This is a genomic window from Pseudonocardia ammonioxydans (assembly GCF_900115005.1).
In the GTDB taxonomy this organism is placed as follows: domain Bacteria; phylum Actinomycetota; class Actinomycetes; order Mycobacteriales; family Pseudonocardiaceae; genus Pseudonocardia; species Pseudonocardia ammonioxydans.
Window position 1 is genome coordinate 1 of sequence record NZ_FOUY01000028.1, and the last position, 57,671, is coordinate 57,671.

Here is a 57,671-nt window from a genome sequence, read left to right on the forward strand (position 1 = left end):
CAGGCGTCGGTGAGTTCCTCGTCGCCGAGGTAGTCGGCGAACACCCACGCCTTCGCGCGGTCGATCTGTCCGGCCGCGAGCGCGGCGTGCACCGCCGGAAGCCGCCACACCAGTGTCTCGGCCAGGTTGTGGTCGCGGGCGGCGGCGTTCTCGGTCACCGTCAACGCGGTCGCGATCTCGAGCACACACCCCGGGTCGGGCTGGTCGGCCCGGGCGAGGGTGTGCGGGTCGGCGGCGGTGTCGCGGCGCCCCAGTTCGGCCAGCACCCGCAGTTCCTCGGCCTCGACGTGGGATCGCAGCCGCCGCCACGCGCGCAGCAGCACCACGGTGGCGTGGTTGCTGACCTGGGTGGTGTCGAGGTCGGCCAGCAGGGCGCACAGTTGCGGGCCCGGCGGGTGTTCCGCCAGGCCTGCGGGGAGTGCCACCGGCTGCTGCATGTTCTCGATTCTACCGGCGGGGACCGACGGTTTCCGCAGCACAGGGATGATTCATCGAAGATGTGTTCGAGCGGTCGGTGAGGCGCGACGAGTGGTCGTGTTATGTCTCAGGACATCGGTGACGCTTCTGTATCAGGAGATCGGTGACACTTCTGGTGTTCTTGGTGGTGACACTTCCGCCGCGAGGATGCCGCGGTGGTTGCCCATGAACCCATCGATCCCCTTGTGCGCCTTGCGATCTCGCAGTGGCCTGACGACGCGCCGCGGGGGGCGGTTTCGACGTTCTGTATCGAGCACGGCATCTCGCGTAAGTCGTGCTACGAACTGCGCAGGCGCGCTCGAGCTGAGGGGCCGGCGGCAGTGCTCGAGCCCAGGTCCAGACGGCCGAGGTCGAGCCCGTCGATGCTGACCGAGCAGGTCAAGGCCCAGGCCGTTCAGGTGCGAGCCGCACTTGAGGCGTCCGGACTGGACCACGGCCCGATCAGCGCCGCGTGGGAGGCGACTCCCAAGGCCACCCCACCCGAAACCGGACCGGCCCGTCTACCGGCCGCCGGCCCCCGCCGTCCGGCCCCGACCGAAGCCGCCCGCAGACCTGCCCGCCAACACGCGCGTCAGGACGGTGAGTACCGCCGGCACCATCCACGTCGACAAGGTGTCGTACAAGATCGATGTCGACCACGCGTTCCAGCAGGTCCCCATCGTCAGCGACGGCGCCCAGGCCGGAGACACGATCATCGTCACCGACCTCGACGGCGAGATCCTCGCCGAGCACGCCAGACCCGCGCCCGGCATCCGCTACGTCGGCAACGGCCGACCCCGCGGAAGACGATCGAAGCGCTCCGGAGCGTCACCGCAGTCCTGACACATCAACTGTCACCGATGTCCTGATGCGGAACTGTCACCCATGTCCTGAGACATCACACGACGAGTGGTCGAGGAGACCGCCTGCCTCGACGCCGGTCGGTGGAACGCTCGTCAGGAAATGGGCGCCCGGGACTCCTGACCGCGCCGGGCGCTCTCGATGGCATCGACTGCGCTCGTAGCCCAGCCCGACAGCAGCAATCCCGACAGAAGCAATCCCGACTCTCACAGATGAGTTCCCGGCCGTCGGAACGTCCTTCGATCGACGCCTCCGTTCCCGACGACCGCAGGAGCCCTCATGTCACGCCTCCGCATCCACAACTTCGCGATCTCGCTCGACGGCTTCGGCACCGGTGAGGGCCAGAGCCACGACGCACACTTCGGCCACGCCGGGAAGAAGCTGCACGAGTGGATGTTCGCCACCCCCTGGTGGCAATCCGGTGGCAGCGGCGGGGTAGACGACGCCTTCGTCCGGCAGCACGAGACGGAGATCGGTGCCGAGATCATGGGAGCCGGGAAGTTCGGTCATCCCGGATGGCACGAGGACCCGGCCTGGAGCGGCGCCTGGGGCCCCAACCCGCCGTTCCACACACCGGTCTTCGTACTCACCCGCCACACCCGTCGTCCGATCGAGCTGGAGGGCGGGACGACGTTCCACTTCCTCGACGCACCACCGGCCGAGGCACTCGAGGCGGCCCGCCGGGCCGCGGACGGCAGGGACGTCCGGCTCGGCGGAGGCCCCACGGTGATCCGCGACTTCCTCGCCGCGGGGCTCGTCGACCACATGCACGTCGTGGTCGTCCCGATCCTGCTCGGCCGCGGCGTACGGCTCTGGGACGGGCTGGAGGGCCTCGAGCAGGACTACGTCGTCGAGTCCACGTCCTCCCCCAGCGGCGTCACGCACGTGACGTTCACCCGGGCCGGCAGCTGAACGGACTCACGGGGCGGGCGCCCCGCTCCGAACGCGGCGCCGCGACAGGCCCGACGCCACGCCGATGGCCGGCACCACGACCGCGGCGATGACCAGCAGCGCGTCGGAGTACATCGTCGCCTCCCCGATGTCGTGCCACGGGTTCCACCCCACGGCCGCCGTATCGGCACGGGCCGACAGCACCGCACCGATCACCGCCGCGCCCGTGCCACCACCGAGGAAGAACGCGCCCTGGTAGATGCCCAGCCCGACCCCCGCGTCGCGCTCACCGACCACGGCCGAGACCTCGTTGATCAGTGGCGCGGTGATCATGGCCAGTGCCAGCCCCAGCAGGAACGTGACGGCGCCGATCACGATCGCCGACCCGCCCGCGACCGTCGACAGCACGACCACCGTGACGAGCAGCACCGACAACCCGCCCACGACGGGCAGCCGCGTCCCGATGCGGTCGGAGAGCCGTCCGAACAACGCGGAGAGCAGGGCCACGGCGACCGCACCGGGCATCAGGACCAGCCCCACCCGGGCCGGGTCGAGCCCGTTCACGGTCCCGACCAGCTGCGGGATGAGCAGGACGACGCCCAGGTAGCAGAACAGCGTCAGGAAGCCGACGACAGCCGTCGTGACGAACCGCCGGTTCCGGAACAGTGACGGCGGCGCGAACGGCACCCGGGCCGTCCGGATCCGTACCGTGAAGCCCACGGCGAACGCTGCTGCGAGCAGGCAGCTCCCCCACGGTGCCGGGCTCCCGAACCCGGCCCGCTCGCCCTGGGTCACCCCGAACAGGGCCAACGCCGCCGCGGCGCCCAGGAGCACCCCACCGGGCAGGTCGAGATCGCGCCAACCACCGTGGACCGCGGCGTCGCGACCGGGCAGCATCCGCGCGGCGAGCACCAGGATCGGGACGGTCAGGAGCGCAGCCCCCAGGAACGGGGCGGGCCAGCCGGCGAGGAACGCCACGAGCCCGCCGAGGACCGGGCCCAGCGCCTGCCCGACGCCGACACCGGTGCCGATCAGGCCGAAGGCCAGGCCGCGGCGCCCCGGCGGGAGCACCCGGGCCACGGTGACCGAGGCCAGCGCGGGCACGGCCGAGCCGCCGATGCCCTGCAGCACCCGGGCGACGAGCAACATCGGCAGCCCGCCGGACAGCGCGGCCAGAGCCGACCCGGCGGCGAACACCGCGAGACCGGCACAGAACACCCAGCGGATGCCGAACACGTCCGAGACCCGCCCGTAGAGGGGCGTGCCGACCGCGAACGCCAGCGAGAAGCCGGTCACCACCCAGCTCGCGGCGGCGGCCGAGGCGGCGAAGTCCCGCTGGATGTCCGGCAGCAGCACGATGACCATGCTGTTGTTGATCACCGTGACGGTCACCGCGGTGACCAGTACGGCGAGGAGCACCCCGACCCGGGCCGTCGCCGGCGCCTCCGGGGGCGGTTCGTGGTCACCGTGCACGCTCATGCTCCCCCTCGTCTCCGGGAGCAGAGTGCCCCTCGAGCCGCCACTCTGCGAGCTCGAGCCGACTTCAGGTCAAGGACGACCCGGGCCGGTCTGCGGCCGAACCGCCGCCGACCGGCTCCGGCTCCGGCTCCTCGGACGAGGTCTCCGCGCCGTCCCGGTCGAGCAGCCCTTCCTGCCGGGCGACGAGCACGGGCACGGTGATCTGCCCGCCCACGTTGGTGGCGGTCCGCATCATGTCCATGATCGGGTCGATACCGATGATCAGCGCGATCCCGGCGGCGATCGCCTCCGGCGGCAGCCCGACGGCGGCCAGGGTCAGTGTCAGCATGGTGAACCAGCCGGTCGTCCCGGCCGTGGCGAGCGCCCCGAACACCGCGACCGCGACGATCACCAGGTACTGCCACACCGCCAGCGGTGTGCCCGAGACGTGCGCGATGAAGATCGTGGCCAGGGCCGGGTAGACGGCTGCGCACCCGTCCATCTTGGTCGTCGTGGCCAGCGGCACGGCGAAACCGGCGTAGTTCCGGTCCACGCCCAGGTCGATCGTGGCCTGCCGGGACAGCGGCAGCGCCGCCCCCGAGGAGCGGGACACGAACGCGAACTGCAGAACCGGCCAGGTCACCGAGAAGAACCGCCGCGGCCCGATGCCGGCCACGACGCGCAACAGCAGCGGGTAGACACCGAACAGGACGATGGCGCAGCCGAGGTAGACGGTGACGAGCAGGCCGAGCAGCGAGCCGACGAAGTCGCTGCCGTAGGTGGCGAACGCGTTGCCGATCAGGCCGAGCACGCCGATCGGGGCGAGCAGCACGATCCAACCGATGATCTTCAGGACGATCTCGAAGGCGGACCGGGAGAACGCGACGAACGGCTCGGCCTTCTCCCGCAGCGCGTACGCGGCGGCGCCGATCAGCAACGCCGACACCACCACCGGGAGCACCTCGTTCCCGGCGAACGCGGCGATCGGGTTGTCCGGGATCAGCCCGGACAGCAGTGCCTGCCACGAGCCGGGCGTGCGCTCGCCGACCTCGGCGAGGTCGTCCGGGTCGGCGGTCAGCGTGACGCCCGCACCCGGCTGCCCGACCAGCCCGATTGCCAGTCCGATCAGGACGGCGATCAACGACGTCCCGGCGAACCAGGCGACGGTCCGGCCGCCGAGCCGGGCGGCGGCGCGCCCGCCACCGAGGTCGTGCAGGCCGACGATCCCGACCACGATGGCCAGGAAGACCAGCGGCACGACGGTGAACTGGAGCAGCCCGGTGAACAGGCTGCCGATGGTGTCCAGTGTGGTCGCGAGCCCGTCCGAGCCGGTGATCCGGGCGGTCAGCCCGAGCAGTGCACCGAGGACGAGGCCGGTGAGGGTGAGGACGGCGAACACGCGCGGCGTGCGCCAGGCGCGCGCCGCGCGGACGAGGAGGGACACGGGAGGCTCCTTGGTCGGAGAGATGCGGTTGCCGGGGACCCGTCCCGCATCAACCCGTCACCACCCGCCGGCACAGGTCGATCACCCGGCGTCGTACCAGCAGCAGACCACTCCCCCGCACGTGTGCGTCCAACACCGGTACCGCCCGAAGTCTTCCCGGGCCTCAGGGCGTCGCGCGGGGAAAGCCCTCCAACGCCGCGATCCTGGTCAGCACGTTCAACCGGTCCGGACGGGCGACGCCGGGGTCGAGCTGCTGGTACACGTTGAGCACGTTCTGCGCGAGCCGGCCGGACTCGGGCAGGTCCGCGAACCTCCCCAGCTCGATGGTGGCGATCGCCTCGTCGACGTCGAGACCGTCGTCGTAGCGCTTGCGGGCCTCGGCCTCGACGAACACCAGGTACTCGCGCATGACGGCGACCTCGGCCTTGCCACTGACCGGGCCGTGACCGGGTACGACGGTTGTCACGTCCATGTCCAGGATCAGGTCGAGCGCCGCGACCCACCGTTCGATCGGCCCGGCCCACGCGATCGGTGTGCCACCGACGAACACGATGTCGCCGGCATAGAGCAGCCTCGCGTCCGGGACGTGCACGAGCGCGTCCCCGGGGGTGTGCGCCGGTCCGACCTGGATCAGCCGTACCTCGCGCCCACCGACGTCGACACTCTCCTCACCGGTGAATGTCCGGTCCGGGCCGGTCGCGGTGATGCCCTCCAGCTCGAAGGGCCCGAAGACGTGCCGGGCGAAGTCCCCGAGGGTCCCGGGCATGCGCTTGGTGGCGGTGACGGCGTCGGCCGCCTCCTGGGTCATCAGTTCGGCCGCCGCCTCGGAGGCCACGATCTCCACACCCCGCGCGGCGATCAGCTCGTTGCCGAACGTGTGGTCCGGATCGGAGTGGGTGTTGACGAGGGTCCGGAGTGGATGGTCGGCGACGACCGGTCCGAACCCGTCGAGCATCTCGCGGGTCAGTGCGAGATCGAACAGCGTGTCGACCAGGAGTGAGGTTCCGGACCCGGTGATCAGACCGGAGTTGCTCCAGCCCCAGCTGCCGTCCGGCTGCAGCCAGGCATGGCATCCCTGCCCGAGATCGTGGAGTCCCTTGCGGTAGTCGAGCGTGCTCACGTCGTCCCCTGTCAGGCGGTGCTCGCGGGCTCGCCGGCACGGGCGCGGAGCGGGATCGGCGGGGAGGCCGCGCGCACGGTCTGCTCGGTCGAGCCGATGCCCGACGCGTGCAGGGACACGACGTCGCCCGGCTTCAGCCAGCGGGCGTAGTCGAGGAGGTCGGGGGTGTCGACGTGTTCGAGCAGGCAACCGCCGGGCACGGTGCCCGAACCGATCACGTCGCCCGGCCGCAGCTCCGTTCCGCGGGACAGGTAGGCCAGGAGCTCACCGAACGTCCAGTCCATCCGGTCGAGGGTGCCGCGCGCGATCTCGGTCCCGTTGACGTCGGCGGACAGCTCCAGATCCAGCCGCCCGTCCCGCCGGTAGGGCTCGAGCTCGTCGACCGTGACCAGCGCGGGGCCGAGCGTGATTGCGCCGTCCTTGCTCTTGCCCATGCCAATGCCCTGCGCCATGTCGAGCTGCTGCAGGTCCCGTGCGCTCCAGTCGTTGTAGAGCGTGTAGCCGACGATGTGGGACTCGGCCCGGTCGGGATGCAGGTCCCGTCCGGGCCACCCGACCACGGCGCCGAGCTCGAGCTCCAGGTCGAACGCCGTGGAACCGGGCGAGATCGCGACGTCGTCGTACGGCCCCACGATCGCGGCCGGGCTGGCGAAGTAGAAGGCGGGGGCCTGGGACCAGACCGCAGGAAGTTCGCCCGGCGTCCCCATCGCGCGCCGGCAGCCACGCAGGTGGTCGAGGAAGCACAGGCCGTCGCGGACCGACGGTGGACGCGGGACCGGGGCGAGCAGGCGCACCTCCGAGATCGGCCGGACCTCGGCCGGTTCCCGCCGGGCGGACTCCCCGGCCTCGGTCAGCCCGCCGCTCTCCAGCAGGGACAGGACCGTCACCGCGGGTGGGAGTCCGCGTACGTGCTCACCGTCGAGCACACCGGCCCGCGGCCCGGCGCCGGCGTCATAGGTCACCCATTTCATCCAGGACTCCTGTCTCTCGCTCCGACCGGCCGCGTCCGGAGCAGGTGCAGATGCGTGAGCCAGGGAATCTTTCTGGCCCTTCCGGTGTCCAGCCGTTTGACCGCTTGAAGTCCCGCCCGAGTGCCTCCCGTCCGCCTCTCTCAGCGCGGGGGCGACACCTCGGTGGCCGCCGCGCCCTGTTCCCCGGCCGGCTCCACCCCGGCGGAGGCGAGATCGATCCCCTTCGTCTCCGGCAACAGGTACACCGTCACCCCGGACAGGAGCAGCAGCACGACGGCGTAGCCCAGGAACAGCCCCGGCCGGCCCATCTCGGCGAACAGCGTCTGCAGGTAGGGCGCGGTCCCGCCGAACAGGGCGACCGAGATCGAGTACGGCACGCCGAGCCCGGCGGCGCGGATCCCGGTCGGGAACATCTCGGCGTAGAGCGCGGGCGCGATCGCGCAGGCGGCGCCGACGAGCGCGAGCGCGAGGGTCATCGCGAGGAACAGCGACCAGCCGTCGTGGATCATCGCGTCCAGCGGGAACAGCAGCACGACCAGCAGCGCGCCCGGGACCAGCAACGTCCGGCGACGGCCGAACCGGTCGGAGGCCGCGCCCCACGCCGGAAGGATCACCATGAAGATCGCCAGCGCGCCGGCACCCGCCCAGAGTGCTGCCGCCGGGGCGACCCCGCGGGAGTTGATGGCATATGCCGGGGCGGCGACCGACCAGACGTAGTAGACGACGGTCATGCCGCTGGTCAGGAACACCACGCGGGCCAGGGCCTTCGGCCGGGCCAGCACCTGGCGCAGCAGCGACGGCGCCGGGCCGGTGCCGGTGGCCGTGCGGGTGGCCTCGTCGTCGGTGTAGGTGTCGGACTCGCGCATCCGCAGCCGCATGACCAGGGCGTACAGCCCGAACAGGCCCCCGAGCACGAACGGGACCCGCCAGCCGAAGGACGCCATCTGCTCGGCCGTCAGCACGCTGCTGAGCACCGCACCGAGCACGGTTCCGGCCAGGATCCCGGCGGTCCCGGAGAAGTAGATCAGGCTCGACCACAGGCCCCGGCGCTGCCGCGGCGCCATCTCGGCCAGGTAGGTCTGGGCGGCCGGGAGCTCGCCACCGTGGGCCAGTCCCTGGGCGAGCCGGGCGAGCACCAGGATCAGCGGCGCAGCGATCCCGATCACGGCGTGTGTCGGCGTCAGCCCGATGACCAGGCTGCCGACCGCGGCCGTCGCCACGCACAGTGCCATCGAGAGCTTCCGGCCGCGCCGGTCGGCGATCCAGCCGAAGACCAGACCGCCGAACGGCCGCGCCACGAAACCGACGGCGAACACGGCGAGCGCGCTCAGCAGGGCGGTGCCCGCGTCGTCACCGGCGAAGAACTGCGGCGCGAAGAACGCCGAGAACGTCGCGTAGACGTTCCAGTCGAACCACTCCATCGCGTTGCCGGTGCCGATCCCGAGGATCGTCCGGCGCTTCTCGGTACGGGCGTCGGCCCGCTCGGTGCTGCTCATGCGACCACCCCCGCCGGGGCGAGCCGGGTGGTGGCCAGCGATGCGTGCACGGCGGCCGCGTCGCCGAGCACTCCGTCGTCGAAGCGGGCCAGCGGCGAGTGGTTCATCGGCGCTCCGTGCGGGTCGGTGCCCGCCGGGCAGGCACCCATGCCGAGGAACGCGCCGGGGATCGCGTCGAGCACCCGGGAGAAGTCCTCCGAGCCGCTGATCGGGTCGGGTGCGAGGGCGAAACGGTCCTCGCCGAGGAGCTCGGCGCAGACGCCGGCGGCGAACCCGGCCTCGTCGGCGTCGTTGACCGTGCGCGGGTACTCGTCGCGCCACTCGACCTCGGCGCGGACGCCGTGCGCGGCGGCAACGCCCGTGCACACCTCCCGGACCAGGGCCGGGAGCTGCTCGGCGTGCGTGTCGGAGAAGCTCCGCACGGTCGCGGAGAACCGCGCCGTGTCCGGGATGACGTTGCGCCGGGACCCGGCCCGCACGACGCCGACGGTCAGCACGACCGGGTCGAACATGTCGAACCGGCGGGTCACCATCGTCTGCAGCGAGGTGATCATCTCCGCGGCCGCGGAGATCGGGTCGCGGGCGGTGTGCGGGTTGGAGCCGTGCCCGCCCGCACCGTGCACGGTGACGTCGAGTGCGTGCGAGGCGGACAGGAACACCCCGGGACGGGTGGTGACGACGCCGGTCGGCATCCGATTCGCGAACACGTGCAGCCCGTAGGCGTGGTCGGTCCGCCGCCCGGCTGCGGTCAGCACCCCCTCGTCGATCATCGCGCCCGCGCCGTCCCACCCCTCCTCGCCGGGCTGGAACATGAACACGACGTCCCCGGCGAGGTGGTCGCGGTGGGCCGAGAGCAGCTGCGCGGCACCGACCAGGGCCGCGGTGTGCAGGTCGTGGCCGCAGGCGTGCATCGTGCCGGTCTCGGCGGCGAAGCTCTCGCCGCTGTTCTCGGCGACCGGCAGCCCGTCCATGTCCCCGCGCAGGAGCACGACCGGACCGTCCCCGTCGCGGGCCGCGCCGCCGCGCAGCACCGCCGTCACCGACGTCGTCGCGGTGCCCTCGTGCACCTCCAGCGGCAGCCCCTGCAGGGCCGCGAGCACCCGGTCCCGGGTACGCGGGAGCTCCAGTCCCACCTCGGGTTCGCGGTGCAGGGCCCGTCGCAGGTCCACCAGATCCGGATGGAGCGCGCGGGCGTCGTCCCGAAGATCCATGCGATCCCCTCGTCTCGTCCCGGCGGGCCACGGTGCCCGCCGTGCGGCGCCGGTGAGTCTGCGCATGCGATCGTTGTCCGGACCGGAATCGACGGATCCGATCCGGGAACGGCGGGTCATGGACCAAAACGTGCAGCACACCCTCTCCGAGGAGGACTTCGCGCTCGCGCACGCCCTCCAGCTGTATCCGCGCGTGAGCTGGAGCCGGCTGGCCCCGGTGCTCGACGCGGCGCCGGTCACGCTCGCCCGGCGCTGGGAGCGGCTGCGCGCGTCCGGGCACGTCTGGGTCAACAGCTATCCGGTGGTGCGGGGTAGCGCGATGCAGGTCGCGCTGGTCGAGGTCGACTGCGCGCCCGGGCGGCTCGACGAGGTGGCCACCACACTGGAGTCGATACCCGCGGTGATGTCGATCGAGTACGCCGCCCGCGGCCGCGACCTGCTGCTGACGGTGAACGCGCCGTCGTTCACCGAGCTGTCCGCGCTCGTCCTGGACCGGCTCGGGCAGACCCCGGGCGTCGTCTCGACCCGTACCCACCTCGCGGCCGCCGTACACGTGGAGGGCAGCCGGTGGCGCCTCGACGCGCTCGACGGCGACCAGATCGAGGCGGTCCGGGCGCTGCGCCGCGACGACGCCGGCCCCGCCGCCGACCCGGTGGACCTGCGCAGCACGGCGTACGGCCCCATCGTGCGCGAGCTCGGTACCGACGGCCGCGCCGGGGCGGCAGAGATCGCCGCGCGGATCGGGCGCCCGGCCTCGACCGTGCGACGCCAGCTCGCAACGCTGGTCCGCTCCCGGTCGCTGGTCTTCCGCTGCGAGATCGCGCAGCTGCTCACCCGGTGGCCGATCAGCGTGGCCTGGTGGATCCGGCTGCCCACCGCCGACATCGGCGAGGCCGTGCGCCGGGTCGGCGCCGACCCCCGGGTGCGACTGTGCCTCTCGCTGACCGGCCCGGCGAACTTCCTGGTCAACGCCTGGACGCATGCACTGCCGGAGCTCGTCGGGATGCAGTCGGACATTGAGCGCGCCCTGCCGGCCGCCGAGATCGTCGACACCTCGGTGACCCTGCGGACCCGCAAGCGGATGGGGTGGCTGCTGCATCCCGACGGCCGGTGCACCGGCCGTAACGTGCCGCTGCTCGACGCGTGACCCCGGCCGGCGCAGCGCCACCCGGCTCGGCACGACCCTTCGAAAGGCGACGGACCGATCCTCTTCGGTAGGGGAACACAGCCGTGCCGACCAAGGACGCGATGCCTTCCCTGTCACTCGAGAGCTACTCAGATCTGTTGCACGACAGGGATTGTCCACACCGCGGGGTGGTCGGCTCCGGTGCTTTCCGCACACGCCGGGCAGCGTTCAAGTCGGTGGAGGCCCCGCGACCACGGTGATAGACCCGGCCGACCGAGCCGACACGAGGGGGACGAACGTGGCCCGACGCGGCACGAGGATCATCGGTGGACTGGTGGCAGCCGGCGCGGCCGTGATGGCCGCCGCGGTGACCGGTACCGGTCCGGCCGCAGCCGCCGCGGCTCCGATCGCCGGGCAACCGGTCGTCCTGGTACACGGCTGGGGCGGCTCGACCGACGACGTCGCGGTCCTGGCCGACCGGCTGCGGGCAGAAGGACATCCGGCCTACCCGGTCGTCCTGCCCGGGCAGGAGAACGTCGCGAACGCCGAGGCCATCGCGACGACCGTGGAGCGGGCCCGCTCCGAGCACGTCGGTGCGCAGGTCGGGATCATCGGGCACAGCATGGGCGGGCTCTCCGCCCGCTACTATCTGCAGGAGCTCGGCGGCGCCGAGCACGTCGGGCAGTACGTGTCGATGGGGACCGCACATCTCGGTTACCAGCCCGCGTGCAACCTCCCGCCCGATCTCGGCGGGCAGATGTGCCCGGACAGCGCGTTCATGGCCGAGCTCGGCGAGGGCGACCCGACCCCGGGCGACGTCCATTACACGACGCTGACCAGCTCGCTCGACGACACCCGGGACCAGCGGCTCGACGGCGCGCAGTGCCACACCGAGATCCCCGGCGTCCCGCACGACGAGGAACCCCGCAACGACGCGTTCGTCGACGCCGCGCTCACCTCGCTCACCGGGGCCTGCCCGTGAGCGGCGTGAACCGGCGGGCGAACGGCCCGGAGAACGGAGCCCCCGCATGTCCTTCGTCATGAGCCCGGAGGAGCGCGCGGCGTTCCTCTCCGAGGTGCACGTCGGCGTACTCGCCGTGGAGCGCGCCGGACGCGCTCCGCTCGCGGTTCCGATCTGGTACGGCTACCGGCACGACGAGATCCGGATCTGGATGGAACGCGACTCGGTCAAGGACAGGGCGATCCGTGCCGCCGGACGCTTCAGCTTCACCGTGCAGACCGAGACGCCCCCGTACCGGTACGTGACCGCCGAAGGCCCGGTCGTCGCGGCCGACGGTCCGCCCAGCCGCGAGGAGGCCGAGTCCATCGCGGGCCGCTACCTACCGGCGTCCCAGGTGGCGTCGTACGTGGATACGGCACTGCACGACCGGACGGTCCTGGTCCGGATGCGACCCGCCCGCTGGCTCAGCAACGACCACGGCAAAGGGTGACCGTCAGCCGGCGACCGGGACCGCTGCGCCGAAGGCCCCGGTACGGGCTCGCCCGGTCCGGACGAGGTCCGCGACGATCTCCCCCACCGCGGGCGCGTACTTGAACCCCTGTCCGGAGAAGCCGCCGACGGCGACGACGCGCGGCGCGGCAGCGGTCAGCGTGACGATCCCGCGCCGGCCGGGCGCATATCCCTCCACATAGGATTCGATGCGGTCCGGACGGGACCGCAGCCCGCGGACCCGCCGGGCGACCCCGGGCACCCACGGCCGCGCGTACCCCGGTTCGACGAACGGGTGGTGGTCGTCCACGCCCGCGGTGCCGGGTTGCGGCCGCTGCGCGTTGATCTTGACGGTGGCGCCGTCCACGGTCGGGAAGAAGCTGAAGACCGGCCCGCCGGTGACCACGCCCGGCGGAAACCCCGTTGGCCGGAACCGCTCCGGTTCGTCCACCGCGAACCAGCTGAGCACCACCCGGCGCTGCTCGATCCCGGACGCGTCCGGTAGCAGCGTGGCGCGATGACCGGTGGCGAGGACGACGGCGTCGGCGACGATCTCACCGTCCCCGGTCCGCAACACCAGGCGCCCGCGCCGGTGGACGACGCCGAGCACGGTGACGCCCTGACGTACCTGTGCCCCCGCGTCCCGGGCGGCGCCGGCCAGCGCCCGGGTCGCCCGGGCCGCGTCGAGCAGCCCGCCCCGCGGGTCGAACACCGCCCGGTCGTCGGGGCGGACACGCAGGCCGGGCCAGCGCTCGGCCGCGGCGTCCGGCCCGAGGACCTCGGTCCGGCCCGGGACCGCGGCACCGTCCAGTCGCGCGTCCCCCGCCGGTCCGAGGGTCAGTGCGCCGCACGGGGTGAACGCACCGGCGTCGGCGTCGGTCCAGAGCTCGCGGCTGCGGTCGAGCAGCCTGTGGTACTCCGGGCCGTCACCGACGGCGGTCCGGAAGATCCGCGTCTCGCCACCGCCGGACGCACCGTCGGGGTGCCCGACCCGGCCGGCCTCCAGCCCGACGCAGTCCACCCCGGCCCGCGCCAGCGCCAGCAACGCGGCCCCGCCGAGCACCCCGAGCCCGACGACGGCGCACCGGACCCGCTCGGTGGACGTCGCTGGGCCGGGGATCATGCCACCGACCGGACCCGGGCATCGGCCGGCAGCGGCACCCGTGCCGGGTCCCGGGGCAGCTTCCCGGTCCACACCAGACACAGCACCGGCGGTGCCCCGACGGCTCGCAGGGCCGCGGCCAGGTTCGACACGTCCTCGGGCCGGGTGCCCGCCGTCTGGACGGCGAGCACGGTCGGGCCGCCGTCGCGCAGCGCGCACAGGTCCTCGTGCAGTACCCGGGGCGTCCGCAGCGCACGGATCACGGGGACACCGTCCTCCGGCACGACCGGTTCCGCGCCCGGGGTGAGGTCGACGTAGGCACGCTCGTCCCCGGTCAGCGTGGCCGCCTTGACCAGCTCCCCGGCGACGTCGCAGGCCGGTTCCCCGGTGAGCTGCACGACGGTCACCACCTCGATCCCCCGCAGCGTCGCCCGGTAGGCGTCGGCGAGCACCGGCACCGCGTCGGGGGCGTGACCGGGGGCGAGGACCGGCACGTCCAGCTCCTCGCGCAGCGCGCCGACCGGGTCGGCCTCGGGCAGCAGCCCGCGGGCCCGGCGCCTCGCCGGGACACCGACACCGACCACCAGCAGGACGGCGAGCGCACCCAGCACCGCGGCGCCGGTGGCCCACACCGCGGTCGGCACCTCGGGGGTGACGACCGGTTCCGGCCCGGGCACGACGACGGTGGCCTGGCCGGTGCGTTCGGCCAGCGTCCGGCCGAGCTGCTCGGTGACCGGATCGGCGCCGGTCGTGTCCGAGCGGGTGCCGGACGCACCGTCGGCGAGCGTGCTGCGGTCCAGCTCGGCCCGCAGCGGGTCGGTCCCGGCAGCAGTGACCGCGGCGTCGAGGGCGGCGATGCGTTCACGCAGCGCGGCGACGGCGTCGGTGGCCACCGCCGTGGCGGACGCCGCATCGGCCCCGCTGACCTGCACCTCGACCGCACCGGGCGCGGGCGAGCCGACCGCCACCCGGGACGAGATCTCCGCCGGCGTGCTCCCGGACAGTGCAGCGGTGCGCTCGGTGAACGCCGTCGTGGACGCCGCGGCGAGCGCGCGCGCCGTGGCGGGCGCGGGGTCGGCGGTGCCGACCGAGGCGACCTGGAGCGAGGTGGTCGCGACGACCCCCGGCGGGAACAGCAGCGCGAGACCGGTGGCGACGCCGGCGGCGAGCAGTGCGAGCAGGAGCGTCGGACGACGGCGGCGCCGGAACGCCGCCCGGACCTCGCGCCACGGGCCGTTGCGGGCCGGGCGCGGTGCACGCCGGGTGATCGGAATTGGTGCCGCGGCGTGCGCGGCACCGACGGTTCCCGCCGGGACCGGGAAGGGCGTTCCGCGGAACGCGGAGCCGTCGATGCCGGACGGTGCGCGGGCCGGCGCGACACCGACGGCGCTCGCCGCTCGGGCCTGCTGCGGGCCCGGGACCCGGGTTCCCCGCGCGACGGCCGGATCGGACGCGGTGTGCGCCGGTGTCGCGGTGGCCGGCACGTCGCCGCGGGGCGCCGCAGCACCGTGCGGCCCGGCGTCGTTGCGGCCCGACGGCGTGGGGACCCGCGGTGCGCGCGCCCGTCCGTCACCGGCCGGGGTGCCGTTCCGCTCCGGCGGTGGGGTGTCCGCCCGCTCGGGCGGTGGGGTGTCCGCCCGCTCGGCCGCCGGACGGGTACCGGCCGGTCGTGGTGTCGCCGGACGCGGCGGGGTCGGCGATCGGGACGGGGTCGGCGATCGTGGCGAGGTGGAGCCACTCGGGTGAGGCGGGCTCTCGTGCGTCGACCGCTCGCGCCCGGAGCGCTCCGTGCCCGTCGATTCCGCCGATTCCGCAGCTGCACGCCCGTGGCCCGGCTGCTCCGCGTCCACCGGGACGCCGACCCGGTGGCCGCGGGGCGGGCGGTCCGTGTCGGCCGGTGCGCCGGGCGGACGCGGGGGCCGCGGCACCATCGGCACCGGCCGGGCACGCGGCGCCCGTGCCGAGGTCCCGTCCCCGCCGGGCGGCGGGCCCGTGTCCGGAGGCGAGGTCCGGGCCGCGCCGTTCCCCGACGTGGACGGCCGTCGCGGCGGTGCCGGGATCCGTGGCGCCGGGCGGCGTGGCCGGGCCGCGCCGTCGTTCTCCGCGCCCGTGGCGGGCGCGGTACCCCCGGCCGGGCCGGCCCGGTCCGGCTCGGCGCCGGGAGACGACGGGCGCGGGAACGGGCTCGGCCGCGGGTGGTCCCGCGACACGGGCGGCGGCTCGGCCCCGGGGGCGCCGGCACCCGGCTCCCCGGCATCCGATGCCTCCCGCGCCGGCGGGCGTGGCGGCACCAGCGGGGCCCGGACGACCCGCCCCATCAGAGACTCCGCGCCGGCAACGGACCCTCGACCACCGGGATGTCGAGCGCGGGCAGCGGCTCCGCCGAGCGCGGGTCGGGCACGCCGTTCCCCGCTCCGGCCGCGACCGCGTCACCGAAGTGCTCGCGCAGCCAGGACGGCCGGTACACGGTGTCCACGTATCGTTCCCCCAGGTCCGGGGCCAGGGCGACGGCGGTCGTCGTCTCGTCCCCGTGCCGCCCGAGCCAGGCCAGCGCCCCCGCCACGACGGTCCCGGTGGACCCGCCGAACAGGAACCCGCGCCGCGCCAGCAGGTGGCAGATCTCGAGGGTGTCCGGCTCCGCGACGTGCACGACGTCGTCCACGTAGGACTCGTCCAGGAGGGCCGGACGGACGCTGGTGCCCAGGCCGGGGATCATCCGCGGTGTCGGACGCTGTCCGAAGGTGACCGAGCCGACCGAGTCCACCGCCACCACCCGCACCCGTCGCGGGCGGGCGTGGAAGTAGCGGGCGCAGCCCATCAGCGTCCCGGTCGTCCCGGCGCCGACGAACAGCACGTCGAGCTGTGGGAACGCCGCCTCGATCTCCGGGCCGGTGCTGGTCACGTGCGCGCCCCAGTTGTCCGGGTTCGCGTACTGGTTGAGCCAGACGTAACGCTCGTCGGACTCGACCAGCGACTCGACCAGGGCGATCCGGGTGGCGAGGTAGCCGCCGGCCGCGTCGGGGACGTCGACCACGCGGACCTCGGCCCCCAGCGCCTCCATCATGCGGTGGGTCGTGGGGTTGCACCGCGGGTCGGTGACGCACACGAACCGGTAGCCCCGGCTCGCGGCGATCACGGCGAGGGCGACACCGAGGTTCCCGGACGACGACTCGACCAGCACCGATCCGGGGCGCAGCCGGCCGGAGCGCTCGGCCTCGGCGACCATGCCGAGCGCGGCCTTGAGCTTGACCGAGCCGGCGAAGTTGAAGCCCTCGCACTTGAGGTAGAGCGACCGGTCGACGGTGCCGGCCAGGTCGACGTAGAGGTCGTCGGTGTTGAACTGTTCGGGGGTGGAGATGACGGTCATCGTTGACCTCCAGGGCCGGTGAGCTCAGCCGTGCCGGCTCAGCTCGTGGAAGAAGTCGTCGACCGTGTGCAGCTCCCCGGAGCGCGCGACGCACTCGTGGACGTAGCGCCCGACGGCGAGATCCAGCACGCCGAGCCCGAACGGGGAGAAGACGACGGTGCGGTCGGCCGGGACGGTCACGGCACCGGACATGACCTGGTCGAGGGTGCCGTGGACGAAGTCGCGGTTGCCGGTGCGCTGCTCGGCCAGGTGCGGCGAGGTGTCGGCCTTCAGGCAGTGCTCGACGTCGTCGAGGACGTTGAACGAGTCCAGGACGATCTCCGGCGCGAGATCGCGCAGGGACACGTTCAGCACCAGCGGGTGGTGGGCGAACCAGGCGGGATCGTGCACGTGCGGCGTGCCGGCCACGGTCGCGAACACCACGAGGTCACTGCCCCGCACCAGCGACTCGGCCGAGTCGTGGATCGTCACCCGTGAGCCGGGCACGGTCCGCGTGACGTGCCCGCCGAAGCCCTCCGCCGAGTCCGTCGAGAGGTCGAACACGCCGACCTCGTCGAACGACCAGCCGGTCCCGACGAGGAACGTGTGGATGTAGCGCGCGATCAGGCCGGTCCCGACGAACCCGACCCGGCGCGGGCGGCCCCGGTTCGCGGACAGCCGGTCCGCGGCCGAGGCCGCCGACGCCGCGGTCCGGGTCGCCGAGATGATCGAGCTCTCCAGGCACGCGTACGGGTAGCCGGTGTGCGGGTCGTTGAGGATCAGCACCGCCGACGCCCGCGGCACCCCGTGCTCGATGTTGCCCGGGAAGCTGGATATCCACTTGATGCCGTCCACACCGGACTGTTGCCCGGACCCGCCGAGCGAGGCGGGCAGTGCGATGATCCGCGAGGACGGCCGGTCCGGGAACCGCAGGAAGTACGACGGCGGGTTCACCGTCGCGCCCGCCCCGTGGACCCGGTAGGTCTCCTCGACCAGCTCGACGATCTCCTTCTCCCGCCCGTGGAGCGCCCGCGCGACCTGCGCGCCGGGGATCACCGAGAACGGGGGCACGCGGAGGTCCATCACGCCTCCTCATCGAACGCCGGGACGGACACGCCGTCGGTCATCGCGACCACGATCTCCCGCTCGCCGGTGTAGGGCTCGCGACCGTGCGCGACCCGCAGGTTGTCGACGACCAGCAGGTCACCGTCCTGCCAGGGCTCGCACACGGCGTGCCGGTCGTGGGCGGCGTTGATCTGGTCGATCACGTCCTGCGGGATCGGCGAGCCGTCGCCGAACCGGGTGGTGAACGGCAGCCCCTCGGGGCCGTGCATCTCCAGGAGGAACTCGCGCACCTCCGGGTCCATCGCGTACTCGGACAGGAAGGCGATCTGGTTGAACCAGACCCGCTCCCCCGTCACCGGATGGATCAGCACGCCGTAGCGGCGTTGCCGGGTGCGCAGCCCACCGTCGGTGAGCCACTCGGTCGCGATCCCGTTCGACCGGCAGTACCAGTCCACCTCGGACCGGTCGGCCGTACCGAACGCCTGCTCCCAGGACGCGCCGATGTCGTCGCCGTAGCTGCGGGTCAAGATCCAGCCCTGCCGCTCGACCCGCTCGACGAGGTCGGCGGGCAGCTCCTCCACCACGCGTGCGGTGTCGACCAGCGGCGTCGTGCCGCCGGAGCCGGGCGCGTGCAGGCAGGCGAACATGAGCGTCGCCGGGATCTCGAGCACGTAGGACAGCTCGTGGTGGGCGCACATCAGCTGCCGCGACGGCCACGGGGTGGCCGAGTAGACGCCGTCGGAGAGCACGGTCCGGGCGGCGAACGCCTCCCGCTCGACGTAGCACCCGCTCCCCAGGCGGGCCGCGACCCCCGACACGTCGGCGACGGTGCGCAGGCCCAGCCCGCGCACCACGACGGCGCCGTGGTCGTCGACGAGGTCACGCAGCCCCTCGCCGTGGCGTTCCACCCAGCCGGCCGCGTCGCCGGCCGGCCCGGCGTCGAGCACCGGCGGGCGTCCGGGGTGCAGTTGCACGCCCGTGAGTGATCCGGTCATCTCTCTCCCCCTGTGGTGGTGGTCAGTTCGGGTCCGCCGGGACCAGCCCGGCGAGATCGGACAGGACGGGGTGATCGAGCACGTCGCGCACGGTCACCGTGCGGTCCAGCGCGATCACCAGCTTCACCGCGGACAGCGAGCTCCCCCCGAGCTCGACGAAGTGGTCCGACGGCGAGACCGCGTCGGCGGGCAGGTCCAGTACGCGGGCGACGGCGTCCAGCACCCGCTGTTCGGCCGGACCGGCGGCGCGCCCGGTACGGGCCGGAGGCGGCTCGGCGGGTGCCGCGGCGGCCCGGGCCGCCAGCGCCTTGCGGTCGATCTTGCCGTTCGGGGTGACCGGCAGCCGGTCCAGCCGGTGCACCGCGTCCGGCACCATGTAGGCGGGCAGCGTCGCGGCCAGCCGGGCCCGCACCTCGGCCTGGTCGGGGCCCTCCCCCGCGTGGAACGCGACCAGCTGCGGGCCGCCGTGCGCCGCCGCGACGACCACGCACGCGTCGCGCACACCGGGCGCCCGCAGCAGCGCGTTCTCGACCTCGCCCAGCTCGATCCGGAAGCCCCGGATCTTCACCTGGGTGTCCCGGCGGCCGAGGAACTCGAGCTGGCCGTCCGGCCGCCACCGCCCGTGGTCGCCGCTGCGGTAGAGCCGCTCGCCGGGCCGGTGCGGGTCGAGGCCGAACGCGGCGGCGGTGCGCTCGGGGTCGCCGATGTAGCCGCGACCGACGCACACCCCGGAGAAGACGATCTCGCCGGGAGCGCCGAGCGGGACCGGCGCCACGTCCTCGTCGACGACGTAGACCCGCACCCCCGGCACCGGCGGGCCGAGCGGGACCCGGTCACCGTCCGGTGTGGACCGCAGCACGGCGTGGTTGGTGTCGTCGGAGGTCTCGGTGAGGCCGTAGGCGTTGACCAGCGGCACGTCCGGCAGGACGCGGAACCAGCGCTCGACCAGCTCCTTCTTCAGCGCCTCCCCGGTCGCCGACACCATGCGCAGGTCCGGCAGCGGGGTGGGGTGCTGCTCCAGGTAGGTCAGCACGACCTCCAGGTAGCTGGGCACCAGCTGCGCCACCGTCACCCGGCGGTCGGTGAGGAGCTCGACGAACCGGCGGACGTCGAGGATCGCGTCCTGCTCGACGAGCAGGGTGCGCCCACCGGCCAGCGGCCCGGCCAGCAGCTGCCACAGCGAGATGTCGAAGCACTGCGGCGCGGTCTGAGCGACCACGCAGCCCGGGCCCAGCTCCAGGTCCTCGATCTTGGCGAACAGGTGGTTGAGCATCCCGGCGTGCTCGCACATCGCACCCTTCGGCTCCCCGGTGGACCCGGAGGTGAAGTACAGGTACGCCAGCGCATCGGCCGGGACGTCGACGGCCGGGTCGGACGCGTCGGCGCTCGCGGCCACCGCCTCCTCCACCGTGCACACCGTGACATCGGGGTCGGCGACATCGAGGTTCTCCCGGGCGCCCGGGCTGGTCAGCACCCGCCGGCAGCCGGCCCGGCGCAGCGTGCGGGCGATTCGTTCCGGCGGGAAGTGCGGCTCGATCGGCAGGTAGGCCCCGCCGGCACGCAGCACCGCCGGTACCGCGACGAGCCAGTCCAGGTCCCGCTCGGTGACCACGGCGACGACGTCCTCGGGCTGCAGGCCCCGCTCCAGCAGGGTCCGGGCGACCCGGTTCACCCGGGCGTCGAGCTCGGCGCGGGTCAGCGTGACACCGGCGTGCTCGGCGACGATCTCGTCCGGGGCGGCGGCCGCCCGGTCGGCGAGCAGCTGGTGGGGCCTGCGGTCGGGCAGCGGGCGCGGGTGCCCGGCCAGCTCGTCGAGCTGGTGGGCGCGTTCTGCCGGCCCGACCAGCGCCGACGGGCGCACCGGCGCGTCCGGCCCGGCGGCGGCCAGCCCCAGCGCGGCGACGTGGTAGCCGGCGATCCGGGCGGCCGCGGCCGCGTCGAGGTGGTCGAGGCGGTACTCCAGCCGCAACCGGTCACCGGCGAGACCGACCCGCACGGCGGGCCGCTCCGGCCCGGCCGCCTCCGCGCCGGGGACCCGCAGGCCGCGGGAACCGGTCCGGCCGAGCGCGCCGGGCCGCCGGCCCCCGTCGTCGCCGGACGGCGCGCGGCCGGGCTCCGGGCGGTCGGCGGACGGGACCGGGTCCAGCACCGTCCCGAACGCGGGCACCGCGGTACCCAGCTCGGCGGCGAGTGCGACCGGGTCGATACCGGGGTGGGCGCGCAGCCCGGCGAGTACCGCCTCCGCGTCGCGGGCCAGGTCGGCCCAGGTTCCGGACACCGCGAGCGGCACGGGCCGGGACGGCCCACCGGGCGCGGCCGGGACACCCGCGGTCACCTCGGCGTCCCCGGAGAGCGCGGCGAGGACCGCGGCGTGGGCGGCCAGCAGTGCCGCCTCCGGACCGGTCGCGGTCGCCGCGGCGGCCGCGGCGACGGCCTCCGTGCGCAGCGGCTCGTCGTGCACGGCGGTGCCGGGCCGCGGGTCCGCGGTCCACCTCGGAGCCGCGGTGGCACCCCCGGCCTGCAACATCCGGGTCCAGAACGCCCGGGCGTCGCCTGCCGTGTCCGGCCTGGTCTCGACGGTCATCGTGCGGTCACTCCGATCGGGGTCGCGGGAGCGGTGGGAGCAGCGGCAGGAACGGGAGGTGCGGGGTGGCGGGCGGCGCGGGCCGGGTTGCCCTCCCAGAAGGCACCGGGCGGGACCTCCTCGCCCTTCATCAGGAAGGCGTCGCAGCCGATCCGGGCCCGCTCGCCGACGACCGCGCCGTAGTGCACGAAGGAACCGACGTCGAGGCATGCGCCGGAGGCGACCGTGATGCCGGCGGACTTGAAGGCGCCGTCCTCCTGGGAGTGGCACTGGATGATCGAACCGGCGTTGAGCACCGCGTCGTCACCGATCGTGACCAGGGTCCGCTCGGTCATGGCGCAGCCGTCGTCGAACACCCGGCGGCCGACCCGCACCCCCAGCAACCGGGACGCGATGTTCTTGAACGGCGTGCCGGCGAGCATCTTGTCCCAGAGCACGACGAGCTTCCAGTAGCGCTCGTGCCACCAGAAGTACGGGTCGTAGACCGAGCAGAACCGCGACCGCAGCGGGCGGCGCCACGTCATGAGCCGCTCGATCACGGTCGTGTAGGTCATCGTGAACAGCAGCGTGACCAGCAGGAGCACCCCGACCGCGGCCGGGCCGAGGGGCACCAGCACGTCGGCCAGTGCCAGCGTCAGCAGCATCATCGCCGACGTGGCACCCCAGCCCAGCAGCAGGACCACACCGATGGTGCGCAGGTTGTAGCGGTTCTTCCCCCGCAGCCGCTGGTGCAGGTCCAGCCCGGTGTGCAGGTGTCCGAAGGTGCCGTCGCGGGCGACCGACCGCGGGATCTCGAACGGCGGCGAGCCGAGCAGCCCGACGCCGCTGCGGACCGGGCCGTCGGTGGGCACCAGGGTCTTCGTAGCGATCAGGCAGTCGTCACCGACCCGGGCACCGGCCGGCCAGGCGATCCGGTTGCCGAAGAAGCTCCGGGAACCGATTCGTGTCCGATTTATCGCGAATGCACTGTTCGAATAGTCGGCATTCATGATCGAGAGTCCGTCCGCGACCATCGTTCCGGTGCCGATCGAACTCGCGAACGGCGTCTCGTGCTTCACCGCCGTACCGAAATTCGTTCCCGTCTGCGGGAACCGGCGCAGATCGTATCCGATCAGCCGCAGATATCCGACGATGTAGGAACTGTCTCCGAGCAGGTGCGTGAAGAATTTGATGTTGGTCATCCGGATGATCGTGCGGTGCAACGTGTATCGGATCCCGTAGATCCGATAGGGCCGCCCCTCGACGACACCGAGCGCGAGCAACCGGGACAGCACCACGGTCGAGATCAACCCGAACACGATCCCCACGACCATCAGCACCCCGGAGAGCGCGACGACCTCCAGGTAGAACAGCGCCGAACCGAGCGATGCCGCGGCGGGACCGAGCACGGTGTCGAACGTCGGGACGTGCACCAGGATCGCGTCGAGCACGCCGGTGCCGAGCGGCAGCCACACCGCGATCGCCATGAACAACTGCGCGCCCGCGTACCCCGCGCGGCGCAGCGCGCCGCTGGGCCGGGCCGTCGGCGCGCCGGCCGCGGGATCGCCCCCGCCCCGACGGCCGGGGGTGCCCCACCAGGTCTCACCGGCAGGGATCCGCTGCCCGGCGTGCAGCGACGACGAGTGCGCCAGCCGGCCGCCGTCGCCGATCTCCGTGTCGATGTCGATCACGGTCGTCTCGCCGACGACGACGTCCGCGCCGAGGGTGACCCGGCCGGTCCGGATGATCCCCGGCTCGGCCCGGTAGCAGCTCAGCAACGAGTCCTTCCGCACCACCGTGCGAGCACCGATGGTGAGCAGGTCCGGACAGGTCGGGATGGTCCGCGACAGCAGCACCACCCCGGGGCCGATCCGGGCGCCGAGCAGGCGCAGGTACAGCGGGAGCAACGGCGATCCGGTCGCGACCAGCAACAACGGGTTGGTCCGCACCAGCGACTTGGCGAGCCAGAACCGGAAGTAGGCGGCGCTCCACAGGGGGATCTCCCGCTCGGTCCAGCGCCCCACCAGCAACCACTTCGCCGCGATCGGGAGCACCGCGGTGACCGCGAACGCGATCGACACGGCGACGAGCGAGCGCAGGTAGAAATCGACCAGTCCGGTACCCGCGGCGATCCACAGGTAGGCCGCCCCCAGGATCGCCCCGTAGCCGATGGTGAACGCGACGAAGGTGGCGAGCTGGGCCGCCCCGCAGAGCACGTAGGCCGTGGTCGAGGCGCGCGGTGCCGGCTCCGGCGGAGTGTCCACCTCGGGCGGCTCCGCCGCGCCGGTGGCCAGCGCCGCGGCCAGCGACGCCGGTGTCGGGTGGGCGTAGACGTCGGTCATGGCGACGTCGGGCAGGTCGTCGCGGCGCCGGATCCGGGCGCAGAACCGGGTCATGGTCATCGAGTCCGCGCCGAGGTCGTCGAACACGTCGGCATCGGCCGGCACGTCGGCCCCCAGCAGATCCGCCAGCACCGCGCGGTACCCGTCCCGCACGGTGTCCACCGGGGCCGGTCCGGCCACGGGACCCACCGGCGCCAGTGCCAGCGCGAGCTCGCGGGCACTGGGGTGGGCATAGACGTCGGTCATCGCCACGTGTGGCAGGTCGGAGCGCTTGCGCACCCGCGCGCAGAACCGCGCGAGCACCATCGAGTCGGCGCCCGCGTCACCGAAGAAGTGATCCGTCGGCGCGACCGGCGAACCGATCATTTCTCCCAGTATCGCGCAGAGTTCGTCCTCGACGGACGATTCCGTGATCACGATGGATCGGGACCCCGGCAATTCCTCTGCAGCGTGGGAAACAGACATCGTCGTCCCCCCTGTAGTCGACGATCGTTCGTGCCCTGCTGCCTCGCTCCTCGTTTCTAGCGCGTTACAGCAAACCCTTTTCCACCCGTCCGGAACGACGGAACGGCCCTCGTCGGTGCCGGTACAGCACCCCGGAGCGCGGCATACACCCGGTCTCACCCGGGTGACACACGGTCCGGTGACCCGCATCACGTCTTTCGACCGCGAAGCTCGGCGTGGTTCAGATTCGGCAACAAGTGTGATGCACTTCACACTCGGTACCGGACACTTCACCCGACCGGGTCTGCCCGGACCGGCGCGTGCGCATGCGCCGGGCGCCATCGCGACCGATCATGGACCGGCCCCGGACCCGACCGAGGAGGACCCGCGTGCCCGTCCTACCGCGCCGCACCGTCCTGCTCGGCACGCTGGCCGGCGCGCTCGCCGGAGCCCTGCCGCTCCCGGAGGCGGCCGCCGCACCGCGCGAGGTGCTGCGGCAGTCGTCGTTCCCGGACCCGTTCACGCTCGGCGTCGCCTCCGGTGACCCGGCCCCGGACGGGGTCGTGCTCTGGACCCGGCTCGCCCCGCAGCCCGACGCCGACGACGGCCTCGGCGGGATGCCGGACCGGCCGGTCGAGGTCGAGTGGGAGATCGCCGAGGACGAGGCCTTCACCCGGATCGTCCGGCGCGGGACCGAGACCGCGACACCGGAGTTCGCGCACAGCGTGCACGCCGAGCCCGCCGGGCTCGCGCCCACCCGCGAGTACTTCTACCGGTTCCGCAGCGGCGGGCACCTCTCCCCCGCCGCGCGCACCCGGACCGCGCCCGCCCCCGGGGCGGCGGTGCCCGCGCTGACCGTGGCCGCCGCGTCCTGCGCGAAGTTCGGCGCCGGGTACTTCACCGCCTACCGCGCGCTCGCCGACGACGACCCCGACCTCGTCCTGCACCTGGGCGACTACTTCTACGAGTCCGACGAGGGCGACGTCCGCGACCCGGGCGGGCCGGAGCCCACCGACCTCGCCGGGTACCGGCGCCGGCACGCGCACCAACGCTCGGACGCCGACCTGCGGGCCGCGCACGCGGTCGCCCCCTGGCTGGTCGTCTGGGACGACCACGAGCTGGTCAACAACTGGGCCGGCGCCGACCGCGGCCGCTCGCCGCTGCGCCGGCGCGCGGCGTTCCAGGCGTACTACGAGCACATGCCGCTGCGGCGCACGTCGGTGCCGCGCGGGCTGGACCTGCAGCTCTACCGCCGGATCCCGTGGGGGTCGCTGGCGACGTTCCACATGCTCGACACCCGCCAGTACCGCGACCCGCGGGGCAGCGGCGGGTCGATCACCGGCGACGAGCAGGAGCGCTGGCTGCTCGACGGGTTCCGCACCTCGACCGCGGGCTGGGACGTGCTGGGCCAGCAGGTGTTCTTCGCCCCCCGCAGTGGCGACGGGCACAAGTCCGACACCTGGGAGAGCTATCCGGACTCCCGGGAACGGGTGCTGCGCGGACGGCTGGACTCGCCCGTGCGCAACGCGGTGGTCCTCACCGGCGACGAGCACGTCCACCACGCCAACGAGCTCGAGCTCGACGACCGGCCCGCCGGTACCGAGCTCGTGACCACCTCGATCACCTCAGGCGGCGACGGGGACTCCGGCGACGACTCCGGCTCCGGTGATGACGAGAACCCGCACATCCGCTACCGCGAGGACCGGCGCGGCTACCTGCTCACCCGGTTCACCCCGGCCGAGCTGCGCGCCGACTTCCGGGTGGTCGAGCAGGTCAGCCGGCCCGACGCCCCGGTCCGGACCTCGGCGACCTTCGTGGTGCCCGACGGCGGTGCGCTGACGCGCCCGTGAGTGGAAACCGCGGCCGGGACCGCGGTTTCCACTCACGACCCATTATCCGGTTGCCACCTGTGGGGCCGCGACGTCGGCGCCGAGCGTGTCGAGCACGGCCGCGGCGATCCGCTCCCGGTGAGCCTCGGCCGACCCGAGCAGCTCGGCGTCGGCGATGGCCCGCTTGTAGTACAGGTGCGCCGCGTGCTCCCAGGTGAACCCGATGCCGCCGTGCAGCTGGATCGCGTCGGCGGCGGCCCGGTAGGCGACTTCGGAGCACCGGGCCTGGGCGATGGCGACCGCCAGGTCGGCGTCGTCGAGCCGCGGATCGGCCACCGACCATGCCGCGTGCAGCGCGGCGCTGCGGGCCTGCTCGACCCCGACGAGCATGTCCGCGCAGCGGTGCTTGACCGCCTGGAACGAGCCGATCGGGCGGCCGAACTGCAGCCGCTCCTTCGCGTAGGCCACGGTGGTGTCCAGCAGCCGCTGTGCGATCCCGACCTGCTCGGCCGCGAGCAGCGCACCGGCCACCCGGAACGCGTGCGCCAGCGCGTGATCGGCGTCCGCGCCGGTGGCGAGGACGGTGCCCGTGGCGCCGTCGAGGGTGACGCGGGCGAGCCGCCGGGTCGGGTCGAGCGAGCCCCGCTCCTGCACACCCACTCCGGCCGCAGCGGGGTCGACGACGGCGAGCACCGGACCGTCCGGCCCGGTCGCGGCCACCAGCAGGACGTCCGCCGCGGCCGCGTCCGGCACGAGCGCGACGGTGCCGCTCAGCGTCGTCCCCTCGGCGGTCACGCCCGCGGCCGTGGCGGGGCCGTGGGGCGCGAACACGTCCGCGACCAGCGCCGCCACCCGGGTGCCCTCCGCGAGGTCGGCCAGCAGCGCGTCGCGCTCCTGCCCGGCGGGCGCCGCGACCAGGGCCGGGACCGCCAGGCCGACCGTGCCCAGCAGCGGTCCGGTGACCAGTGCCGCGCCCAGTTCCTCCGCCGCGATCGCCTGGTCGACGAGCGTACCGCCGGCCCCGCCCAGCTCCTCCGGGACGGCGAGCGCGAGCGCACCCAGCTCGCCGCCGAGCCGGGCCCACAGGGCGCGGTCCCAGCCGTCGTCGGAGTCCATGAGGCGCCGGACGGTCGCCTCGTCGTGCGCACGCTCGCAGAACCGGCGCAGTGCCGAGCGCAGCTCGCGCTGCTCCTCGGTGACGTCGAACTCCTGGAGTCCGTTCTCGACCTCAGCCACGGGGAACCTCCTTCCACGGACGGTCCGAGTCGGACCGCGGCTCGCCGGGCAGGCTCAGCACCCGCTCGCCGAGGATGTTGCGCATGACCTCCGAGGTACCGCCCTCGATCGTGTTCGCCCGGGACCGCAGGAAGCGTTGCTGCAGCGTGGAGCCGGGGTCGGCGTGGACCCGCTCGCGGCTCATCGTGTAGTCGTCGTAGAGCAGCGCCTCCGGGCCCAGAAGGTCCATACAGAACTCGTAGACCTCCTGGTTCAGCTCGGCACCGACCAGTTTGGACACCGATCCCTCGGGTCCCGGCTGTCCGGCCGTCGCAGTGCGCCGGGCCCGGGCGAGGGTCAGCCGGTGCGTCTCCGCGCGGGTCCACAGTGCGGCGAGGCGGTCGCGCAGGACGGGTGTGTGCCGCTCGGGGTGGGCCCGCCACAGGCCCAGCGCCTCGGCGATGACGCCGCTGCCGCGCGGTCCCGTGACCCCACCGATCGCGGTGCGCTCGTTCATCAGCGTGGTGATCGCGACCTTCCACCCGGCGCCGACCTCACCGAGCCGGTGCGCGTCGAGGACCCGCGCGTCGTTCAGGTAGACCTCGTTGAACTCGGCCTGCCCGGTCATCTGCCGCAGCGGCCGCACCTCGACACCGGGTTGCTGCATGTCGATCACGAAGTAGGTCAGGCCGCGGTGCTTGGGCTGGTCGGGGTCGGTTCGGGCGACGAGCATCCCCCACCGCGCCACGTGGGCCAGGGTGGTCCACACCTTCTGGCCGTTGACGACCCACTCGTCGCCGTCGGGGACCGCGGTGCTCGCCAGCCCGGCGACGTCGGACCCGGCACCGGGCTCACTGAACAGCTGGCACCAGATCTCCTCGCCGGTGGCCATCGGGCGCAGCCAGGCCGCGACCTGCTCGCGGTCGCGGCCGTACTCGACGACGGTGGGGGCGCCCATGCCGTAGCCGATCGGGTTGACCGCGAACATCCGGGCACCGCCGGCGGCGGTCACGATCTCGTCGACGACCGCCTGCAGGCCGCGGGAGAGTCCTCGCCCGCCGAGACCCTCGGGGTGGTGGACCCAGGCCAGGCCCGCGTCGTAGAGGGCGCCGAAGAGCTCCTCCCGGGAGACCGTCCGCGGGTCGTGGGCGGCGACCACCGCGCGGGCCGCCTCCTCGACGCGGGCGGCCTCGGACGTGGCGGACAGGGTGTCGGTCGTGGTGGCGGGCGGGCTCATCACACCTCCGGGAACGCATCGTTGCTGTCGCTCACGAACCTATCCGGCTCGGCGGCTGCCGACCACGGGGCCGCGCGGGCCCACCGACCGACGGCACCACGGCCGGTGCCCGGCACCGCCGAATTGTCGGGGCCACCTGCCATCGTTCGTACATTCGTTCGAGACACGGAGGATGCCATGTGTGAGGTCTGCTGTGAGGTCTGCCGGGGCCGGTCGCGGGACGACGTCGACCGGGACACCGTCCGGAGCATCGAGCGGTACGGCTGGGCCGTACAGGCGGTGGGCGGCGACCGGCTGCACCCGCCCTGGGCCTACACCGTCGGGCTGCACCTGTACGGCCAGCCGGAACTGGTGGTCACCGGGATGGCGGCACGACGCGCCCACACCCTGCTCAACGAACGGGCCGAGCACCACGTCCGCCACACCGGCGAGCCACCCGTCCCCGGCACCGGGATGTCACTGCGCGATGGCCCGACGATCGAGTTCGTCGAGCTGCCCCACCCGGACGCGCACCTGTTCACAGCGGTCCGCCTCCTGGGCCCCGGTGTCCGCGCGGTGCAGATCGTGTGGGCCGACGACCGTGGCCGGTGGCCGTGGGAGCGGGGGTTCCGTGGCCGGCGCGGCGGCCAACCGGTGCTCGGGCCGCGGGGCCGCCGGTGAACCGCCCACGGCCGCGACGGCCGGCGGCGGGCGGGAATACTGACGCCGATGGGTTCCCCGCTCCCCGACCGGCCGGTCGGCGCCGTGTCCGACAGTGCTGTATCCGAGGGCGCTGTGTCCGAGGATGCAGTGCCCGAGGGCGCTGTGCCCGACGATGCAGTGGCCGAGGGCGCTGTGCCCGACGATGCAGCGACCGCGGGTCCTGTGCCCGACCGTGCAGTGGCCGACGCTGCCATGGCCGACCTGCCGGTCGCTGCGGTTCTCGACGACCTGCGCCGGGCCCTCGGCGAACACGGCTCGGCCGTGCTCGTCGCACCGCCCGGGACCGGCAAGACGACGCTCGTCCCGCCGGCGCTGGCCGGGCTGTGGTCCGGGGCCGCCCCGGCCGGGAAGGTCCTGGTCGCCGAGCCCCGCCGGGTCGCCGCCCGCGCGGCCGCCGCCCGGATGTCGGCGCTGCTCGGCACCGCGGTCGGCGGGACGGTCGGGTACCGGGTGCGCGGTGATGCGCGGACCGGCCCGGACACCCGGGTCGAGGTGGTGACGTCCGGACTGCTGCTGCGCCTGCTCGCGACCGACCCCGAGCTGGCCGGGGTGTCCACCGTGATGCTGGACGAGGTGCACGAGAGGCACCTCGACGCCGACCTGCTGCTCACACTGCTGCTCGACGCGCGCGACGGCCTCCGCCCGGATCTGCGGCTGCTGGCCACGTCGGCGACCCTCGACGCCGCCCGCCCGGCCGCGCTGCTCGGCGGGGACTCTCCCGCCCCGGTGCTCGAGGTCGCGGCCCGCACCCACGACGTCGCGATCACCCATGTCCCGCCGGCACGCGGCGAGCGGATCGAGACGACGGTGGTCCGGGCCGTGCGCCGCGCGATCGAGCACGGCAGCGTGCTCGCGTTCCTGCCCGGGGTCGCCGAGATCGGGCGCGTCGCGTCGGCACTGCGCGACGTCGACGCGGACGTGCTCCCGCTGCACGGCAGGCTGCCTGCGTCCGAACAGGACGCTGCGCTGCGCGAGGGGCCACGCCGCCGGGTGGTGCTCGCCACGGCCGTGGCCGAGTCGAGCCTGACCGTGCCCGGGGTGCGGGCCGTCGTCGACTCCGGGCTCGCCCGGATCCCGCAGACCGACCACCGGCGTGGTCTGTCCGGCCTCGTCACCCGCCGGGTGTCCCGCGCGGTGGCGACCCAGCGCGCCGGGCGGGCCGGCCGCGAGGCGCCCGGCGTCGCCTACCGCTGCTGGCCCGAGGGCGAGGGCCTCGCCGACGCACCCGACCCCGAGATCCGCACCGCGGACCTGACCTCGCTCGCACTGGACCTGGCTGTGTGGGGCACTCCGGACGGCGGCGGGCTGCGCTGGTGGGACGCGCCCCCGCCGGGCCCGCTCGCCGCCGGGCGCGCGGTGCTCACCGCGCTCGGAGCACTCGACCCCGCGGGCGCCGTCACCGACCGCGGGCGGCGGATCGCGGCCCTGGGCCTGCATCCGCGGCTGGCCCGGGCGCTGCTCGACGGCGTCGCGGCCGGTGGCGATCCGCGCGAGGTCGCGGGGATCGTCGCCGTGCTCGACGACGACACCCTCGCCGGTCCCGCGGACGACCTCGCCGTCGCGCTCGCCCGGCTGCGCTCCGGCGACGCGCCCGGTGCCCGGCGCTGGCGCGCCGAACGAGACCGGCTCGCCGGGGCCCTGCGCCGCACCGCGCCCACCGCCAACGGTCCCCAGGGGCACCCTCGGGGCGCCGGGCGCCACGAGGGGGCCCCTCGGGACACCACGGGAGGGGAAACGGCCGGCGCACCGGGCTCCGCCGCCGCGGCCGGGCTCACCCCCGCCGACGGCTCCGAGGGGCACCCTCGGGGCCCCGGGCGCCACGAGGGGGCCCCTCGGGGCGCGGCGGGGAACCGCCGTGGCGACCCGGAGCTCGTCCCGCTCGTCACCGGGTTCGCGCACCCGGAGCGCCTGGCCCGGCGCCGCGACGCCAACTCCGGGGTGTATCTCATGGCCGGCGGCACGGCCGTCGAGGTCTCCCCCGGCCCGCTGCGCGACGCCGAGTGGCTGGCCGTGGCCGTGGCCGACCGACGGCCCGGGCAGGTGCACGGCCGCGTCCGGCTGGCGGTCCCGACCGACCGGGAGACCGCCGAACGGGCCGGTGCCCCGCTGCTGGTCACCGGCGCCGAGGTCGTGTGGTCCGACGGTGACGTCCGGGCCCGCACGGTGCACCGGCTCGGTGCCGTCGTGCTCACCGAGCGGCCCGACCCGGAGCCCGATTCCGCCGCGGTGCGCGACGCACTGGTCGCGGGGCTGCGGGCGGAGGGGACCGGGCTGCTGCGCTGGACGGCGGGTGCCACGTCGCTGCGCGAACGCCTCGGTTTCCTGCACCGGGTGCTCGGCGACCCGTGGCCGGACGTCTCGGAGCAGGCGCTGCTGGACTCCGCCGCGGACCCGGCAGGCTGGCTGGCCGGGTCGCTGGCCACCGCCCGGCGACGGTCCGACCTGGCTCGGGTGGATGCCGGCCCGGCGCTGCGGGCCCACGTCGCGGCGCACGCCGGTGCGGCCGTCGGGCGGATCGACGAGCTCGCCCCGGAACGTCTCCCCGTCCCGTCCGGGTCCCGGATCGCGCTCGACTACTCCGGTGACGCGCCCGCGCTGCCGGTGCGGGTGCAGGAGGTGTTCGGTTGGACCGGCTCACCGACCGTCGCCGACGGCCGGGTGCCGGTCGTGCTGCACCTGCTCTCGCCGGCGGGACGGCCCGCGGCGGTGACCGCGGACCTCGACTCGTTCTGGGACACCGGCTACCCGCAGGTCCGGGCCGAGCTGCGCGGCCGGTACCCGAAACACGCCTGGCCGGAGGACCCGCGCACGGCCGTGCCCGGACGCGGCACCGGTAGGCGGCGCTGATCCCCGGGCCGGCAGCGGCCCGCCCGGCAGCCGGGCCGGGCGGGGCGGCAGCCGGGCCGGGCGGCATCGACCCGGCGGCCCTGCTCGGCTGCACCGGCCCGACAGCCCGGCCCGGCGGGCACCACCCCGGCAGCCCTGCCCGGCTGCGGCCGACCCGGCACAGCCCGACAGGCCTGCCCGGCGAGACCAGCCCGACGGCTCTGCCGGCTGCAACGGACCGGCAGTACCGGCCCGACAGCCCGGCCCGGCGACACCGGCCCGGGCCGCTGCGCCCGGCCGACACCCGGCGCACGGCGAGCCCGTGACCCGCGTCAGCGCACCTGCTCGGCGAAGACAACGATGTTGTCGGTGTAGCTGTCCGCCGTCCGGTCGAACGCCCCGCCACAGGTGATCAACCGCAGGCCCGCGTGGTCGAGGTCGCCGTAGACCTCCTCGGTGGGGAACTCCGCCTTCGGGTACTGGCCGACCCGGCTCACCGCGAACACCACCGTCGTCCCGTCGGCCCGGTCGACGTGGATCTCGTCGCCGGCCTCGAGGGCGTCCAGGTCGGCGAACGCGCCGGGCAGGCCCTTCCAGTCGACGTGCGCAGCCAGCACCGCGGGTCCCAGCTCGCCCGGCGTGGGCGCGCCGGTGAACCAGCCGACCGTGCCGGCGTCATCGGGGACCTCCATGGAACCGTCCGGGTGCAGGCCGAGCGGCACCGGCGCGGTATCGACGCCGAGCCGGTCCACCCGGAGCCGCACGGGCTCCGAGCGGACCAGGGCCACCGGTCCCTCCGGGAGCAGAGCCGGCGCCGCACTCCCGGCCGTGCCGGAAGCGGCAGCCGGCGGGACCGCGCCCCCGACCGGCGCTCCGGCGAACGGTGCACTACCCGCCGAGGGCGGTGTTCCGTCCGGTACCCGCCCGGCGGCCTCCGGGGCCGCGGCCGGATCGGCCACCACGAGCGCGGCGAGCGCGACCACGACCGGTGCCGCGATCCGCACGAGCCGGCGGCCCGGCGCAGCCGGCCGCCGCGACCGCACCATCGGGACACGGGCGTAGCCGTCCACAGGGGTACGGACGGCCGGTCCGGGCCGGGGCTCGGGAGCGGTCACGGTGGCGCGGTGCTCAGTTCCGCCGGGCGACGACGGCGCGGCGGGCCGCCACGGCACCCACGCCGCCGGCGGCGAGCGCACCGAGCGCGATCGGGAGGACGTCGGACGGGCCACCGCCGGCCTCGACCCCACCGACCGGCGTGGCGGCGACCTGGCTGCCGCCGTCGTCGGAGGTGGACGTGGCCGCCGCACCGCCCGGGTTGTTCTCGCAGGCGATGCCGTCGTTGTCGCGGTCGAGCCGCTCGGGGTCGCCGGGCGCGAGGGCCTGCTGGGCCTCGGCCTGGGTCGCGAAGTCGGGGCAGTCGCGGTCCTGGGCGAAGGCGGCTCCGGCGAGCGGGACGGTGGCGGCCGCGGCGAGCAGGGCGGCGGCGGAGAAGGTGCGCAGGCGCATTCGGGGGTCCTTCCGGGAAGCGGATCAGGAGGGTGGGAGCCGGGGAGCCTCGCCTGTAGAGCGCCCCGGCAGTGCCCCTCGTTACACCCGTTCGTGAATGGGGCGGAACGGACTTGAACGGGCTACGACGGACGGCGGAAGCTGCTCGGGTGAACGCCGAATCCGCCGACCCCCCGACCGATCTGTCGCCCCCCGAGCTGCCGACGCCCGAGCTGCCGACCGCGCAGGATGTGCTCGCCGCCGCGGAGATCCTGCGCGGCACCGCACACCGCACCCCGGTGCTGACCTCCCGGCTCACCGACGCCGAACTCGGCGCGTCCGTGTTCGTGAAGGCCGAGAACCTCCAGCGCACCGGCAGCTTCAAGTTCCGCGGGGCGTTCCACACGCTGTCCCGCCTCGGCCCGGAGCAGCGCCGCGCGGGGGTGGTCGCGTTCTCCTCCGGCAACCACGCCCAGGCGGTCGCGCTCGCCGCGCAGCTGCTCGGGATCCCGGCGGCGATCGTGATGCCGACCGACGCGCCGGCGTCCAAACTCGCCGCGACCCGCGGCTACGGCGCCGAGGTCGTCCCGTACGACCGGTACACGGAGGACCGGGCCGCGATCGCGGCGGACCTGGCCGACCGGCGGGGGCTCACCCTCGTCCCGCCCTACGACCACCCGCACGTGATCGCCGGGCAGGGCACCGCCGTGCACGAGCTGCTCTCCGACCACGGGCCGCTCGACGCGCTGTTCGTCTGCCTCGGCGGGGGCGGGCTCCTGTCCGGGTCGCTGCTCGCGGTGCAGGCCCTGTCCCCCGGCACCGCCGTGTTCGGCGTCGAGCCCGAGGCCGGCGACGACGCCCGGCAGTCGCTGCGCGCGGGCCGGATCGTGACCATCGACCAGCCGCGCACGATCGCCGACGGCGCGGCGACCACGCACCTCGGCGACCGCACGTTCCCGATCATCGCCGAGCACGTCGAGGACGTCCTGACCGTGCCCGACGAGGCGCTGGTGGACGGGATGCGGCTGTTCGCGTCCCGCTACAAGGTGCTGGTGGAGCCGACCGGGGTGCTTGCGTTCGCGGGGATGCGGGCCGCCCTCGCCGCGGACCCGCAGCGGTTCGGCACCGGTGCGCGCCCGCCCCGGATCGGCGTGACCGTCTCCGGCGGCAACGTCGACCTGGACCGGTTCGCCGCCCTCGTCGGCGGAGCGTGAGCGGCGCCGCCCGGACGGCGCGGGTCCGTCACGAGCGCGGCCGGTCCCCGATGGTGACGGGCAGCTCGCTCCGCCCGCCGGCACGCAGCACGGTCACGGTGGTCGCGGTCCCGGGCTCGGTCCCGCGCAGGGCGGCGTGCAGGTCGGTGACCGTGGTGACCGGCCGGTCCCCGAGCGCGACCAGCACGTCGCCGGGGCGGATCCCCGCCGCGGCGGCCGGGCCGTCCGGGTCCACCCGCGCGACGAGGGCGCCCTCCTCGGCACGCACGCCGAGTGCGGAGCGGATCTGCGGGGTCAGCGGGGCCGGGACGAGGCCCAGGTAGGGATGGGACGCGGTGCCGTCGGCCAGCAGCTGCTCGGCGACGTCCACCGCGGTCGCGGCGGGGATCGCGAACCCGAGCGCGACGGCGCCGGACTGTGGCGGCAGGTAGGCCTCGTTGATGCCGATGACCCGCCCCGAGGCGTCGAGCAGGGCGCCACCGGAGTTGCCCGGCGAGATGGGCGCGTCGATCTGGATCATGTCGACGAGCGGGGCACCGCCGGTCGCCGACCCCGGCACCTGCCGGTTCACCGCGGACACGATGCCGGAGGTCACCGTGCCCTCCAGCCCGAGCGGGCTACCGATGGCCAGGACGGGTTCGCCGGGACGCGGCAGCTCGGTGCGGTACTCGGGCACCGGCAGCCCGCCGCGCGCGGTCCGGACGACCGCGATGTCGCTGATGCGGTCGGTGGCCAGCACGGTGCCGGGCGAGGACGTGCCGTCGGCGTAGTCGATCACCACATCGCGGGTGTCGCCGACGACGTGCTGGTTGGTGACGACGACGTCGGGCCGCAGGACGACGCCGCTGCCCAGACCGCCCGCCGGCAGCCGGACGGTGACCACGCTCGGTGTCAGCCGGGCGACCACCTCGACCGCGCTCGCCTCCGGTGCCGGGGCGGCATCGCCGGATGCACCACCGTCACGGGCCGGCGCGGTGGTGGTGCACCCGGTGAGGGCCGCGGCGAGCAGGACCAGCACCGCGCCGGCCAGGACCGGCCCCCGCCGCCGGCGCGGCGGTCGTCCGGGGATCACCGATCCGTCCGGGGATCACCGTCCGCGCGGGGCACGACGACGTCCGGGTTCGCCACCGGCAGCTGCAGCGTCAGCGGCCCGGCCCGCTCGAAGGTGAACGTGACCGGGTAGGTGAGCCCGGCGCGCAGCGGTTCCTGCAGCCCGAGCAGTGTGATTCCGATCCGCTGGGTGCCGCCGGTGGTCACCGACGAGACCGGCTCGTCGTAGCCGGCGGCCAGGGCACCGCCGACGTCGACCCGGGTGTCACCGGTGACCCGTCCCGCGGTGAACGACGGGCTGGACACCGCCACCAGGCGGTCGGCCCCGACGCCGGGGACCGAGTGGGAGGCGTCGTGGACGATCGTGACCCGGACCGGCACGTCGGCGCCGGGCTCGTGCAGCGTGTCGCCGGTGACCGGCGGCTGCCCGACCAGCTGCGCGTCGCGGACGAGCATCGGGCCGACCCGGCCCTGGGCGCCGTTCGTCGCGGTGACGTGGTTCGCGGTCTGGGCGATCTGGCCCGCCCCGCAGCCGGTCGCGAACAGCAGCACGGCCGCCACGGCGACGAGCAGCCTCCGTCCGGGACCTCGTCGGCAGGACCTCGGTCGGCGAGATTTCGGTCGCCGGGACCCCGGTCGCCGGGATCCCGGGTGCTGCACGACGACCACGGGCCACGCCTCCTCGCGCCACGACGGGCCCGCCGGCGTCCGCGCGTCCGGCCGCCCCGCCCGCTCCTGTCGCAGGATGGCACGGGCCGGGGCACCCCGCAGGTCCGACGGCGCTCCGGGAGGGGTCACTCCGGCGCCGGGACCACCACGGTGGTGAACAGCCGGCGCCGCCGTCCCGGGGCCTCGCCCTGTTCGAGCACCGGCCCCAGGACCTCCGTCAGCCGGGCGCCGAGGTCGGCCAGCTCGTCGTCGGAGAGCCACAGGGCGGCCTGGCGCATCGACAGCCCGTCGCGGACCGGGTCGGGTGCCGCACCGGTGGCGTAGCGCTCGAGGTCCGCCGAGAGGCCGGCGAGGAACGACGTGATCATCCCGCGCAGCTCCTCGGCCGACACCGACCCGGGCTCCGGCGCCGGTGGCGGCGCCGCCAGCGCGTAGGTCCGCTCGACGGCGCCGCGCACCCGGCGCTCGGCCACCACCTCGATCACCCCGGCCGAGACCAGCGTCGCGACGTGGCGGTAGAGCGTCGTGGTCGCGACGTCCGGCAGCTCGGCGGCCAGACCACCGGTGGTCAGCGTGCGGTTGTTGAGCGCCTGGACGACCCGCCAGCGCACCGGGTGGTGCAGCAGCTCGGTCAGCGACACCTGGTCGGCCATCCCTGTCTCACCGTTTCCAAATCTGGTAATAATGTCTCCGACGGAAACAGAATACGGAGGAGGTCGGCCATGGCGACGGTGACGGTCAGCGGCAGCGAGGTACGGGTGCACCTGACGGCGTGGGAGCGCCCGTTCGCGGGCGGCCGGAGCGTGCTGGCGGTGCCACGGGACGCCGTCGTGGCCGCGGACCGCGTCGAGCAGCCGACCCGGTGGGCGGTCACGCCCGGCGCCCGCGCGGGCGTCCAGATCACCGGCGTTCTCAAGCTCGGCCGGTGGGGCATCGGGACCCCGGTGCACCGCTTCGTCAGCGCCTGGCGGCACCGGCCCGCGCTGCGACTGCGGGTGTCCGACGCCGAGGCGCAGCGGCTGGGCTACGGCGAGATCGTCGTGAGCTGCCCGGACCCGGGGTCGGTCGTCGCCGCGCTGGACTCATCGGTCGCCCGTGCGGCCACGTCCGATTGGCCGGGGGTACGCCGGTAGGACGATGACGGCCGGGAAGGCCGGGCGCGCCCCCGCGACGCCCGGCCCCCTGGGTCAGCGCCGGTCGTGCTCCAGCGCGTCCTCGGCGATGACCGACTCGGTCGGCAGCCCGGGGACCTCCCCGGCCGCCTGCTCGGCGTCCGCACGCTCGTGCGACGGGCCGGGCTGCGCGGCCTCGGCGTCGGCCGCCTCCAGGTCGCGGTGGATCGTCGACAGCAGCACCGCGCCGGCGAGGGCGACGACGGCGGCGATCAGGAACGGCAGGGACGCGCCGAACGCCCCGGCCAGCAGCCCGGCCACGAACGGCGCGAGGCCGCCGCCGATGAAGCGGACGAAGCCGTAGGTGGCCGACGCGGTCGGCCGCGGCACCGGCGAGATCGACATGACCGCCGTCGTCACCAGGGTGTTGTTCAGCCCGACCACGATCCCGGACAGGATCACCGCGACGATCACGACGGCCGGCGTGGTGTCGAACAGGCCGATCGCGGCGAGCAGCACGGCGATCCCGATCAGGGCGCCGTAGAGGGTGCGGGCGGTACCGAAGCGCTCCTTGAGCCACGGCGCCCCGAACACCGCGAAGATCGCGACGAGCAGCCCCCAGCCGAAGAAGACCCCACCCAGGGCGATCGGATCCAGGTCGCCCATCAGGAACGGGGCGTAGCCGAGCATCGTGAAGAAGCCCCAGTTGTAGAGCAGGCCGACGCCCCCGGTCGTGGCCAGCGCACGGTGGCGCAGCGCGGTGATCGGCTCCGACAGCTTCGCCTTGTGCGGCGACGGTGGTGTCGGCTCGAGCAGCACGACGGTGGCCACCAGGGCGATCAGCATGAGCACCGAGACGCCGAAGAACGGCCCGCGCCAGGACACCGTGCCGAGCAGGCCACCGACCAGCGGGCCGGCCGCGATGCCCAGGCCGAGCGCCGTCTCGTAGAGCACGATCGCCCCGGCGAACCCGCCGGAGGCCGACCCGACGATCACCGCCAGGGAGGTCGCGATGAACAACGCGTTGCCCAGGCCCCAGCCGGCGCGGAACCCGACGATCCCCCAGATCCCCGAGGACGCCCCGGCCAGCGCGGCGAACGCGACGATGAGCACCAGCCCGGTGATCAGCGTCTTCTTCGGCCCGATCCGCGAGGACACCCAGCCGGTGACCAGCATCGCGATCGCGGTGACCACCAGGTAGCTGGTGAACAGCAGCTCGACCTCGGCGTGGCTCGCGTCGAGCTGGCCGGACAACGACGGCAGGATCGGGTCGACCAGGCCGATCCCCATGAAGGAGATGACACACGCGAACGCCACCGCCCAGACCGCCTTGGGCTGGCGGAACGGGCTCGGCGCAGGTGCGGCACCGGAACTTCGGGACATGTCATCGCCTTTCCCCGGGCAGCACGCCCGGCGGGTCGCGGACGTTGCAGGCCGACCAAGATTGCAACACGCAACCCTAGTAGTAAGCAATGCGAACGACCGTGACGGTGGCCATGTCGTCGCCGCCCGGTGGACCCGCGGGCGTCAGCGGATGCGCAGCACCGGCTTGCCGGGCGCCCGGTCCGGGGCCTCGAGGTAGTCGTGCGCGGCGGCGACGTCGTCCAGCTCGAAGATCCGGTCGACCAGCGGCGTGAGCGTCCCGGCCGCGAGACCGGCCCGCACGAACGCCTCGGCGCGGGCCAGCACGTCCGGCTCGCCGGAGACCTCGCGGACGTGGAACCGGCGCAGCCAGACCGGCGCGTACCCGGCCGCCGGCAGCGGCGTCGGCTGCCCGGACAGCCCGCCGTGGACGATCACGGCGCCGCCCGGGGCACACGCGCGGACCAGGCGCTCCACCCCGGGCCCGCCCTCGGCGTCGAGCACCAGGTCGGCCCCGCCACCGAGCGCCGCGCGCAGGTCGTCGGACCCGGGCACACCGGTCAGCACCTGCGTCGCACCCGCCTCCCGCAGCGCGGTCGCGTGCCGGTCGTCGGCGACCACGGCGACCGCCCGCACCCCGAGGTGGCGCGCGACCTGCAGCGCGGCCGCGCCGATGCTGTTCGCCGCCGCGGTCACGACGAGCCGGTCGCCCTCGCGCAGCCGGGCGGCGTGCCGGGTCATGCCCCACACGGTGAGCAGCGGCATCCAGAGCGCGGCCGCGCCCGTGTCGTCCAGACCGGGTGGCCGCGGCAGCAGGGCGCGGGCCGGGACGACGGCCTGCTCGGCGTAGACCGGGTGCTCGTTCGGCGACGACGCCGGGATCACGCAGACCTCGTCACCGGGCTGCCAGCCGTCGACGCCCGGGCCGGTGTCGAGCACCGTGCCCGAGCACTCCGTGCCCAGGCCCGCCGGCAGCACCGGGTCCACCAGGTAGGTCCCGCGCCGGAAGTTGACCTCGGACCGGTTGAGGCCGACCGCGTGCACCCGGATCCGGACCTCGCCCGGGCCCGGGTCGCGCACCTCGACGTCCTCGATCCGCAGGACCTCCGGTCCCCCGGTCTCGTGGAACCGGACCGCACGCACCGTCGACCTCGTCGTCACGGCGACCAGGCTATAGACGACCAGGCGATATAGGCCTCCCCCGGCATCAGCCGCCGTCGACGCGCGCTCGCCACAGAGCGTCCTGCGCGCCCGCCCTGCCCCACAGCAACTCGAGACCGTCCCGGCCGAGGTCGTCGAGCGGGACGTGGAACGTCTCGCGGAGCAGGCGCGCGAACTCATCCGGGGTGCCCACCGTTCGCACGCACGGATCCGCAGCGCCGAGCCGGCGAACGGTGCGGGACAGGAGCAGGGCGGTGTGGTCGACGAGCGGACGCCCGACGATCAGCGTCGTGACGTACGGCGACTCCGGCGATGTGGACAGCCGGTCGGAGTGGTCGGCGAAGTCCCCGATCTCGCGGGCCTCGAGGCGGAAGTCGTAGGACGAGATGGTCCCGCCCGGGTGGTGGTGGAAGCGCCACGTGTCCCGGTCCAGCCGCTCCAATCGGTAGACGAGTCCGTCCTGTTCGTAGCGACCCTCGCGCAGGGGCAGCGGGTCCAGGAAACCGTCACCGATGCCGGCGTCCGCGATCCACCGCTCGTCACCGACGGTGACGAGCAGGACGACATGGTTCCCCCACCGCGCCTCGCCGTGCGTCTCCCGCAGGACGGCTCCCTCGAGCACGGTCACGGGGAAGCCGGCAGCGCGGAGCAGCATGCACAGGACGGCGTTCTGCTCGTAGCAGTAGCCACCACGCCCACGCCGGATGAGCTTGTCGTAGAGGGACTCGTCGTCGAGCCGGATCGGACGGCCGAGCTGGATGTCGAGGTTCTCGTACGGAACCGCCCGGCGCCACGCGCGATGCAGGGCGGTGAGCGTGTCCGAATCCTGCGTCACGGCACCGCTATGGCCGATCCTTTCGAGCATCGCGTCGAGCATCCGCTGCCTCCGTACCGAGAGAACACCCTCCGGTTCACCGAACTATACGATAGGCATTCCTCCGGTTACCGTGAAGACGTGGAGGATGCGGATACCGGCACACGCCGTCCGATGCGGGCCGACGCCAGACTGAACCGCGACCGCATCGTGACCGTCGCACGCCGGCTCGTCGCCGAGCGAGGGCCGGACGTCACCACCGAGGAGATCGCCCGCCGGGCCGACGTCGGCGTCGCCACGGTCTACCGTCACTTCCCCGATCGCCCGGCGTTGATCCGCGAGGTGGCGCTCGGCGGCCTCCGGCAGGTGGTCACGATCGCCCGGGCCGCGGAGGACGAGGAGCCGGATGCCTGGAACGCGCTGTCGCGATTCGTCCTCCGGTCCGCCACGGAGCTGCGCGTGGCGACCTGGCTCTCCCTCTGGTTCGCCGGCACCTGGGCGGACCTTCGGGCGGACCCCGAGACCCGGCGGCTCCGACGGATCCTGATGACGGTTCTGGACCGGATCGTCCGGCGGGCCCAGGCGGAGGGTCACGTGCGCGCCGACATCGGCTCGGCCGACGTCGCCGTGATGCTCGCCGCGCTGTTGCGGCCGGTTCCGGGGCTGCCGATCGACCGGCCCCACGACGGTGGGGACCGGACCCTCCACCTCATGCTCGACGGCCTGCGCGCGGCACCCCACAACTCCCGGCTGCCGGACGGCGGGTCGACCGTCGCGGAACTGCTCGACCCCGTCGAGCGTTGAGCCGCGCCGGGATCAGACCTCGTTGCTGATCTCGATCAGGTTCCCGTCGGGGTCGCGCAGGTAGACACTGCGCAGCCGGCCCCGCGCGCCGGTCCGCTCGACGTCGGCGACGGTCAGCACGAGGTGATCCAGGTGATCGATGCGCACGCCGCCGATCCTCGCAGCATGCCGGGCCCGGTGCGGGGTATCCGCCCGCCGGAAGCACACCCGAGGAGAGGACCGACCGTGCCCGCCGAGACCCGCAACGGCCCGACCCTGCACCCGATGACCGAGGAGCTCGCCGGCGGCGCACACTTCGCCTCCGTGTCGACGCTGCTGCCGAGCGGTGCCATCCAGAACCAGACGGTGTGGGTGACCGCCGAGGACGGCCGGATCGGGGTGAACACCGAGACCCACCGCGTCAAGACGCACAACGTCGAGCGCGACCCCCGCATCACGGTGCTGATCCGCGACGAGCACGACCCGTACCGCTACGCCGAGGTCCGGGGCCGGGTCACCGGCACCACCACCGGCGACCGGGCCCGGACCCAGGTCGACGAGCTGTCCCGCAAGTACACGGGGCACGACTACCCGCCCGAGAACATCAAGTCCGAGCGGATCATCCTGTGGGTGACACCGGAGCGGCAGACCGTGATCGACCAGAACCACGGCGTGGCCGACTGACACCCACACCGGTCGACACGCGGGGCCGGGTTGCTCGAACACACGTTCCGACCTCACCCTTGTACCAGGCACAGTCGAGGGAGGACGAGGACACGTGGACGACGATCTGGCGGCCGGTGGTTCCGCCGGCACCAGCGGTACCAGCACCGACGCGCCGGGGACGGCCCCTGCGGAGCCCGACGCCACCGCGGCGCCAGGCAGCGCCGCAGGAACGGACGGGCCCGCGGGAGTCGACGGTGCTCCGGGAACCGACGGCGCTCCCGGAACCGACAGCGCTCCAAAAACCGACAGCGCTCCCGGAACCGACGGCGATCCGGGAACCGACGGCACGGAGGCGGCGCCCAAGCGCAAGCGCGGGCGGCCGAAGGGGTCGACGGCCCGGACCACCCGGGTCGTGACGATGACGCTCACCGTCAGCGGCTCGGCCGACGGCGAGTGGCAGGCCGAGCTCAAGCAGGGCCGCACCTGGGTCGCGCGCGGGCTGCCGGTGACGGCGTCGGCGGTGTCGGCGGCCGCCGCCGCCCTGCACGAGGATCTGGCACGGCCGGTCGACGAGCTCATCGACAGCGCACGGGCGAGCAAGGCGGCGCGCGTCGCCGAGCTCGAGGCGGAGCTGGAGCAGGCGCGCAAGGACCTGGCCGAGCTGGAACAGTGACCGCCCGGTGACCCACCCGCCTGCTTCACCCCAGCAGCGGTCCGAGCCGGTCCGCATGGTCCCGTAGCAGCGCGACCAGGTCCGGATCCGGATCGGTGATCCTCCCGGCCGGCCCGGACAGGGCCAGCCCCGCGACCAGCCGGCGGTCGGCCGGGGACCGGACGGCCGCAGCCAGACACCCGCGGTCGGGCCGCAGGCCGCCGGTCTGCGCGGCCAGCCCGTCACGGGCCACGGCCGGCAGCAGCTCGGCCAGCTCGTCGGGGTCGGTGAGGGTCGCCCCGGTCACCGGCCGCAGGTCGCGGACGAGGGCCCGCCAGTCCGCCTGCTCGGCCAGCAACAACCGCCCGAGCGCGGACGCCTGCGGCAACCGGGCCAGCAGGTCGGGGTCGCTGGGCGGGTGGTCGGGATCGGGGTCGGCGAGGTGCAGCCGACCGCCGTCGAACACCGCCAGGTGCACGCCCCAGCGGACCATCCCGCGCAGGTGCTCGACCACGGCGCGGGCGGCCGTCGACGGCCGGGGCACGGCGACCGGTGAGAGCCGGGCGGCGCGGCGCCCCAGCGCGAACCCGCGCAGGTCCGGCAACCGGACCAGGTACTCGTCCCCCACCAGCAGGTTCAGCACCCGGTAGGTGGTCGCGGGCGGCAGCCGCAGCGCGGCCGAGATCTCCTTGGCCGTCACCCCCGGTCCGGCGGCGACGACCTCCTCCAGCACGGCCAGCGCCGTCCGGACCGCGCGCGGCTGGCGCCCGCTGATCGGCGGCCCGCCCGGGCCCGTCACGCGGCCCGGTCCCACACGTCCGAGGCGACCGTCTCGTCGTAGACGCCGAGATCACGCAGACCGCCGGGCCGCCGCAGCACCGCGAACCAGGCGGCGGCGGCCAGCAGCGCCGCGAGCAGCACGATCCCGGTGGTCGGGACCGTCACCACGAACCCGGCCAGGGCGGCGAGCAGTGCTGGCACCGCCACCACCGCGGTCAGCACCGCCGCCGGGGTGAGTTCCCCGATCCGGCGCAGGAACAACGGCGCCGCCAGGCAGACCAGGACGTAGGTGATCAGGAACCCGATCGTCGCGCCGGCGAGCAGCGCGACCAGCACCGCACCCGTCGGGACGCCGGCCAGGACCGGCACGACGACCGCCGCCGTCGCCGCCGGGACACCGGCCACGGCCGCGACGTGCGGGGTCCGGAACCGCCGGTGCGTGCGGCCCAGCGCCGCCGGGACCGCGCCGTCGCGGGCCAGCGAGAACAGCACCCGCGACAGCGCCGTCGCCGTCGCCACCGCGCAGGCCAGGAAGGACAGCACCAGGGCGGCGTCGAGCACCGGTGGGATCCACCACCAGCCGCGGGCGGTGGCGAGCACCTGGACCGGCTGGGGCTGCGCGGCGAGCCCGCCCGGAACCCCGGCGAACCCGTTGACCTGCACTCCGGCGGCGAACACGTAGAGCACGCCGGTGATGCCCGCGGTCGCGAGCACCGCCCGGGGCACCGAACGGAACGGACGCCGCGCCTCGGCGCCCAGCGATGTCGCCACCTCGAAGCCGATGAACGCCGCGAGCGCGGGCAGCACCCCGGCGACCAGCCCGCCCGCCCCCGGCGACGGCGAGGCGGGCGCGGGCGCCCCGGCGAGCGGGCCGCCGGCCAGCAGCAGCACGAACACGCCGACCAGCACCGCGACGGCAACCGCTTCGACCAGCAGCACCACCCGTGCCGCGAGCCGCACCCCGCGCACCACCAGCGCGGTCACCAGGACGCCGCCGACGAGCGCGGCACCGGCCGGGAACCAGGAGCCGCCCGCCCCGAACGGCGCGAGCAGTGCCCCCAGGTACAACGCGGCGCCGGCGAGCGCGGCCCCGCACAGCAACAGGTAGCCAGCCACCCCAGCGATGCCGCCGGCGAACGCCGCCGCCGACCCGAGCCCCTGCGCGGTCAGCGTGTAGAGCCCGCCCGGGGCGGCCATCCGCGTGGTGAACCGGCCGATGCTCGCGGCGACCAGCACCGCAAGGACGGTGGCCGCGACGAACGCCCACACGGTGTACGGCCCGGCCGTCCCGGCGACGATGACGGGGGTCGCCGCCATCGCCGCCGACGGGGCCGAGCCGGCGATCGACTGGGCGACGACGTCGGCCGGCCCGAGCCGGCGCCGGACCAGCCCGTGCACCGGCGAACGATCGCGCAGCCCACCCACACCCACACCTCCGTCCCGGTCAGGCGATGATCGTCGGACCGGCACACTATCGCTCGATGACGACGCCGTGACCAGCGTCGATGGGTCGAATGAGAAAACTCGGCCGACGGTTCCCACGCCGCGGGAACGGTCGGTACGGTGATTCGCACCACTCGGGACCGGTCGTTGTGCGCGGCGCACGGCAGGAGTGACGGTGCCCGCCGTCCACACCGCCACTCGCCGGAGGAGGCGCCGATGAGCGCACCACCGTCCGACCCGCAGGTCCCCGCCCCGACCGGTTCCGCCCGGGCTCCCGGGCACCGGCTGCGGGGCTCGCTCGGCGCAGGCTCGATCGTGTTCATGGTGGTGGCCGCCGCGGCGCCGCTGACCGTGGTCGCCGGCACCGTCCCGCTCGGTCTCTCGGCGGGCAACGGGGCCGCCTTCCCGGCCACGTTCGCACTCTGCGCGGTGGTGCTGCTGCTGTTCGCGGTCGGGTTCTGCGCGATGTCCCGGCACGTCCCCGAGGCCGGGGCGTTCTACTCCTACATCGCCCGCGGGCTCGGCGCCGCGCCCGGGCTCGGGTCGGCGTTCCTCGCGCTCGTCACCTACACCGCGGTGCAGGCCGCGGTGTACGGCTACCTCGGCGCCACCCTCGACGCCGTCGTCCAGCACTACGGCGGGCCCGCCGTGCCCTGGTACCTCTACGCGGCCGCGGCACTGGTCGTCGCCGGGGTGCTCGGCTTCCGGCACATCGAGCTGTCCGGCAAGGTGCTGGGCGTCCTGCTGGTCGCCGAGGTCGCGATCGTGCTGGTGTTCGACGCCGTCGTCGCCGTCACCGGCGGGCTCGGCCCCGGCCGGTCCACGGCGCTGCTGGTGCCCTCGGAGATCCTCTCCGGCTCGCTCGGCATCGCGATCATGTTCGCGATCGCGTCGTTCATCGGGTTCGAGGCGACCGCGGTGTTCCGCGACGAGGCCCGCGACCCCGAGCGCACCGTCCCGCGCGCCACCTACCTCGCACTGGTGCTGATCGGCGCGTTCTACACGGTCTCGGCGTGGGCGGTGGTCTCCGCCTGGGGCGACGCCGACGCCGTCGCACGGGCCGGCGAGGACCCCGGCAACATGATCGTCTCGACGATCACCGCCGTGCTCGGCCCCGTCGGCGGGGACGTGGCCCAGGTCCTGCTGGTGACCAGCCTGTTCGCCGCGCTCCTGTCGTTCCACAACGTGCTGGCGCGCTACCTGTTCGCGCTCGGCAACGCCGGGACGATGCCCGGGGCGTTCGGCCGCAGCCACCCCCGGCACGCCTCGCCGCACGCGGCGTCGCTCGCCCAGTCGGGGACGGCGCTGCTGCTGATCGTGGTCTTCGCCGTGACCGGGATGGACCCGGTGACCCAGGTGTTCGCCTGGATGGCCGGCACCGCGACCCTCGGCGTACTGACCCTGATGGCGCTGACCTGCCTGGCCGTGCTCGTGTTCTTCGCCCGGTCCCGCGCCGACCGCAGGCTCTGGCACACCCGGCTCGCCCCGGCACTCGGCCTGGCCGGGCTGCTGACCTGCCTCGCGCTGACCGTCGCGAACTTCCCGACCTTGATCGGCGGCTCGCCCGCGCTGGCGACCGCGATCGGCGCCGTCCTCGTCGTCGCGTTCGCCGGGGGTGCCCTGTGGTCCCGGCGCGTGCCGCACCCCGTTCCCGTCCAGGTCTCAACCCGACACACCGTCGACACCACGGAGGATCGATGACCGCCGTCCAGGAGCCCCGCACCCACGCCGGGCACCCGCTGACCATGACCACCGAGGCCGAGGTCACCGCGGTCCGGGAGGTACTCGCCGCGGCCGGGATGCTCGGCGAGCACGTCCGGTACGCCTTCTTCGCGCCGGAGGAACCCGCCAAGGCCGACGTCCTGGCGTTCGACGGCGGGGAGCCCGAGCGCCGCTTCCGGGCCGTCCTGCTGGACCTGTCGTCCGGCCGGTCCTGGGACACCGTCGTGTCCGCGACCGCGCGCGAGCTGGTGTCCTGCCGGGAGCTGGAGCCCGAGCACGACGGCCAGCCGCCGATCATCGACTCGGAGTTCGAGTTCATCGAGGACGTGCTCAACGGCTCTCCCGACTGGCTGGCCGCGCTGGAGAAGCGCGGGATCGAGCCGGCGTCGGTGCGGGCGGTCCCGCTCTCGGCCGGGGTCTACGACTACCCGGAGGAGAAGGGTCGCCGGATCGCCCGCGCGTTCGGGTTCCGGCAGGACTTCGAGGCCGACCACCCGTGGGCGCACCCGATCGACGGGCTGGTCGCCTACATCGACCTCACCGCCCGCAGCGTCGACCGGGTGGTCGACTCCGGCGTCGTCGACGTGCCGCAGGCCGGTGGCAACTTCGACGACCCGTCCGTGCAGGGCGAGCACATGACCTCGCTGAAGCCGATCGAGATCACCCAGCCCGAGGGGCGCTCGTTCACCGTGACCGACGGTCGCGTCCGCTGGGGCAAGTGGGACCTGCGGATCGGGTTCAACGAGCGCGAGGGCCTGACGCTGCACCAGATCGCCTTCGACGAGCGGCCCGTCTGCTACCGGGCCTCGGTCGCCGAGATGGTGGTGCCCTACGCCGATCCGGCGCCGGTGCGCTTCTGGCAGAACTACTTCGACTGCGGCGAGTACATGTTCGCCCGCTACGCCGACTCGCTGCAGCTGGGTTGCGACTGCCTGGGCGACATCCACTACGTGGACGCCACCATCGCCGACGACTTCGGCAACCCGAAGACCATCGGCAACGCGATCTGCATGCACGAGGAGGACTACGGCGTCCTCTGGAAGCACTCCGACATCTTCACCGGGTCCCGCGAGGTGCGCCGCCAGCGCCGGCTGGTGATCTCGTTCTTCACCCCGATCGGCAACTACGACTACGGCTTCTACTGGTACCTCTACCTCGACGGCACGATCGAGCTGGAGTGCAAGGCGACCGGCATCGTGTTCACCTCCGGCACGCCGGGCGAGTACGCCACCGAGATCGCGCCCGGCCTCGGCGCGCCGTACCACCAGCACCTGTTCTCGGCGCGGCTGGACATGACCGTCGACGGCCTGACCAACGCCGTCGAGGAGGTGGAGGCGGCGCGCGTCCCGATGGGCGAGGCCAACCCCTACGGCAACGCCTTCGCCCGCCGCTCGACCCGGCTGACCCGCGAGTCCGAGGCGCAGCGCGACGCCGCGCCGGGCACCGGGCGGGTCTGGCACGTGGTCAACCCCGAGAAGCGCAACGCGCTCGGGCAACCGGTCGGGTACGTGCTGCACCCGCTGGGGCAGCCGACCCTGCTCGCCGACGAGGCGTCGTCGATCCACGCGCGGGCGACGTTCGCGTCGAAGGCGTTGTGGGTGACCCGCTACGACCCGGCCGAGCGCTACTCGGCGGGCGACTTCGTCAACCAGAACCCGGGCGGGGCCGGGCTGCCGTCCTACGTGGCGGCCGACCGCGACATCGACGGCGAGGACGTCGTGCTGTGGCACACGTTCGGGCTGACGCACTTCCCGCGTCCGGAGGACTGGCCGGTCATGCCGGTCGATTACACGGGTTTCACGCTGAAGCCGGCCGGGTTCTTCGACCGGAACCCGGCGCTCGACGTGCCGCCGACGACGGCGAAGCACTGCCACTGATCCCGACCGCCTCCCCCGCCCGGGCCGCGCCCGCACCCGGGCGGGGGATGCACGCCCCGGAGCGGGCAACGTCCGGACCCCGCACGTTGCCGGGTCCCGGCAACCGACATGGATTCTGCCGCGTCCCGTGGTAGGTCTCGTGTCAGGGATTCCGTACGAGCCTCGTTGGCAGGCCTCGTACCAGAAAGTTGACGTACGAGGAGTGCGCCGTGACCGTGGACACCAACAGGATCTGGCTGACCGAGAGCCGCTACGCCGAGCTGAGCGCGGAGCTGCGCGACCTGCTCCAGCAGCGGGCGGTGAGCGGCGCCGCGGACGTGCCGGACGACCTGCCGGACACCACGGCGCAGCGCGACCGCGAGCAGCGCATCCGGCGGCTGCAGGAGCTGCTCAGCGACCCGGTCGTCGGCGAGACCCCGCCGGACGACGGCGTCGTCGAGCCCGGCATGGAGGTGACGGTCCGCTACGACGACGGCGAGGTCGAGACCTTCCTGCTCGCCCACGACGAGGACCGGGCGCGGGTGTCCATGGCCTGCTCCCCCGACTCCCCGCTCGGGCGCGCGCTGCTCGGTTCCCGTCAGGGCGACCACGTCACCTACCAGCTGCCCCACGGCGGCGAGGCCGGCTGCACGCTGGTGCGGGTGGTGCCGTACGCGACATGATCTGATCTGCCGGGGCCCGGCAACCACGGGAGGCAGGACCGGGGGCGCTCGCGCGCGCCCGGTTGCGGGTGCCGACGCCCCGGCAGAGGATCGCGCGGTGGCCGTCGTGCCCCGACGCGAGCGCGGAACCACGGCACGGAGGGGCAGTGCAGGAGGCAGTGCCGGTGGAGTCCCGCAGCGAACGGCGCGAGCACGCGTCCGTGCCGGACGCGTGGCTGCGTCGCGTGGCCGAGGAGGCCGGGCGCGGTGCGGGCGGCGTCCCGCCCGAGCTGCTGGGTGACTTCCTCCGGGTGCTGGTCGACGCCGCGACCACCGGGCGGCGCCCGGACCGGTCCGAACTGGACGCGGTCGGGCGCAACGGCCGCCGCGCCGCGGAGCTCGGCGTGTCCGCGGGCAACGCCGTGCAGCTGTATCTGTCCGCCGCGTGGCGGCTGTGGCGGGAGCTGCCCGCGACCGCCCGCTTCCCCGACGCGGCCGGTACCGCCACCGCCGCCGAGGCCGTCCTGCGCACTGTCGACCTCGCGGTCGCGGGCGTGGCCGACGGCTACACCGCGGCCCGGCGCGACATGGTCCGCAACGAGGAGACGCTGCGCCGGGAGCTGATCGAGGACCTGCTGCGCGGCGACGGCGACGCCGGTGGGCTCGTCGCCCGGGCCGAGCCGTTCGGGATGGACCTGGGGCAGCCGCACCAGGTCGCGCTCGCCGCGCCCGCCGGCCGACCGGCCCGGGCCGACGCCGTACCCGGCGCGCTGGAGCGGGCGGTGGTGCAGGGCGTCGGCGACCGGGACGTGCTCGTCGCCACCAAGGACGGCCGGGTCGTGGTCATCGCCCCCGCCCCGGGTGTCGAGGGCCCCGGCCTGGGACCGCTGCTGCACGCCGAGCTCACCCGCTCCGGGCGGGGCCTGCCGTGGCGGGTCGCGGTGGGTCGCCCGCACCCCGGCTCCTACGGGATCGCCCGCTCCTACGAGGAGGCCCGCGAGACCCTGACCACGAGCGACCGGCTCAACCTGCGCACCGCCGTCCTGCGGGCCGAGGAGATGCTGGTCTACCGGGTGCTCCTGCGAGACCAGCCGGCGATCACCGACCTGGTGCAGACCGTCGCCGTGCCGCTCGCCCGGGCGCGCGGCGGCGCGGAACCGCTGCTCGAGACGCTCGAGACCTGGTTCGCGACCGGCTGCGTGGTCGCCGAGACCGCCCGCCGCCTGCACCTGTCGGTCCGCGCGGTCTCCTACCGGCTCGAACGCATCGCCGAGCTGACCGGCCACGACCCGACCGACCCGGAGCACCGCTTCACCCTGCAGGCCTCGGTGCTCGGTGCCCGCCTGCTCGGCTGGCCCGGCCGCGAGCTGCCCGGCGACGCCGGCTGACCGGCCGGCGCCCGCTCCGGTGCCGCGCCCCGTCCGTCGGCGCCCTGTCCGCCCGGCGCCCTGTCCGTCACTGCCCCGTTCGTCGCTGCCCTGTCCGCCCGGCGCCCCATCCGCCCGGCGCCCCTGGCCGACTCCCCCGTGCCCGGCACCGCACGTCCCGCGCCGCACAGGATCCGACGGCCCCGCACAGGACGGGACCTGTGCGGGGCGCGCACGACCCGTGCGGCGGGTCACGAACCCTGCGGCAGCCGTCCGGCGGACCCGGGCACCGGCGGGGGCTAGGGTCGGGTCGAACCAGCTCGACGATCTCTCTGGAGGAACCGTGGCCCTCGCCGCCGGCGACCGGATTCCCGACATCGCACTGAACACCCCGACCCCCGACGGCCCGAAGCCCGTCCAGACCGCCGAGGTGCTGGGCAGCGGGACCGTCGTGCTGTTCGGCGTCCCGGGGGCGTTCACCCCGGCCTGCTCGGACACCCACCTGCCCGGCTTCGTGCTGCGCGCCGAGGAGCTCAAGGCCAAGGGCGTCGACACCGTGGCCTGCACGTCCGTGAACGACGCGTTCGTGCTGAACGCCTGGGCCGACGCCCGCAACGTCGACGGCACCGTCACGATGCTGGCCGACGGCAGCGCCGACTTCGCCAAGGCCGCCGGCCTGGACATGGACGGCAGCAAGTTCGGTCTCGGCATCCGCTCGAAGCGCTACGCCGCGGTCATCAAGGACGGCGTCGTGCAGTGGATCGGCGTCGAGGACGTCCCCTCCACCGTCGAGGCCTCCAGCGTCGAGACGGTCCTGCAGCAGCTCTGAGGTCCGCGGGTCCGGAACGCTCGGACCTGCTGACACACCGGCACGCGGGCCTACACTGGCCCGCGTGCCGAAGCTCATCGGGGACTCCCTCGCCACGCACCGCGAGCAGGTGCGCGAGCGGGTGTTCACCGCGCTGCGCGAGCAGCTCTACCAGCGCGGCTTCGAGGCGGTGACCCTGTCCGGGGTCGCCGCGGCCGCCGGCGTCGGCCGGTCGGCGATGTACAACCACTTCCCGGACCGCCAGGCCCTGCTGGTCGCCTTCGTCGAGGACGAGGCCGCCCGCTACGTGGCCGACCTCGACGCCGCGCTGGCGGGCGCGTCCTGCCCACCGGACCGGCTCGCCGTCTTCGCCCGGCTGCAGCTGCACCGGCTCGCCGAGTTCCACCTCCCCCCGGGCCAGGCCCTCGCGGGCGCGCTCGACCCACAGGCGTACCGCCGGATCGCCGCGCACGCGGACCCGATCGGCGACCGGCTCGTCGCGATCCTGCGGGCCGGGGCGGCGGACGGCTCGATGGTCGACGAGGACCCCGCGGTGCTGGCGGCCCTGGTCTCGTCGGCGCTGTCCAGCCGCCGGATCGTCGACGTCGCTCCGGCCGAGCTCGACGCCACCGTGCGGACCGCGGTGCGTGCGGTGCTGCGCATGGTCACCCCCGCCGGCGGCTCCCCGGACGAGCGGACATCGACAACCGGGGCGGACTGAGGCTAGCCTTACCGCGATTCAGGCCTTACCATCCGGATCTGACACGGTGTCAGATCGGCGCCGTGACGCTCCGCCGCACGGGAGGGCCGATGGCCGCCGCAACGAGCTCGATCGGGACGCTGTCCGCCGAACTCCGCCAGGCCACCTGGGAGGTGCACGAGCGCGCGCACCAGTCCACCTACATGGCCGCGCTGCTCGACGGCGCGCTGCCGCTGAGCGCGTACACCCTGCTCGCCGAGCAGTACGGGGCCATCTACACCGCGCTCGAGGCCGCGTCCGACGCGATGGCCGACCACCCGGTCGCCGGGCCCTTCGTGATCGACGAGCTGCGCCGGCTGCCGGCCCTGCACGACGACCTGGACGCGCTGGGCAGCGGCGTCCCGCGGATCCTGCCCGCCACCGCCCGGTACGTGGAGCGGCTGCACACCTGCGCGAGCGACCCCGAGCGGTTCGTCGCCCACCACTACATCCGCTACCTGGGCGACCTGTCCGGCGGGCAGGCGATCGCGAAGCTGCTCACCCGCACCTACGGCCTGACCGGCGACGGCGTCCGCTTCTACGACTTCTCCGCGCTCGGCGCCCCGCCCCGGTTCCGCGCCCGTTACCGCGAGCTGCTCGACGCCGCCCCGTGGGACGCGCAGGCCCGCTCCCGGGTGGCCGCCGAGGCCGTCCTCGGGTTCGAGTTCAACATCGCGGTCCTCGCCGAGATGGCCGAGGAGGTCGGCCTGGAGCAGCCGCTCGCGTCGTGATTCCTAGACTGTCGGTGTGGCCAGCGGTATCGACCCGGACGATCTCGCGACCGCGCTGAGGGTTCTCGCGCAGGTCGACGAGCTGGAGCCCGAGCACCCGGACGCGGTCGCCGTCCGACGCGCGACGGCGCGGATCTGGAAGTCGGTGCGGCTGCGCCGGCGGGCCGACAAGCGCCGCCGGGAATCCGACGCCGACGCCGCGGTCACCGCGGCGACGGCGACCGGCGCGGCCGGCCGGATCGACGACGAGACGGCGGGCATCCCGCTGGTCTCCTCCGCTCCCGGTGCGACGGCGGGGGTGCTGCACAAGGCGCGCGGGTGCTACGTCTGCAAGGTCCGCTACACCCACGTCGACGCCTTCTACCACCAGCTCTGCCCGGACTGCGCGGCCACGCACCACGTCCACCGCGCCGCCCGGGCCGACCTGACCGGGCGGCGCGCACTGCTGACCGGTGGCCGCGCGAAGATCGGCATGTACATCGCGCTGCGGCTGCTGCGCGACGGCGCCCACCTCACGATCACCACCCGGTTCCCGCGCGATGCGGCCCGCCGGTTCGCCGCGCTCGACGACAGCCCCGACTGGCTGCACCAGCTGCGGGTGGTGGGGGTCGACCTGCGCGACCCGGCCCAGGTCGTCGCGCTCGCCGACGAGGTCGCCGCCGCGGGACCGCTCGACATCCTGATCAACAATGCCGCCCAGACGGTGCGCCGCTCCCCCGGCTCCTACTCGGCCCTGGAGTCCGCCGAGGTCGAACCCCTCCCGCCCGGTGAGCTGCCGGAGATCGTCTCGTTCACCAGTGCCGCCCGCGAACACCCGGTCCTGCTCGAGTCCGCACTGCCGGCCCGGGCGCGGCTGGATCCGGGCGGGGCGCCGGTGCCCGGCGGCCACGCGCTCGCCGCGCTGGCCACCACGGCCCGGTCGGCGTCGCCGGAGCGCATCGCCGCGGGCACCGCGGTCGACGCGGGCGGGCTGCTGCCCGACACCGCCGCCGTCAACAGCTGGGTCGACCACGTCGAGCACGTGGACCCGCTCGAGCTGCTCGAGGTACAGCTGTGCAACCAGACGGCGCCGTTCGTGCTGGTCTCGCGGTTGCGCCCGGCGCTGGCGGCGTCCGGCGCGCGCCGCAAGTACGTGGTGAACGTGTCCGCCATGGAGGGCGTGTTCGGCCGCGGCTACAAGGCGCCCGGGCATCCGCACACCAACATGGCGAAGGCCGCGCTGAACATGCTCACCCGCACCAGCGCCGCGGAGATGTTCGCGACCGACCGGATCCTGATGACCTCGGTCGACACCGGCTGGATCACCGACGAGCGTCCGCACCCGACGAAGCTGCGCCTGGCCGACGCCGGGTTCCACGCGCCGCTGGACCTCTCCGACGGCGCGGCCCGGGTGTACCACCCGGTCGTCGCGGGCGAGGCGGGCGAGGACCTGCACGGGGTGTTCCTGAAGGACTACCGGGTGTCGTCCTGGTAGCGGGGCCGTCCCGATCTCGTCGGGGGTCGCCGCTACCGTGCGGAGCGTGCTGGAGCTGCATCGGGCCGAACGGGCCGACACCCTCGTCGACGCGCTGGCCGGCGTGCTCGCGACGGGCTCCGCGGACCCGTTCGCACCCGAGGTGGTCGCGGTCCCGGAGCGGGGTGTCGAGCGGTGGCTGGCCCAGCGCCTGTCGCACCGGCTCGGTGCGGGCTCCGGCTCCGGCGGCGTCTGCGCCAACGTGCTGTTCCCGTCGCCCGCGGGGCTGCTCGGGGAGGTCGTCGACACGGTCACCGGGTCCGATCCCGAGTCCGATCCGTGGGCCCCGGCGCGCGCGGTGTGGCCGCTGCTGGAGCTGATCGACGACGCGGTGGGCTCCGGTGCGGAGCGGTTCTCCGGGTTGTCGGCGCACCTGGAGCGGGGCGGGCACGGCCGCCGGTACGCACTGGCCCGCTCGCTGGCCGGGCTGTTCGGCTCCTACGCGACGCACCGGCCCGCGCTGCTGCGCCGCTGGCTCGACGGCACCGACGCGGTGCCGGACGACCTGGCCTGGCAGCCGGAGCTGTGGCGGCGGCTGCGGTCCCGGCTCGGCGTTCCCGGCCCGGCCGAACGGCTCGACGAGGCCGTCTCCGCGCTGCGCGACGGCGCCTGCCCGGGTCCGGTCCCGCCACGGCTGTCGCTGTTCGGGCCGACCCGGCTCGCGGCCGAGCACCTGGCCGTGCTGGAGGCGCTGGCAGTGCACCGCGACGTGCACCTGTGGCTGCCGCACCCCTCCCCCGTGATGTGGGACGCGGTGCGCGCCGCCCGGCCGGTCGAGCCACCGGCCCGTTCCGGCGACGACAGCGCGGCCCGGGTCCGCTTCCCGCTGCTGCGCTCGCTCGGCCGCGACGTCCGGGAGCTGGCGCTGCGGCTGCCCGCCGCCGGGCCCGGGGTCGTCGACACCCACCATCCGGCGCCCGGCCCGGACGGCCCGCCGACCCTGCTGCGGCGGCTGCAGCAGTCGCTGCGCGACGACGCCCGTCCACCGGCCCCCGACCAGCGGCCGCTGCTCGACGAGACCGACCGCAGCGTCGTGCTGCACTCCTGCCACGGGCCCGACCGGCAGGTCGAGGTGCTGCGCGAGGCGCTGCTCGGGCTGCTCGCCGCCGACGAGACCCTCGAACCGCGCGACATCGTCGTCATGTGCCCGGACATCGAGGTGTTCGCCCCGCTGATCACCGCCTCGTTCGGGCTCGCACCCGATCCGTCGGCCCCCGACGGGGCCGGCCCGGCGCGCGACGAGCTGCATCCCGGGCACCTGCTGCGGGTCCGGCTGGCCGACCGGGCGCTGCGCCAGGCGAACCCGCTGCTCGGCACGGTCTCCACGCTGCTGGAGCTCGCCGGGTCCCGGCTCACCGCCACCCAGGTGCTGGACCTGGTCTCCTCCGGCCCGGTGCGGCGCCGCTTCCGGTTCGACGACGACGCGCTCGAACGCCTCTCCGAGCTGGTCACCGCGGCCGGGATCCGCTGGGGCCTCGACGCCGAGCACCGTGCCCCGTACCGGCTCGAGGGGATCGAGCAGAACACCTGGCGCGCGGGCCTGGACCGGCTGCTGGTGGGCGTCGCCATGGCCGAGACACCCGGCGCCCCCGCCTGGCTCGGCACGGCGCTGCCGCTGGACGAGGTGGACTCCTCCGACGTCGACGTCGTCGGGCGGCTCGCCGAGTTCGTCGACCGGCTGGGCACCGTGCTCGACGCGCTGCGCGGGCCGCAGCCGCTGTCGGCCTGGATCGCGGCCCTGGAGGAGGGGCTGGCCGCGCTCACCGACACCCCGCCGTCCGAGGCCTGGCAGGCCGGCCAGGCCCGCGCCGAGCTGGCCGACGTGCTGCACTCGGCCGGCCCGCAGGCCGGGTCGGTCGACCTGCACCTGCCCGACGTCCGCGGCCTGCTGGCCGAGCGGTTGCGCGGGCGCCCCAGCCGGGCGAACTTCCGCACCGGCACCCTCACCGTCGCGACGCTGGTGCCGATGCGCGCGGTCCCGCACCGCGTGGTGTGCCTGCTCGGCTGCGACGACGGTGTCTTCCCCCGGGCCGGCGCCGCCGACGGTGACGACGTCCTCGCCCGCGACCCCGTGGTCGGCGAGCGCGACCCCCGCGGCGAGGACCGCCAGCTGCTGCTGGACGCGATCTGCTCGGCGACCGAGCACCTGGTCGTCGTCAGCTCCGGGGCCGACGAGCGGACGGGGGCCGAGCGGCCGCCGGCGGTACCGATCGGCGAGCTGTGCGACGCGATCGACGCCTGCGTGCGCACCGGCTCCGGTGACCGGGCCTCGGTCGCGCTGCGGGCCCGGCACCCGCTGCAGCCGCACCACCGGGACAACTTCCTGCCGGGCACGCTGCTGGCCGAGGGTCCGTTCAGCTTCGACCGGGCCGCCCTGCGCGGCGCCGAGGCGGTGCGCGGCCCGCTCCGGGAGGAGCCGCTGTTCCCGTCCGCGCCGCTGCCCGCCTCGGAGATCGACGCCGGCACCGTGGAGCTGGACGATCTGATCGGTTTCGTCGAGCACCCGGTCCGCGCGTTCCTGCGCCAGCGGGTCCGGGTGCTGGCCCCCGGGGAGAACGACGAGCCCGACGACGCGCTGCCGGTCGAGCTCGACGGGCTGGCGTCCTGGAAGATCGGCGACCGGCTGCTCGCCGACCGGCTCGCCGGTGCCCCGCCGCAGGCCGTGGCACGCGCCGAGACCCTGCGCGGCGACCTGCCACCGGGCGGGATCGGGGGCCGCATCCTGACCGAGGTCGGCGGCCGGGTGGAACCGCTGGTCGCGCTGGCCGCGTCGGTCCGGACCGGGGACGCCGGCTCGCAGGACCTGGTGGCCCCGCTGACCGGGGTCGCCGGGAGCGCGGGCAGCGGGGAGGTCACGGTCGCCGGGACGGTGCCCGGCCTGCACGGTGACGTGGTCGTGCGGGTGGAGTACTCGCGGCTCAAGGCCAAGCAC

At 74.5% G+C, this 57,671-nt stretch carries 49 protein-coding genes and 1 pseudogene (1 of these 50 running past the window's edge); 23 read left to right on the forward strand and 27 right to left on the reverse strand.

Going from position 1 to position 57,671, the window contains the following annotated elements:
• Positions 1-437 (reverse strand): hypothetical protein (locus tag BM093_RS23370; protein ID WP_425439195.1); only part of this gene is annotated, 437 nt, incomplete at its 3' end.
• A 213-nt stretch (positions 438-650) separates the two neighbouring features.
• Between BM093_RS23370 and BM093_RS37495 the strand changes: the two are divergent.
• The 3 genes and pseudogenes from BM093_RS37495 to BM093_RS23380 all read left to right on the forward strand — a co-directional run.
• Positions 651-923, forward strand: a pseudogene (locus tag BM093_RS37495) (helix-turn-helix domain-containing protein); the annotation flags it as partial.
• A gap of 133 nt (positions 924-1,056) precedes the next feature.
• A complete protein-coding gene (locus BM093_RS37500) occupies positions 1,057-1,299 on the forward strand; it encodes a hypothetical protein (RefSeq protein WP_245773751.1) in 243 nt (80 codons plus the stop codon).
• 297 nt (positions 1,300-1,596) lie between these two features.
• The gene (locus tag BM093_RS23380) at positions 1,597-2,229 is read left to right on the forward strand and encodes a dihydrofolate reductase family protein (RefSeq protein ID WP_093349328.1); all 633 of its coding nucleotides are present in this window, start codon (positions 1,597-1,599) and stop codon (positions 2,227-2,229) included.
• Between the two features lie 6 nt (positions 2,230-2,235).
• On the opposite strand, the gene BM093_RS23385 is transcribed toward BM093_RS23380, so the two are convergent.
• The 6 genes from BM093_RS23385 to BM093_RS23410 all read right to left on the reverse strand — a co-directional run bounded on the left by BM093_RS23385 (position 2,236) and on the right by BM093_RS23410 (position 9,908).
• A complete protein-coding gene (locus BM093_RS23385; RefSeq protein WP_093349333.1) occupies positions 2,236-3,687 on the reverse strand; it encodes an MFS transporter in 1,452 nt (483 codons plus the stop codon).
• 64 nt (positions 3,688-3,751) lie between these two features.
• Positions 3,752-5,110, reverse strand: a complete 1,359-nt coding sequence (locus BM093_RS23390) for a dicarboxylate/amino acid:cation symporter (RefSeq protein ID WP_093349338.1) — start codon at positions 5,108-5,110, stop codon at positions 3,752-3,754.
• Positions 5,111-5,273: 163 nt separating this feature from the next.
• The gene (locus tag BM093_RS23395) at positions 5,274-6,230 is read right to left on the reverse strand and encodes an MBL fold metallo-hydrolase (protein WP_093349341.1); all 957 of its coding nucleotides are present in this window, start codon (positions 6,228-6,230) and stop codon (positions 5,274-5,276) included.
• An 11-nt stretch (positions 6,231-6,241) separates the two neighbouring features.
• Positions 6,242-7,201, reverse strand: a complete 960-nt coding sequence (locus BM093_RS23400) for a fumarylacetoacetate hydrolase family protein (protein WP_093349347.1) — start codon at positions 7,199-7,201, stop codon at positions 6,242-6,244.
• 140 nt (positions 7,202-7,341) lie between these two features.
• Positions 7,342-8,697, reverse strand: coding sequence for an MFS transporter (locus BM093_RS23405; RefSeq protein ID WP_093349351.1), 1,356 nt, complete (start codon positions 8,695-8,697; stop codon positions 7,342-7,344).
• Entirely contained in the window at positions 8,694-9,908 is a 1,215-nt protein-coding gene (locus BM093_RS23410) for a M20 metallopeptidase family protein (protein WP_093349354.1), read from the reverse strand. The genes BM093_RS23405 and BM093_RS23410 overlap by 4 nt, the downstream gene beginning before the upstream one ends.
• 130 nt (positions 9,909-10,038) lie before the next feature.
• On the opposite strand from BM093_RS23410, the gene BM093_RS23415 reads away from it, so the two are divergent.
• The 3 genes from BM093_RS23415 (at position 10,039) to BM093_RS23425 (ending at position 12,485) form a co-directional block, all read left to right on the forward strand.
• Positions 10,039-11,055 (forward strand): Lrp/AsnC family transcriptional regulator, encoded by a 1,017-nt coding sequence (locus BM093_RS23415; protein WP_093349359.1) that lies wholly within the window; start codon positions 10,039-10,041, stop codon positions 11,053-11,055.
• 313 nt (positions 11,056-11,368) lie between these two features.
• Entirely contained in the window at positions 11,369-12,016 is a 648-nt protein-coding gene (locus BM093_RS23420; protein WP_093349364.1) for an esterase/lipase family protein, read from the forward strand.
• A 46-nt stretch (positions 12,017-12,062) separates the two neighbouring features.
• Positions 12,063-12,485: a pyridoxamine 5'-phosphate oxidase family protein gene (locus tag BM093_RS23425; RefSeq protein WP_245773741.1), complete on the forward strand. Its 423-nt coding sequence runs from the start codon at positions 12,063-12,065 to the stop codon at positions 12,483-12,485.
• Between the two features lie 3 nt (positions 12,486-12,488).
• Here BM093_RS23425 and BM093_RS23430 read toward each other — a convergent pair whose 3' ends face one another.
• The 7 genes from BM093_RS23430 to BM093_RS23460 form a co-directional block, all read right to left on the reverse strand.
• Entirely contained in the window at positions 12,489-13,607 is a 1,119-nt protein-coding gene (locus BM093_RS23430; protein ID WP_093349368.1) for an FAD-dependent oxidoreductase, read from the reverse strand.
• Positions 13,604-15,070, reverse strand: a complete 1,467-nt coding sequence (locus tag BM093_RS35285; protein ID WP_143105498.1) for a hypothetical protein — start codon at positions 15,068-15,070, stop codon at positions 13,604-13,606. The genes BM093_RS23430 and BM093_RS35285 overlap by 4 nt, the downstream gene beginning before the upstream one ends.
• Positions 15,071-15,903: 833 nt before the next feature.
• Positions 15,904-16,953 (reverse strand): 2,3-diaminopropionate biosynthesis protein SbnA, encoded by a 1,050-nt coding sequence (gene sbnA, locus BM093_RS23440; RefSeq protein ID WP_093349378.1) that lies wholly within the window; start codon positions 16,951-16,953, stop codon positions 15,904-15,906.
• Between the two features lie 24 nt (positions 16,954-16,977).
• Positions 16,978-18,015, reverse strand: coding sequence for a 2,3-diaminopropionate biosynthesis protein SbnB (sbnB, locus tag BM093_RS23445; protein WP_093349381.1), 1,038 nt, complete (start codon positions 18,013-18,015; stop codon positions 16,978-16,980).
• Positions 18,015-18,992 carry a TauD/TfdA family dioxygenase gene (locus tag BM093_RS23450; protein ID WP_093349384.1) on the reverse strand — a complete coding sequence of 326 codons (978 nt, stop codon included), beginning with the start codon at positions 18,990-18,992 and terminating at the stop codon, positions 18,015-18,017. The genes sbnB and BM093_RS23450 overlap by 1 nt, the downstream gene beginning before the upstream one ends.
• Positions 18,993-19,014: 22 nt before the next feature.
• Positions 19,015-21,576 carry a non-ribosomal peptide synthetase gene (locus BM093_RS23455; RefSeq protein ID WP_177238656.1) on the reverse strand — a complete coding sequence of 854 codons (2,562 nt, stop codon included), beginning with the start codon at positions 21,574-21,576 and terminating at the stop codon, positions 19,015-19,017.
• The gene (locus BM093_RS23460; RefSeq protein ID WP_342743036.1) at positions 21,573-24,683 is read right to left on the reverse strand and encodes a Pls/PosA family non-ribosomal peptide synthetase; all 3,111 of its coding nucleotides are present in this window, start codon (positions 24,681-24,683) and stop codon (positions 21,573-21,575) included. Before BM093_RS23460 ends, BM093_RS23455 begins: the two co-directional genes overlap by 4 nt.
• Positions 24,684-24,694: 11 nt before the next feature.
• On the opposite strand from BM093_RS23460, the gene BM093_RS23465 reads away from it, so the two are divergent.
• Positions 24,695-26,191, forward strand: coding sequence for an alkaline phosphatase D family protein (locus BM093_RS23465; protein ID WP_093349388.1), 1,497 nt, complete (start codon positions 24,695-24,697; stop codon positions 26,189-26,191).
• A 42-nt stretch (positions 26,192-26,233) separates the two neighbouring features.
• Here the strand turns inward: BM093_RS23465 and BM093_RS23470 are convergent, their stop codons facing one another.
• On the reverse strand, positions 26,234-27,406 hold the full coding sequence (locus BM093_RS23470) for an acyl-CoA dehydrogenase family protein (protein ID WP_093349393.1): 1,173 nt from the start codon (positions 27,404-27,406) through the stop codon (positions 26,234-26,236).
• Positions 27,399-28,622 (reverse strand): acyl-CoA dehydrogenase family protein, encoded by a 1,224-nt coding sequence (locus tag BM093_RS23475; protein WP_093349398.1) that lies wholly within the window; start codon positions 28,620-28,622, stop codon positions 27,399-27,401. The genes BM093_RS23470 and BM093_RS23475 overlap by 8 nt, the downstream gene beginning before the upstream one ends.
• Positions 28,623-28,799: 177 nt before the next feature.
• On the opposite strand from BM093_RS23475, the gene BM093_RS23480 reads away from it, so the two are divergent.
• Both BM093_RS23480 and BM093_RS23485 read left to right on the forward strand, forming a co-directional pair.
• The gene (locus BM093_RS23480; protein ID WP_093349401.1) at positions 28,800-29,282 is read left to right on the forward strand and encodes a DUF4262 domain-containing protein; all 483 of its coding nucleotides are present in this window, start codon (positions 28,800-28,802) and stop codon (positions 29,280-29,282) included.
• A gap of 234 nt (positions 29,283-29,516) precedes the next feature.
• Positions 29,517-32,171: an ATP-dependent RNA helicase gene (locus BM093_RS23485; protein WP_093349574.1), complete on the forward strand. Its 2,655-nt coding sequence runs from the start codon at positions 29,517-29,519 to the stop codon at positions 32,169-32,171.
• Positions 32,172-32,482: 311 nt separating this feature from the next.
• Here BM093_RS23485 and BM093_RS23490 read toward each other — a convergent pair whose 3' ends face one another.
• Both BM093_RS23490 and BM093_RS23495 read right to left on the reverse strand, forming a co-directional pair.
• The gene (locus tag BM093_RS23490; RefSeq protein WP_245773744.1) at positions 32,483-33,265 is read right to left on the reverse strand and encodes a class F sortase; all 783 of its coding nucleotides are present in this window, start codon (positions 33,263-33,265) and stop codon (positions 32,483-32,485) included.
• Between the two features lie 13 nt (positions 33,266-33,278).
• Positions 33,279-33,656, reverse strand: coding sequence for an excalibur calcium-binding domain-containing protein (locus BM093_RS23495; protein ID WP_093349406.1), 378 nt, complete (start codon positions 33,654-33,656; stop codon positions 33,279-33,281).
• Positions 33,657-33,805: 149 nt separating this feature from the next.
• Here BM093_RS23495 and BM093_RS23500 point away from each other — a divergent pair, with 149 nt between their 5' ends.
• Positions 33,806-34,849, forward strand: a complete 1,044-nt coding sequence (locus tag BM093_RS23500) for a threo-3-hydroxy-L-aspartate ammonia-lyase (RefSeq protein WP_425439196.1) — start codon at positions 33,806-33,808, stop codon at positions 34,847-34,849.
• 28 nt (positions 34,850-34,877) lie between these two features.
• Here BM093_RS23500 and BM093_RS23505 read toward each other — a convergent pair whose 3' ends face one another.
• The 3 genes from BM093_RS23505 to BM093_RS23515 all read right to left on the reverse strand — a co-directional run bounded on the left by BM093_RS23505 (position 34,878) and on the right by BM093_RS23515 (position 37,221).
• A complete protein-coding gene (locus BM093_RS23505) occupies positions 34,878-35,921 on the reverse strand; it encodes a S1C family serine protease (protein WP_245773745.1) in 1,044 nt (347 codons plus the stop codon).
• Complete coding sequence (locus BM093_RS23510; RefSeq protein ID WP_093349410.1) at positions 35,918-36,460, reverse strand: copper chaperone PCu(A)C domain-containing protein; 543 nt, start codon at positions 36,458-36,460, stop codon at positions 35,918-35,920. Before BM093_RS23510 ends, BM093_RS23505 begins: the two co-directional genes overlap by 4 nt.
• 233 nt (positions 36,461-36,693) lie before the next feature.
• Positions 36,694-37,221: a helix-turn-helix domain-containing protein gene (locus tag BM093_RS23515; protein WP_218162896.1), complete on the reverse strand. Its 528-nt coding sequence runs from the start codon at positions 37,219-37,221 to the stop codon at positions 36,694-36,696.
• Between the two features lie 69 nt (positions 37,222-37,290).
• Here BM093_RS23515 and BM093_RS23520 point away from each other — a divergent pair, with 69 nt between their 5' ends.
• Entirely contained in the window at positions 37,291-37,701 is a 411-nt protein-coding gene (locus BM093_RS23520; RefSeq protein ID WP_093349414.1) for a hypothetical protein, read from the forward strand.
• A gap of 54 nt (positions 37,702-37,755) precedes the next feature.
• On the opposite strand, the gene BM093_RS23525 is transcribed toward BM093_RS23520, so the two are convergent.
• From BM093_RS23525 to BM093_RS36740, 3 genes are all read right to left on the reverse strand, one after another.
• Complete coding sequence (locus BM093_RS23525) at positions 37,756-39,063, reverse strand: MFS transporter (RefSeq protein WP_093349417.1); 1,308 nt, start codon at positions 39,061-39,063, stop codon at positions 37,756-37,758.
• A gap of 144 nt (positions 39,064-39,207) precedes the next feature.
• Positions 39,208-40,203: a zinc-dependent alcohol dehydrogenase family protein gene (locus BM093_RS23530; protein WP_218162897.1), complete on the reverse strand. Its 996-nt coding sequence runs from the start codon at positions 40,201-40,203 to the stop codon at positions 39,208-39,210.
• 46 nt (positions 40,204-40,249) lie between these two features.
• Positions 40,250-41,038 (reverse strand): arylamine N-acetyltransferase family protein, encoded by a 789-nt coding sequence (locus tag BM093_RS36740; protein WP_218162898.1) that lies wholly within the window; start codon positions 41,036-41,038, stop codon positions 40,250-40,252.
• Here BM093_RS36740 and BM093_RS23540 point away from each other — a divergent pair.
• Positions 41,003-41,821, forward strand: a complete 819-nt coding sequence (locus tag BM093_RS23540; protein WP_093349429.1) for a TetR/AcrR family transcriptional regulator — start codon at positions 41,003-41,005, stop codon at positions 41,819-41,821. The two genes, BM093_RS36740 and BM093_RS23540, sit on opposite strands and share 36 nt — an antisense overlap.
• 12 nt (positions 41,822-41,833) lie before the next feature.
• Here BM093_RS23540 and BM093_RS37980 read toward each other — a convergent pair whose 3' ends face one another.
• Entirely contained in the window at positions 41,834-41,968 is a 135-nt protein-coding gene (locus tag BM093_RS37980; protein WP_281248726.1) for a VOC family protein, read from the reverse strand.
• A gap of 78 nt (positions 41,969-42,046) precedes the next feature.
• Between BM093_RS37980 and BM093_RS23550 the strand changes: the two genes are divergently transcribed.
• Together BM093_RS23550 and BM093_RS23555 are read left to right on the forward strand one after the other, a co-directional pair.
• On the forward strand, positions 42,047-42,484 hold the full coding sequence (locus BM093_RS23550; RefSeq protein ID WP_093349434.1) for a PPOX class F420-dependent oxidoreductase: 438 nt from the start codon (positions 42,047-42,049) through the stop codon (positions 42,482-42,484).
• 94 nt (positions 42,485-42,578) lie between these two features.
• The gene (locus BM093_RS23555) at positions 42,579-43,139 is read left to right on the forward strand and encodes a DUF6319 family protein (protein WP_093349439.1); all 561 of its coding nucleotides are present in this window, start codon (positions 42,579-42,581) and stop codon (positions 43,137-43,139) included.
• Between the two features lie 25 nt (positions 43,140-43,164).
• Here the strand turns inward: BM093_RS23555 and BM093_RS23560 are convergent, their stop codons facing one another.
• Both BM093_RS23560 and BM093_RS23565 read right to left on the reverse strand, forming a co-directional pair.
• Complete coding sequence (locus tag BM093_RS23560) at positions 43,165-43,917, reverse strand: IclR family transcriptional regulator (protein ID WP_093349598.1); 753 nt, start codon at positions 43,915-43,917, stop codon at positions 43,165-43,167.
• Positions 43,914-45,323 carry an APC family permease gene (locus tag BM093_RS23565; RefSeq protein ID WP_093349446.1) on the reverse strand — a complete coding sequence of 470 codons (1,410 nt, stop codon included), beginning with the start codon at positions 45,321-45,323 and terminating at the stop codon, positions 43,914-43,916. The genes BM093_RS23560 and BM093_RS23565 overlap by 4 nt, the downstream gene beginning before the upstream one ends.
• Positions 45,324-45,557: 234 nt before the next feature.
• On the opposite strand from BM093_RS23565, the gene BM093_RS23570 reads away from it, so the two are divergent.
• The 9 genes from BM093_RS23570 to recC form a co-directional block, all read left to right on the forward strand.
• Complete coding sequence (locus tag BM093_RS23570; protein WP_093349451.1) at positions 45,558-47,042, forward strand: APC family permease; 1,485 nt, start codon at positions 45,558-45,560, stop codon at positions 47,040-47,042.
• Positions 47,039-48,940 (forward strand): primary-amine oxidase, encoded by a 1,902-nt coding sequence (locus tag BM093_RS23575; RefSeq protein WP_093349454.1) that lies wholly within the window; start codon positions 47,039-47,041, stop codon positions 48,938-48,940. Before BM093_RS23570 ends, BM093_RS23575 begins: the two co-directional genes overlap by 4 nt.
• 209 nt (positions 48,941-49,149) lie before the next feature.
• On the forward strand, positions 49,150-49,602 hold the full coding sequence (locus BM093_RS23580) for a GreA/GreB family elongation factor (RefSeq protein WP_093349457.1): 453 nt from the start codon (positions 49,150-49,152) through the stop codon (positions 49,600-49,602).
• Between the two features lie 146 nt (positions 49,603-49,748).
• Positions 49,749-50,969, forward strand: coding sequence for a PucR family transcriptional regulator (locus BM093_RS23585; protein WP_245773746.1), 1,221 nt, complete (start codon positions 49,749-49,751; stop codon positions 50,967-50,969).
• 322 nt (positions 50,970-51,291) lie between these two features.
• Entirely contained in the window at positions 51,292-51,777 is a 486-nt protein-coding gene (locus BM093_RS23590; RefSeq protein WP_093349459.1) for a peroxiredoxin, read from the forward strand.
• Between the two features lie 64 nt (positions 51,778-51,841).
• Positions 51,842-52,477 carry a TetR/AcrR family transcriptional regulator gene (locus tag BM093_RS23595; RefSeq protein ID WP_093349462.1) on the forward strand — a complete coding sequence of 212 codons (636 nt, stop codon included), beginning with the start codon at positions 51,842-51,844 and terminating at the stop codon, positions 52,475-52,477.
• 89 nt (positions 52,478-52,566) lie between these two features.
• Positions 52,567-53,226, forward strand: coding sequence for a biliverdin-producing heme oxygenase (locus BM093_RS23600; protein ID WP_093349466.1), 660 nt, complete (start codon positions 52,567-52,569; stop codon positions 53,224-53,226).
• 16 nt (positions 53,227-53,242) lie between these two features.
• Complete coding sequence (locus BM093_RS23605) at positions 53,243-54,700, forward strand: SDR family NAD(P)-dependent oxidoreductase (protein ID WP_093349471.1); 1,458 nt, start codon at positions 53,243-53,245, stop codon at positions 54,698-54,700.
• A gap of 46 nt (positions 54,701-54,746) precedes the next feature.
• Positions 54,747-57,671, forward strand: partial view of an exodeoxyribonuclease V subunit gamma gene (gene recC / locus BM093_RS23610; RefSeq protein WP_093349607.1) — the 5' portion only. 459 nt of this gene lie beyond the right edge of the window; only the first 2,925 of its 3,384 coding nucleotides appear in the window; it begins with the start codon at positions 54,747-54,749; the stop codon falls past the right edge of the window.

Excerpts from the sequence above, each read along its gene's own strand:
- BM093_RS23380 (WP_093349328.1), top strand. The coding sequence starts at position 1,597 with ATGTCACGCCTCCGCATCCACAACTTCGCGATCTCGCTCGACGGCTTC.
- BM093_RS23425 (WP_245773741.1), top strand. The coding sequence starts at position 12,063 with ATGTCCTTCGTCATGAGCCCGGAGGAGCGCGCGGCGTTCCTCTCCGAG.
- BM093_RS23400 (WP_093349347.1), bottom strand. The coding sequence starts at position 7,201 with ATGAAATGGGTGACCTATGACGCCGGCGCCGGGCCGCGGGCCGGTGTG.
- BM093_RS23410 (WP_093349354.1), bottom strand. The coding sequence starts at position 9,908 with ATGGATCTTCGGGACGACGCCCGCGCGCTCCATCCGGATCTGGTGGAC.
- BM093_RS23540 (WP_093349429.1), top strand. The coding sequence starts at position 41,003 with ATGCAGGGCGGTGAGCGTGTCCGAATCCTGCGTCACGGCACCGCTATG.
- BM093_RS23495 (WP_093349406.1), bottom strand. The coding sequence starts at position 33,656 with ATGCGCCTGCGCACCTTCTCCGCCGCCGCCCTGCTCGCCGCGGCCGCC.
- BM093_RS23575 (WP_093349454.1), top strand. The coding sequence starts at position 47,039 with ATGACCGCCGTCCAGGAGCCCCGCACCCACGCCGGGCACCCGCTGACC.
- BM093_RS23385 (WP_093349333.1), bottom strand. The coding sequence starts at position 3,687 with ATGAGCGTGCACGGTGACCACGAACCGCCCCCGGAGGCGCCGGCGACG.
- BM093_RS23520 (WP_093349414.1), top strand. The coding sequence starts at position 37,291 with ATGGCGACGGTGACGGTCAGCGGCAGCGAGGTACGGGTGCACCTGACG.
- BM093_RS23475 (WP_093349398.1), bottom strand. The coding sequence starts at position 28,622 with ATGAGCCCGCCCGCCACCACGACCGACACCCTGTCCGCCACGTCCGAG.
- BM093_RS23515 (WP_218162896.1), bottom strand. The coding sequence starts at position 37,221 with ATGGCCGACCAGGTGTCGCTGACCGAGCTGCTGCACCACCCGGTGCGC.
- BM093_RS23570 (WP_093349451.1), top strand. The coding sequence starts at position 45,558 with ATGAGCGCACCACCGTCCGACCCGCAGGTCCCCGCCCCGACCGGTTCC.
- BM093_RS23480 (WP_093349401.1), top strand. The coding sequence starts at position 28,800 with ATGTGTGAGGTCTGCTGTGAGGTCTGCCGGGGCCGGTCGCGGGACGAC.
- BM093_RS23485 (WP_093349574.1), top strand. The coding sequence starts at position 29,517 with ATGGCCGACCTGCCGGTCGCTGCGGTTCTCGACGACCTGCGCCGGGCC.
- BM093_RS23455 (WP_177238656.1), bottom strand. The coding sequence starts at position 21,576 with ATGACCGTCGAGACCAGGCCGGACACGGCAGGCGACGCCCGGGCGTTC.
- BM093_RS23525 (WP_093349417.1), bottom strand. The coding sequence starts at position 39,063 with ATGTCCCGAAGTTCCGGTGCCGCACCTGCGCCGAGCCCGTTCCGCCAG.
- BM093_RS23600 (WP_093349466.1), top strand. The coding sequence starts at position 52,567 with ATGGCCGCCGCAACGAGCTCGATCGGGACGCTGTCCGCCGAACTCCGC.
- BM093_RS23465 (WP_093349388.1), top strand. The coding sequence starts at position 24,695 with ATGGACCGGCCCCGGACCCGACCGAGGAGGACCCGCGTGCCCGTCCTA.
- BM093_RS23430 (WP_093349368.1), bottom strand. The coding sequence starts at position 13,607 with ATGATCCCCGGCCCAGCGACGTCCACCGAGCGGGTCCGGTGCGCCGTC.
- BM093_RS23460 (WP_342743036.1), bottom strand. The coding sequence starts at position 24,683 with ATGGCGCCCGGCGCATGCGCACGCGCCGGTCCGGGCAGACCCGGTCGG.
- sbnB (WP_093349381.1), bottom strand. The coding sequence starts at position 18,015 with ATGGACCTCCGCGTGCCCCCGTTCTCGGTGATCCCCGGCGCGCAGGTC.
- sbnA (WP_093349378.1), bottom strand. The coding sequence starts at position 16,953 with ATGACCGTCATCTCCACCCCCGAACAGTTCAACACCGACGACCTCTAC.
- BM093_RS23405 (WP_093349351.1), bottom strand. The coding sequence starts at position 8,697 with ATGAGCAGCACCGAGCGGGCCGACGCCCGTACCGAGAAGCGCCGGACG.
- BM093_RS23450 (WP_093349384.1), bottom strand. The coding sequence starts at position 18,992 with ATGACCGGATCACTCACGGGCGTGCAACTGCACCCCGGACGCCCGCCG.